Below are 57,671 nucleotides of genomic sequence, written 5' to 3'. Positions count from 1 at the left end.
CCGCTCATCTCGACGGACTTCGAGGACGATGACGGCGAGCGGAGTGCGATCATCGCCGAAGCCACCGCCGAAATGGAACTGTACCTCTGTGAGACCCACGGCACCGAGATGGCCGGCGCCATCGACGTTCGAACCCAGTGATCGGCGACGCGCTCGAGGCGGTCCTCTCGGCGGTGCAGTCGCTCTGGTTCCCGCGATCAGTCGTCACATCCGCCCGTACGCGCTCGTTATTCGAGCCGGGTGCGCGAACTCCGCGTCGTTTGTCAGAAAATCGCCGTCCGGCGTTCGAGACTGGTTCACGCCGGTCTGAAACCCCGGTCGCGTGACCGATAGATCGAGTAAAACCGCTCGTTGATCGGCGTTACAACGGTGTAACGTTCAGTTCATCGTACGTTACCAGGTCCCGATTTTATACTACCGATCGTCGTTACCCACGCGACATGGACGATTCGGGGATCTCGACCGAGATCAGTCACGACGAGTTCGATCCGATCGGAACGCTCGCGCTCATCGCGCTGTACTTCGTGGTTCTCACGCTGATGTGGTTGTTCACCTACTTCGTCGAGTTCGTCGGAAACGCCCCTACACCGACTGTTCTGCTATGAATATTCACGCCTACGAACGGCTGTGGCTGGTCGCGTCGATGGTGCTCATCGTGGGATTCATCGTCACGATCACGTACGGAACGGTCGGGCTCGGAATCACGATGGTCGACGATCGCGAGGAGACGATCAGTCCGGACGATGTCGACGAGGACGATCGGTTCCAGGACCCCCGCGTCGAACAGGTCGGCGAAAACGAGTTCGAAGCGTACGTCGTCTCCATGACGTTTCTCTTCCAACCCGATCCGATCGAGATTCCGGCGAACAACGAGGTGACGTTCTACGTCACGAGCAGGGACGTCATTCACAGCTTCACGGTCGTCGGGACGAACACGAACACCATGGTCATCCCCGGGGAGGTGTCGGCGATGACCGTCGAGTTCGACGAACCCGGCGAGTACGGCGTGGTCTGTAACGAGTACTGCGGTCCAGGTCACCACGACATGGAGGGATCGCTGATCGTCCACCCGGAAGACGAGTACAGCCTTACCGAGCTCTCGGTCGACGCGCCCGACCAGGTCGGGCCGGGAGAGGACGTCGAACTGACGATCTCGATTCAGAACGGTCTACTCGAGGATCTGGAGACGACCGTCGACGTCGAGGTCGGCGACGAGACCCTCGAGCAGGACGTCACGGTCCCGGGAGGCGAAACCGAGCAGGTGTCCGTCACCGTCGACGGCGACGATCTCGAACCGGGCGACGCGGAGTGGTCCGCCTCGGTCGACGACGAGGTGGAGACGGGGACAGTGACGATCGGCGACGATGCGGACGACGGGGGTGACGAACCGTGACTGACCTGTTCGTCGACGAGTATCCCGAACAGGCGCGACTCGTTCGGGCCGCATTTTTGACGTCGTTCGTCGCGCTCGGGATCGGCGCGCTCTTCGGCGTCATCCAGGCGCTCCACCGGACCGGCGTGTTCCGAATCGTCGAGTCGACGACGTACTACACCGTCCTGACCGGCCACGGCGTCTTTCTCGTCATCACGTTCACGATATTTTTCCTCGTCGGTCTCTATCAGTGGGCGGTAACGGACAGCTTACAGCGGGGGCCGGTAGACGCGCGGCTTACGTGGTCGTGGTACGGACTGATGTCGGTCGGAACGCTGATCGCAGCGATCGCGATACTCGCGGGATTTCTCGACGATCCCCCTGACGTACTCGGTTCCGAACTGAGTGCGGACGTCCTCTTTACGTTCTACGCGCCGTTACAAGCGAATCCGATCTTTTACGCCGGTCTCGTACTGTTTGTCGTCGGTACGTGGCTCGCGGGCGCCGACTGGTTCCGGACCTGGTGGGCCTGGAAGCGCGACCATCCCGGCGAGCGAATCCCGCTGCCGACGTTCATGGTGTTGACGACTATGATCATGTGGTACATCTCCTCGATCGGGGTCGCGGTCGCGATTCTCGCGTTCATCCTGCCGTGGTCGCTCGGACTGATCGACAGCCTCAACCCGACGCTGACGCGAACGCTGTTCTGGTACTTCGGCCACCCCGTCGTCTACTTCTGGTTGCTGCCGGCGTACCTCCTGTGGTACATCGTTCTCCCGAAACTCTCCGGCGGACGCCTGTTCAGCGACCCGCTCGCCAGGGTCGTCTTTATCCTGTTCGTGTTGCTCTCGACTCCGGTCGGTATCCACCACCAGTATCTCGATCCGGGCATCTCCGAGGGGTTCAAGTTCATCGCGATGACGAACACGATGTTCCTCCTGTTACCGAGCCTCCTGACGGCGTTCACCGTGGTAGCTAGCATGGAACACGGTGCCCGTCAGCGGGGAGGCACGGGAACGCTCAACTGGCTCCGAGCGCTTCCCTGGAAGGACCCGGCGTTTACGGGAATGGCCCTCGCCGGACTCGTGTTCGCCTTCGGGGGCTTCACCGGCATCGTCAACGCCGGGATGAACATCAACTACCTGGTGCACAACTCGCTGTGGGTGCCCGGTCACATCCACACCCAGGTCGGGACCGCCGTCGCGTTGACGTTCATGGCCGGCTCCTACTGGCTCGTTCCACAGTTGACCGGAAACCGGCTCGTCGGCCGACAGATCGCACTGTTCCAGGTCGTCCTCTGGTTCGTCGGAATCGTCTTCATGACGAACTCGATGTACCGGGCCGGTCTCATCGGCGTCCCGCGACGATCCGCGGAGCCGCAGTACGCCTTCGATTACGAGGTCGGCGTCGGATCGATGACCGAACTCGACGTCCAGCTCGCTCTCGGCGGCGTCCTGTTGTTCGTCTCGACGGTCCTGTTTCTCGCGATCATCCTCCTGACGGCGTTCAACACCGACAGCGATCCCCTCGTCGACGGAACGATCCCGCCGGCGCTCTCCGGTCCCGAGGACTCCCCGCGCGTCCTCGACGATCTTCGCGTGTGGATCGGCATCGCCCTCGTCCTGGTCGTCATCGCGTACGCGATTCCGCTCGCGAGCATCGTGGATCGCGGCGGGCTCTTCGGTCCCGACGTCGGACCGTTCCCCGTCGTCGTCGACGGCGTCATGTACCTCCAGCACGGAGTTGCATACGTCGGAGTGTTGATCACCTGATGCGCATCTCCCCCGCCAAACTACTCATCGTAATCGCGCTTTGTCTCGTCGTCCTCGTCGAGGCGCGAACGATTCTCGCGTTCTTCGACGTCGAGGTGTCGGTGCTCGAGATCGCTCTCGTCGGCGTCGTGGCTATCACGGCACTCGTCGTGTGGGCCGTTCGACCGGCCGACGAGGAGACGTCGGAGCCGTAATCCGGTCTCGAGCGCGCCGCGGTCGCGTTCGGTCCACGGTCGACTCGTCGGAACCCCGTCGCGAAATTGCAGCCTATTCGACGATACGCTCTCGTTTCCGGTCCGGAAACGGTGACGGGAGTTAACGCCCTCGAGCCGGAACTTCGCCACTATGTTCGAGGACGTCTCGCCGCGTCGGGCCGCCGCCGTTGGGTTGGTGGCGCTCGTTCCGACCATCGTCTACGGAATCGGTCGACCGGGACTGTCGGGATTCGTCGCGGCCGTGAACGTCGTCCTGATTTTCGCGGCGCTGTACGTGGCGCTATCGCCGGTTGACGACCACGCCCGGTCCGAAAACGAAACGCCGACGTAAGGAACGGGGGCCGTGCGACCGTATTCGAAACCGACGAACCGCGTCGGTTCCCGGACGGAGCGTCGCTGTCACCGGTCGATCGAGTCAGACCTTCGAGTACCGGTCGGTCCCCGAGTATCTCCTTACCGGATGTGTACCACGCCGGATCGCCCTCCCACCGCGTCGGTTCAGTCCCACGCTACAGCCGCTCCCGCTCGAGTCCGTTGCGATCGACGACCTCGAGTTCGTTCTTCGTCCGCAGGAATTCGCTGTAAGGGAACCGTAGAGCGGATCGCTGCCGACTGGCGGGTTCACACCCGTCGATCGGCAGTATCCGCCGTCCGAACCGCAATATTGCGACGGGTCGGGCTACGTCGATCGTACAGATCGATAGCGGCGATATAACAATTACGTGAGATAGACTCCCGGACGGTACAGCCTCTATGAAACGACGTATCTACCTCACGGCCGCGTCCGCGGCCGTGACGACCGCGATCGCCGGTTGCGCAGGTGGCAACCCCGAAGAGGACGGCGATACCGTCGACGAGGACGACGGTGATTCCGACGACGCCCACTCCGACGACGACCAAATCGACGACGATCACGAAACCGACGACGAAGACGAGGAGGAAGACGAAGAAGACGACGAACCGTCGGATCTGCTCGGTACCTTCGACGATTTCGAGGACCTCGACGCGTGGGAGGCCCGACTCGGGTCGCTCGAGGCCGACGACGAGTTCGCCTACGAGGGGTCGCAGTCGGCGCTCCTGACGACGACCGAGTCCGAAGAGCAGGTCAGGATCGTCCGGGAACTCTCGGAGCCGATCGACGTCCAGGGGGTCGTTCCGGGGCTGGCGCTTTCGTGCGACAGTGCGGCGAGCCCGATCATCCAGCTCCACGACGAAGACGGCGACATTCTCCAGTTTCAACAGCACGTCACTCGAGGACAACCGTTCATGCGACGCAACTTCGGACACACGTCCGTCTCGGGCGATCCCGATCCGAGTGCGATCACCGAGATCCAGATCGTCTCGCTGGTCGACGACGAGACCGAGGAGGAACTGTGGGTCGACGACCTGCACTTCGTCCCCCGCGTCGAGGACGGCCGGGTGATGATCCAGTTCCAGCGCGGATTCGAGACGGATTACACGATGGGGTATCCGATCCTCGAGGAGTACGATCTGCCGGGAGCGACGTTCGTTCCGACCGCCAGGATCCGCGAAAGCGCGGAGACGGACGGCGATCACCTGACGGAAGGGCAACTGTCGGAACTCGTCGACGCCGGCTGGTCGGTCGGGACCGTCGGCGTGCGGGGACAGCACCTCCACGAGGTCGACGCGGACGCCGCCGAATCCCACGTGCTGGATCCGCTCGAGTGGTTCGACGAGCGCGGCTACGACGACGCGCGGTACTTCGCGTTCCCCGGCGGTCGGTTCGATCGGCGGACGTACGACCTGATCGACGAACACTACGACCTCGGCTTCGCGGACCGCCACCGATCGCAGGGCTGGGCGAGCAACCACCTCACCATCACGCGCATCTCGGGCCACGTCGACCAGCGCAACCTCGACGCCGAGGAGATGATCGACGCGGTCGACTGGACGGCAGCACGCGGCGGCATCACGACGATCGTCTTCTACGAGATGGACGAAGACGACGCCGAGGCCCTCGAGGCGACGGCCGAACGGATCGCAGAACACCGGGACGCCGGCGACCTCGAGCCGATCTCCCCGCGAGAACTCGCCGACGAGTACGTCTATTGACGTCGTCGATTGGTTTCGATCCGCGCCGGATCTCGTCGCCGTTCTCTGTTCTCGTCACCCCGCGCCGTTTCAAAGCCGAACGCTGGCGCTCGCGACGGTCGATCGGTCGGTATCGTCTCCCCGGCCGAGGCGTCCGGACGCGCCCGCCTTTCGGAACTCCCACGCGGGTGGGAACGTCGGTAACTGGTATATCACCGCCCGTCGTTTCTCCGGTATGGACGTCACCGATATCGTCGACCGGGAGTTCGAGACGTACGACGAGACGACGCGCGTATCGAAACTCCGCGGCGCGTTCGAAGATTCGAATCGCAAGGCGCTCGTGATCGAGCGAGACGGCGAGTTCGTGGGAATCGTCACCCGAAAGGAGGTGCTCTCGTCCCACGAGAAGACGACGCGAAAGGCTCGATCACTGGTTCGGTCGGTCCCGACCATCGGTCCGCACGAAGACGTTCGCGAAGCCGCCCGTCTCATGATCGCGAGCGATACGAGGCTCCTGCCGGTCCTCCAGGGCGACGACCTCGTGGGCGTCGTCCGGACGGAAGCGCTCCTCCGAAGCGTTCAGCCGTACCTCGCCGTCCTCGACGCGTCGGACGTCGCCACGACCGACGTGGTCTCGGTCGAACCCGACACCTCGCTCGGGAAGGCACTTTCGACGTTCAGGACCGAGCGCATCGAACACCTCCCCGTCGTCTCCGGCGACGACGTCGTCGGGATCGTGAGCCTCGCCGACGTCCTCTCGTTCGTCACGCGCGAACTTCAGCGCTCACAGGGTGGCGATTCACCGGAGCACATGGACGCGAGCAAAGGCGGCCACCACGGCGGACGCGGCGCTCGAGAGGGCGAACGCGACGACCTGCTCGCGCTGCCGGTTCGAAACGTCATGGTCGAAGCCGTCGGTACGACGACGCCCGACGAATCGCTGGAAGAGGTGCTCGAGTCGATGCTCGAGTTCGACGCGTCGTCCTCGATTCTGCTCGACGACGGCTCGCTCGCCGGGATCGTCACGAAAACCGACCTCCTCGAGTCGCTAACCTGGTCGGAGGAACGCCGGCTTCCCGTGCAGGTGTTCGGAGCCGAGTTGATGTCGGATACGACCCGCGAGGAACTCTCGGAACGCATCGAGGCCGTCTCGCGCAAGTACGGCGCGATGCGCGTCCTCGAGGCGAAGGTCCACTTCCAGGAGCACAAGGAGCGACTCCGCGGGGTGGCCCAGATCCACGCGCGGATTCGCCTCTACACGGACAAGGGGACCTTCGTCGCGTCCGACGAGGGCTACGGCGATCGCCACGCGTTCTCGCTCGCGCTGAACGCCATCGAACGCCAGATTCTCGAGGGCAAGACGTCCGAACGGGCCCGGATGCCGTCGGGCGAGGACGTCGTCGCGAAAATGTACGGCTGGTGGCTGAGCGAATGACGGTCGGCTCCGGAGTCTCCGCGCGGTCGACGGGCAACGGTGAGTCCGCTCCGTACCGAGAGAACGGCCGAACCGATAATAATCCCGGCCGTTCAACATCCGACCGATATGAGTGAGGAGTCGCCGACGGCCGACGGCACGCTGTTGGTTCCGATCGCGAACGAGGAGACGGCGGATCGCCAGCTGGACACGGCGATCGACGTCGCGACGGACCGGTCCCACGACGTTCTCCTCGTGTTCGTCCTCGAGGTTCCGTCCCAGCTTTCGTTACAGGACGGGCGTCGATATCTGCTCGAGGACGAGGACGAACGACTGCTCGAGACGGCCGCGGAACGCGTCGAGTCCGCCGGAATCCCGGTTCGGCGTCGAATCCGGATAGCCCGCGGCGTCGCGACCGGAATCGTCGGCGCCGCCGCCGAGTACGATGTCGACGCGATCCTGCTGGGCTGGCGGGGCAGGCCGCCGCGATCGAACGTGGTCCTCGGGAGCCACATCGACAGGGTGCTCCGAAACGCCGAGTGCGACGTCCTCGTCAAGCGAATCAAGACGCCGACGCCGAGCGTCGAGTCGGTGCTCGTTCCGGTCGCGGGCGGTCCGCACGACGAGTACGCCGTCGAAACCGCTGCCTCGATCGCCCGCCGGAACGACGCCGCGGTGACGCTGTTACACGTCCTCGAGTCGGACGAGTCGGAGCGCTCACGGGAGCAGGCTCGAACCGTGCTCGGGGCGGCTGCGGCCGAGTTCGAGGAGGTCCAGTCGGTCGACCGGGAACTCGTCTCCGACGACGACGTCGCCGGAACGATAACCGACTGGACGACCGACCACGACGTGACCCTCCTCGGCGTGTCTCGAGGCGGTCTCCTCCAGCGCGCGTTGCTCGGAACGATCTCGGAGGCGGTCGGGAGACACGCGGCCGGGACGGTCGTCCTGGCCAGGCGTCACGATCCCGTCCCGTCCCGACTCCGTCGGTTACTTCCGCTCTCGTAATCGCGGCTCGACCGACCCCGGACCCTCGAGAACGCGGCTGTCTCCCCGAGCCGATCCCGGACGGCGGACGTTCCGCACATGCTGTGCGTCGAACGGTTCGAATCCGTACACACTGCCGAAAAACGGGTACGTACGCACGATACTCGAGTGGGCCGCCGACGGCAACGCCCGAGCGGTTCAGTCGGCGGACGGTGACGTCCTGATCTCGAACCGCGCCCCGCCGTCTTCTCCGTCGGTCACGTCCACGGACCACCCGTGGGCCTCCGCGATTCGCTGGACCGTCACGAGTCCCAGCCCCGTTCCGTTCTCGCGGGTCGTGTATCCCGAATCGAACACCCGATCGCGATCTGCGGGGGGGATTCCCGGCCCGTCGTCTTCGACGGCGAATCCCGCTTCGCCCTCGAGCGCCGTCACCCGGACGGTCACCGCGGGTCCCCCGTGATCGATCGCGTTTCGAAAGACGTTCTCGAGGAGCTGATTGAGCCGCCGCTCGTCGGCTTCGAGTTCGACGGACGACGGCTCGATCGCGAGCGTCGCCTCGTCGGCGGCGACCATCTGCCACGCTCTCGTCGCCGCCGACTGTAGACTCACACGATCGGTCTCGTCGATCGTCTTTCCGGCGCGTGCGAGCTGTAACAGGTCCGTGATCAGCGTCTCCATCCGTCGATGAGCGAGTTCGATCTCCTCGAGCGCGTTGCTGTTGCACTCCTCGGCCGCGAGCTCGAGATTCCCCTGCGCGATCGTCAGCGGATTGCGAAGGTCGTGGGAGACGATGCTCGCGAACTCGTCGAGGCGCTCGTTCTGCGTTTCGAGCGCCTCCCGTTTCGCTCGCAACTGCGCTTCGCGCTCCGTTCGATCGAGGACGGCGCTCGTCGCGGACGCGAGCAACTCGGCCGTCGACACGTCGACGTCGTCGAACGCGTCGGTCTCCCTCGAGCCGATGTTGAGAACGCCGTGTGAGCCAAGCGACACGACGATCTCGCTTCCAACGATCGTCTCCGGGTTGTATCGGTTCGGGTGATCGCGAACGTCGGCGTACACCCGAACGTCGCCGCTTTCGAACGCGTCCCAGGTGAGACTGTCTCCGCCCTCATACGTCGGCGAATCGTCGAACGTATCTCGTCCTTCGTCGGTGATCGCGACCGGCTCGAGTGCGTCCGTCGTCTCGTCGTATAGCCACGCGCCCGTGAGCGGCATGTCCAGTTCCGACGCGGCGAACTGGACGACCTGTTCGCAGACGTCCCGTTTCGTCTCCGCCACGACGAACTCGCCCGTCGCTCGTTGCAACGACCGGATTCGATCCGATCGTCGTCGCATCCGGGCGTCGTAGACGCCGATGAGAAATCCGCCGAGTGCGCCCCCGGTGGCGGCGGTAGCGAGCTGGAAGGCGGCGTCTTCGGGAAGGTGCCCGCTTAGATACTGGTGAATCGCGATCGTTCCGACGAGCGCGCCCATTCCGACCCCGCCGAGGGCCGTCCACTGCACCAGTCGGTCGACGTACGCCCGGTTCGATTCGCTTCGTGCGGTCCAGTAGCCGGCGTAGACGATCACGAGCGACAGCACGAGCGGAAAGACCCCGCCGACGAGGGTCGCGAGCGGCGGCTTGTCGTGACCGACGACGTGGAGCGCGTGAACGAGCGCGAGTGCGAGTCCGATTCCTCCGATGACCGCCGCTGCGCGCCTCTCCGTCCGGAACGCCCCCATAATCTCCCCACTCACCGTAATAGTACGAACTCGTGGGTGTTCACGGTATAGAAACGTATCGAAAGTTCACGTTCGGCGTCGAGCCGGAACATCGCATCGGCGTGCGAGCGCACTCGAGTCCCGCGGATCGCCCGCCGCCGCCGGATTTTATAGTATCGGAGGAGAGAGGCTACCTATGTACGACCGGATACTCGTTCCGACGGACGGAAGCGAATTCGCCGACGACGCCGCCGACACCGCGCTCGAGCTGGCGACGGAACTCGACGCGGCGGTACACGTCGTTTGCGTCGTCGAGTCGGGACCGCTCGGTACGATTTCGCTCCCGGGCGACGGCGCGAGCGCGGCCGAGGTGTTCGAAGATCGGGCCACCGAGTTCGTCTCCCGGATCGCCGAACGCGCCGGAGACCGCGGCCTCGAGGTCGAAACCGAAATTCGTCGCGGCGTTCCGGTAGAGGAGATCCTCGAGTGCGCGGACGAAATCGCCGCCGACGCTATCGTCATGGGGTCGAAAGGTCGAAGCGGACTCGGCCGCGCGATGCTCGGGAGCGTCACCGAAGGGGTGACGCGGTACGGCACTGTCGACGTCCTCGTCGTCGGTCGGAACGCCGATTCCGTGGCGTCGTCCGCGTCGGTCGACGAACGCTGATGTGGCACCTGAAACGATTTACGCACCGATCGCGATGCCGTCCTGCGATCGGGGGCGTACTGACTTTCAGTGGCTACTATAGGGTCGTCGACGGGAATCTCGACCGGCTCCTCGACCCCCTCCTCGTTACTCGTCGCCGGCGATCGCTCGCGACCGTCGTCCGATTCCCCAGCCGAGCAGCGCGAGGCTAGCGAAGATGGCCACGGCCTGCAGGACGTGAGCGACCGGAACAAGTTCCGGCGAGAATCCCCAGGCGTCGAGACCGAGACTGACCAGCAGGGAGACGAGGAAGACGCCGAGGCCGACGTCCGCCGTCCGCATGGTGGGGAGCGCCGACGGTGACGAGAACAGCCGACCGACCATGTAGAACGCCAGCGTGTAGGGGAGCCAGCCGACGACGAGGTACCGGAGCGCTCGGGCGTGTTCGTCGGCGACGACCGATCGCGGCACCAGAACGAGGTAGACGAGAAGCGTCGCGATCACACAGCCCGCCAGCAGAACGATCCCCCCAACGTTTCGGCCGTCGCTCATGTGTGTGCATGTGAGGGCTCCGTGTCGATTTCAATCTACCGATGGATCCGCTCGTTGATAGCCGTCGGACCGTCAGCGTCGTTCGATCCCTGGCGGGGACCCCGTCCGACGGAGAGGCCCCCACCGTATCCATCGCCGACGTCCCTATCTTTCTTCAAGGAGAGAATCCTGCCGTTCACGGCAGGCGTGAATCCGACGACGCCTACACAATCTACGTTCGGCAGCAATACGGATATTTATATGTAACTGCGGTGTAACATGGTGTATACCGAGGCGGCATGCCCGCCCCACTAATTGGGCAATATCGAGACTCCGAGACACAAACCGTTCGAGACACCCTCTCGAACCGCTATGGTGTCTCAGTCAACAAGATAACTCCGAGTCACTTCCGGGATAGGAGTAACGCCGGTGTTGCCCCGCCACCGGCCTCTCATGCCGACAGGTCGTAAACCAGCAAATGTCCCAACCCAGCGGTGCGGTGCCGTGGGAAGCCCTTCCGTTTACGGCGAGGAGGAGGTCACCCGTTGGACCTGCTCGCCGTCGGGACGGAACGAGGGTCGCTGGAGGGAAGCGCAACCGAGAACGTCGATCCTTCGTCCGGTTCGGAGTCGACCCTGATGCTGCCGCCGTGTCGCTCGACGATCCGCCGGCAAACCGCCAGACCGATCCCCGAGCCCGACTGTTCGTCGACGGAGTGGAGCCGGCAAAACATCTCGAAGATGCGGTCTCGATCCTCGCATTCGATTCCGATCCCGTCGTCCGCGACCGAGATCACGTGCTCGTCGTCGCCTCGCTCGGCCCAGATTCGAACGCGGGGCGGACCGTCCCCGGCGTACTCGAGCGCGTTCCCGAGCAGATTCTGAAACAGCTGGCGGAGCTGGCTCTCGTCGCCCGTAACGCGCGGCAGTTCGTCGACGGAGATCTCCGCGTTCGTCTCGTCGATTTTCACCTGCAGATCGGTGCGCACGGACTCCAGTACCGCCTCGAGATCGACCGACTCGAACGACGCACCCCGCGTTTCGATCCGCGAGTACTGCAACAGTCCGTCGATCGTTCCTTTCATCCGCGCCGCTCCGTCGACCGCGAACGCGACGAACTCCCTCGCGTCGTCGTCGAGCGAATCCGCGTGGCGATCCTCGAGCAGTTCCAGATACCGCGAGATCATTCGAAGCGGCTCCCGGAGATCGTGGGAGGCGGCGTATGCGAACTGCTCGAGTTGCTCGTTCGACTCTTTCAACCGCGCGTTCGTCTCCTGCAAGTCCGCTCGCGTTCGATCGAGTTCTCGATTCCGTCGCTCGAGCGCCTGCTGCGTTCGTTTTAGCGCGTCGTTTCGCTGGTTGAGCTCTCGTTCGCGCGCGAGCGCCCGAGCCTCGTGAACGCCGATGCCGAGCCCCGCGATCGATCCGATGAACAGCGCGATGGCTCTCGTACCGAACGAAAACGGCGTTTCGACGCCGGGGTGAATCGCTCGCAGAACGATAAAAACGAACATGACGCCGATGCCGCCGAGACACCACAGAACGATGCGCGGGTACAGCTCCGGCTCCAGTTCCGTCCCCGCGATCCACCGGCCGACGTACATCAGTAACAGTCCCGGCAGTCCGATCAGACCGAAGTCGATCGCCGCCTCGAGCATCGGGCCGTCCGTGGCGACTTTGACGAACGACTGACCGCCCGCGAACAGGACGAACAGCACTCCCAGGTAGTAGATGTACCGCGAACGGCGAGACATTTCGCAGTCGGGTAGACCGCCGCGCTATATGAGGGTGGTGGTGAATCACCGAGTCGCCCGTTCGGATCGACTCGAAGGACCGTTCGCCGCCTTCCCCACGTGGACCGCAGACCGAGCACACCGGCGGGCGTGATTGCGATGGAAACCGCCTCGAGCGACCTGCCCGATTTATGCTGTGCTAGCACATACCATTAATATGGCCAACGAAGAGATCGTTCGCCGACTGGTCGACGCGTGGGACGAAAACGACACGGACGAGCTCCGGGAGATCTACCGTCCGGATGCCGTCGATCACTGGGGTCCGGAAGGACTCGGATCGACGTACTCCGGAATCTCGGAGATCCTCGAGGCCGAATCCGGCTTTCGTCGGGCGTTTCCGGACTACTCGATGGGCCTGTTACACGCGACCGGCGACGGCGAGTTCGTCTCCCAGCACTGGATGATCACCGGCACGCACGAAGGCGAGTTCATGGGCATTCCCCCGACGGGGAACGAAGTGACGTACGACGGAATGGCGTTTCACCGCCTCGAGAACGGAGCGATCGCCGAATCGTGGTGGATCACGAATCGCCTCCGTCTCCTGCGCGGACTCGACGTAATCGCTTCGGACGACGAACTCGCCGAGATGGCGCGATCGGACGAGTGACGATCGAACTGCGGCGAGCGTCCGATCGGACGAACTCGGAGCCGGCGATGGCGCTTCGATCACGCCGACCTGCGACGTCTCGGACGGACTGCCGTCCGCCTGTTCCGACGTGTCGTGTGGTTTGTCGGGGACACACCGGTAACTGTTACAGCAGGCGGTATCAGCCGTCCTGATCGACGATGAGGACCGGTATCGTTGCTTCCGAGGACACCCGCTCCGAGACGCTCCCGCGGAGGAGGTGGTCGAGTTTCTGTCGCCGACCGAGTACGACCAGATCGATGTCGTGTTCGTCCGCGTACTGCAGGATCGCTCTGTGGCGAAGGCCGTGGATCACGTTCCGCTCGACGTCCTCGACGCCGTTCTCGCGGGCGCGATTGGCGACGTAGTCGACCGCCTGCTGACCGATCTCCTCGAGGTCGTCGAAGTCGATTCCCGGCGCGATCGCGGCCGAGTTGATGACGTACAGCGTGTGCAACGTCGCGTCGTGCTCGCCCGCGAGATCGATGGCTTCGTCGATCGCACGCTCCGTGTTCTCGCGTCCGTCCGTCGGAACGAGAATTCGTTCGTACATACGGGGCGATTCGCGGACGCCATCAATAAATCCCGGCCAGACGAGACGGCGTCGCCGACGCCTCAGGAACCGTCGACGGTTCGGGTGACGGTCAGCCGATCCGCTCGCTCGTTGCCGCGTTCCTCCGCGACGACGTAACGCACTTCGACGATCGGCGAGCCGTCGGCGTTCGCGTCGACCCGTTCGTGGACTCGCTCGCCCAGTTCGGGCTCCGGTCCGGGATCGAGACCCCGTACCGTCACGACGACCCGGTCGATCGACCGGAGCGGGTACGCGTCGTCCAGTCGAACCTCGACCGACTCCGCCTCGAGGCCGTCGTACTGCGGATCCTCGAGCACCTCGTCGACCGCCTCCTCCGCCGTCGAGTTCAGTTGCGTCGTCTGGAACTCGACGAGCGTGATGCCGGCCAGCGGCGCTGCGAGTACGAGCAAACCGACCCCGAAGATCGTCGCGTACGTGAACGTCGCCGTTCGCGTCGGCGACACTTCGAACAGCCCCTGTGGCCTGTAGCCGGCGACCCAGAGCGTGAGCAACGCCGCGGCGTTGATCGAGAGGACGTTCACGACGACGAGAACGAACGCGCCGACGGCCGCACCGTACATCCCCCAGGCGGTCGTGATGCCAACCGCAGCCGACGGGGGGATGAGCGCGGCCGCGATCATGACGCCGACGATCGCTTCCGAGAATCCCCGCGTCAGACTCAGGATTCCCGCGATTCCGGCCCCGAGTGCGACCGCAAGCGAGAACAGATTCGGCGAGACGCGCTCCTGTAACTCGGCGACGACCACGATGTCGATCCCCGCCGGCTCGAGACCAGCGAGCCGGGCGAGTAGCGCGAGCCCGATCGAAGCCGAAATCACGACCGCAACGCCGACGACCTGATAGCGAAATCCCGTCGATCGAAGCTCGTCGTCGCCCGTGACGATCCCGACGTTCGCGGCCAACGCGGGCCCGAGAAGCGGTGCGATTACCATCGAGCCGACGACGACGGCGGGCGAATCCGACAGCAGTCCCGCCGTGGCGACGACCGCGCTGATCAGCAACATCACGACGTAGATCGAAAACGCGGGCGTCAGTTCGTCGGCTTTCGTTCGCAACACCTGTCTCGAGGTCCGAACGCCGCTCGCTCCGCCGTGGCTGTACTGCTCTAGCAGGTCGTCGAACTCGCTCGAGACGACCGTCTCGGCGTCGATGACGACGACGCGCGCGTCGTCGATGCCCGCCTCCGAGAGTCGATCCAGTATCGGTTCGACGGCGCGAATCGGAACGGGAAACCGGACGACTGTCGTCCGAGCCCTGCCGCTCGTTTCGTCGCTCGCGACGTACTCGATCCCTTCGTCCTCGAGCACGTCGAGTACCGCCCGTCGTCGCCCTTCCGGGACCGCGATCTCGAGATAGCGCATCGGGTACGCCGACCACGGACTGGGTGATAATGCTACGGCGAGCGACCGGTCGCCGCCGTCGGGTTCGCGCTCGTCGGTCGCGACGGTCGCGCGGCCGCCGAACGGACCGACGAACCGTACCCGATGACCGTTCCGGCGCTCTAGAACTGTGCGCGCGTCCACGGTATCCGCTTTCCCGAACACGTTCATGCGGATTATTGGCCCGTAAGAATCGAAAACACCCCTAATGTCGTTCTCTCCCGAGATAAACTCGTACCGAATCCGCCGCCGACCGGTGCAGCACCACCCGATACGACGACACACGAGACGATGACGACATCCAACCCCACCGACGACCGACGGACCGACGAACCGACGACCGACGACCGAGACCCGCTGTTCGCACGGATTCCCCGACGGGACTTCGTCAAGGCGGGTGCGGCCGTCGGCGCGATGAGTTCGCTCGCCGGCTGTACCGGATTGCTCGACACCGACGAGACGCCGTCGGGAGCCGACGTGGACGGCTCCGTTCCGCCCGGCGAGCACGACGACTACTACGCGTTCCTCTCCGGGGGTCACTCCGGCGACGTTCGCGTCTACGGCGTTCCCTCGATGCGCCAACTCATGCGCATTCCGGTGTTCAACATCGAGAGCGCACGCGGGTACGGCTTCGACGACGAAACCAGAGCGATGCTCGAGGAGTCGGGCGGCTACACGTGGGGTGACGTCCACCACCCTCGCCCGAGCCAGACGGACAACACCTACGACGGCGAGTGGCTGTTCGTCAACGACAAGGCCAACGGTCGGATGGCCCGCATCGATCTGGAGTACTTCGAGACCGACGCGATCGTCGACCTGCCGAACCAGCAGGGAACCCACGGCGCGTGCGCGCTGATGCCCGACACGAGGCTCGTCTTCGGCGTCGGGGAGTTTCGCGTCCCGATGCCGAACGACGGGCGCGACCTCGACGATCCCGGCGCGTACGGCTCCGTGTTGTCCGCGATCGACCCGGACCCGTTCAACCACCAATGGGACGTGAAAGTCGACTGCAATCTGGACAACGGCGACTCCGGAAAGGACGGCACGTGGTTCTTCACGACCAGCTACAACACGGAGGAGGGAGTGACCGAATCCGAGATGACGTCCGCGGACACGGACTACGTGGTCGCGTTCAACGTGCCCGCGATCGAAGACGCCGTCGAGGCCGGCGAGTACGAGGAGGTAAACGGCGTGCCGGTCGTCGACGGCACCGAGGACAGCCCGCTCAACCGGAACAGCGAACCGCTGGTTCGATACGTCGACGTGCCGACGAACCCCCACGGCGTCAGCGTCACGCCTGACGGACGGTACGCCATCGCTTCGGGCAAGCTCGATCCCACCTGTACGATCATCGAGATCGACCGGCTCGACGAGGTCGACGACCCGAACGACGCGGTCGTCGGCCGCGTCAACGTCGGCAACGGACCCTTGCACACCGCCTACGACGACCGTGGCCACGCCTACACGACGCTGTTCGTCGACTCGCAGGTCGTCAAGTGGGACATCGAGGCCGCCGTCGAGGCGGAGATGGGCTCGGAGGATCCGGTCATCGAGAAACACGACGTCCACTACAGTCCAGGCCACCTGATCGCCGCGGAGTCGTACACCGGCGATCCGCAGGGCGACTGGCTGATCGTCCTCAACAAGCTCTCGAAGGATCGGTTCCTCCCGGTCGGACCGGTGTTCCCCGAGAACGACCAGCTGTTCTACATCGGCGACGACGAGGCCGGAATGCAACTGGTCAAGGATACGCCGGCGTACCCCGAACCGCACGACGCCTCGATCGTCCGCGCCGACAGGCTCGAACCCGCTTCGGTGTACGATCCCGACGACCTCGAGCTGGAGTTCATCTCGGCGAGCGACGAGGACAACTTCGTCGAGCGCGACGGTGATCGGGTCCACGTCGAGATGTACAACACGCGCAACCACTTCGGGTTCTCCGACATCGCCGTTTCCGAGGGCGACGAGGTGACGATCAGGACGACGAACATCGAACAGGAGGAGGACATCCTCCACTCGCTCGCGATTCCGCAGTACGACGTCAACGTGAAGACGGCCCCACAGGAGACCCGGGAAGTGACGTTCACCGCCGACAAGCCCGGCGTCTACTGGATCTACTGTGCGTACTTCTGTAGCGCGCTCCACCTCGAGATGCGCTCGCGACTGCTCGTCGAACCGGCCGACTGACCACACACCCCCATCCGCCACCCATGTCACCCATCCCTCGCCCGTCCGAACTCCGTCGGCTCCTCCCGCTGGCAGCGGCGGCGCTGTTGCTCGTCGCGATCGCGCTCCCGATGTGGCGGATCACGCTGGAGGCACCCCAGTATCCGGACGGAATGCTCGTCGAGCTGTACGCCTACCCACGACTCGAGGGCGACGTCGGCGAAACTCAGTCGCTCAACCGGTACGTCGGCTTCTACTATCCGGATCCGGTGTACCTCGATCCGAACTACGAGGTTCACCCGAACGCGATCGAGGTTCCCGAGTGGTCGTTCGGCCCGCTCGCGTTCGTGGCCGCGGCCACGACGGGCGTCTTCGTCGCGTTCGCACCGACGGTCCGAAAGCTCAAACTCGGCCTCGCGTGCCAGCTCGTCGGGACGATCGCCGTCTTCGTCGGGATGTTCGCGCTCATCCAGTACCGGCTCCACCAGGCCGGCCACGCGCTCGATCCGGACGCGCCGATGCGCGGTATCGATCCGTTCACGCCGCCGCTGCTCGGCAGTTACGAGATCGCGAACATCAGCGGCTTCGCCTGGCTCGGACCCGGCGGCTACCTCACCGTGACGGCGCTCGCCCTCGTCGTCCTCGCGTTCCTGTTGCGGGACTCGAACGCGACGATCGACGACGTCCCCGTGCTGGCCGACCGCGGGCTCGAGCGACTTCGCCGGCGGCTGCCGATCGTCGGCGACGGGGAGCGCGAGACCGTCCCGCGAACCGGTTCGGAGGTGAGCAGCGATGAGTGATCGAGAATCGTGGTTCGTCGCCGCCGCGGCGGTCGTCCTCGTCGTCTCGCTGATCGCGGCGGCCGTTGCGGCGGCGGACGGCACCGACGACCGCGACGCGACGGTCGACGGCTGGACGCCCGAGATCGGCGACGTCCACGACGCTGACCCGCCGGAAGGCGTCGGCGTCGCCACCGTTGACGACCGGGAGTTCGACTCCGTCCAGGCGGCCGCTGACGCCGCCGAGCCCGGCGAGACGATCCTCCTCGAGGGCAGCTTCGAGGAACGCGTCACGATCGAGACGGCCGACGTCGCGCTGCGAGCGAGCGACGGCGGCGCGGCGATCGACGGCGGCGGCGAGGGGACCGTCGTCCGCGTGGCCGCGGAGAACGTCACGCTCGACGGCGTCTGGGTGCGCGAGTCGGGCCACGAGCGCTCGAACGAGGATGCCGGCGTTCTCGTCGAGGGGTCGGGATCGACGCTTTCGGACGTCCGCATCACCGAGACGACCTACGGCGTCTGGATCGGCGAGGCGGAGGACGTGACCGTCTCGAACGCGACTATCGTCGGCCGCGCGGACGTTCCCGAATCCGAACGGGGCAACGGCGTCCACCTCGACAGGGCCGACGGCGCCGACCTCCGGGACAACCGGATCACGACCGTCCGGGACGGCATCTACTTCTCGTGGTCCGAGCGAGTCGTCGCGTCGGGCAACGCGATGTGGGAGCTGCGGTACGGCGTCCACTACATGTACTCCGACGACAACCGCCTCGAGGAGAACGTCGCGTTCGACAACGACGTCGGCTTCGCGCTGATGGTCTCGTCGAATCTGACCGTCGTCGACAACGTCGCGGTGAACAACGACGGTCCGAGCGGACAGGGGATCCTCGTCAAGGAGGTCGACCGCAGCGAGATCCGCGACAACGCCGTCGTCGCCAACCGCAACGGCTTCTACGTCTACAACGCCCACGGCAACGAGATCGTCGACAACCTCGTGCTCGAGAACGCGGTGGGAATCCAGTTCACGGCGGGAAGCTCCGACGAGCGCGTCGTCGGCAACAGCTTCGTTGCGAACGGCCAGTCGGCGTACGCGCCGACGAACGAACAGATCCACTGGAACGACTCCGAGCGGGGCAACTACTGGTCGGACGCGAGATCGCTCGACCTCGATGGCGACGGCACGAGCGAGGTGCGCCACCGACCGGCCGGAACCGTCGAACGGCTGGTTCACGATCGGCCGCAGGCCGCGGTCTTCGCCGAGAGCCCCGCCTTCGACGCGGTTCGCGCCGCCGAGAGTTCGTTCCCGGTGCTCGAGTCGCCCGGCGTGGTCGACCACCGACCGCTCGCCGAACCGCCCCACGACGAATGGAGGGACTACTATGCAGATCACGATCACTGACGTCCGCAAACGCTACGGCGACGTCGTCGCCCTCGACGGACCGTCCTTCGAGATCCCGTCGGGGTCGACGTACGGCGTCCTCGGAACGAACGGCGCGGGAAAGACCACCCTCTTCGAGTTGCTGGTCGGTCACGACCGACCCGACGAGGGGCGAATCGAAGTCGGCGGACTCGACGTCGCGGCGGCGGGCCACCGCGTCCGCGAACGCGTCGCCTTCCTGCCGGAGCACGCCGGGTTTCCCCCCGCGATGACCGGGCGGGAAGTGCTCGACGTTCACGCGCGCATCCGCGGACTGTCCGCCCGGTGCGAGCGCATCGAGGACGCCCTCGAGACCGTTGGCCTTTCCGAGGCGGCGGATCGCGCCGTCGCGGGCTACTCGAACGGGATGGGACGACGGCTCGGACTCGCGTCGGCGCTGCTCGCCGACCCGCCGGTGCTGGTCCTCGACGAACCGACGGCGGGGCTCGACCCTCGCGGCGTCGCGACGTTCCACGAGATCGTCGAACGGATCGACCGCGAGACCGACGCGACCGTCGTCCTCTCCTCGCACGCGCTCGAGGAGGTCGAACGGCTCTGCGACGAGGTCGCGATCCTCGACGACGGCCGGTTGTGCGCGGTCGGTTCGATCGACGACCTCTGGACCGCAGCCGGTGACGACGTGACGGTCGAGATCCGTCCGGCCGACCCGGCCGGGAGGCCGGATCGGCCACGCGAACGGCTCCTCGAGACGGTTCAGCGGTACGGCGACGTAATCGAGACGGACGACGCAATCGAGGTCGTCTGCGACCGGGACGAGGCCATCGCGCTCTGTTCGGCCCTGGACCCCGATCTGCTCGAGCGGTTCGAGGTCCGAGAGCCGGGACTCGAGGCGGCGTTCCGCGCTGCGCTCGGCACCGACGAACGCGACGGGACGAACGTTGATCCGACGGAGGTGAGCGCGTGATGGTCGACGACGAACGACCGGGAGCGGACGGCGACTGCCGTCGGACGACGGCGGACGGCGGCTTCGCGACGGCAGCGGCGGCCGAGGTCGGACGCACGGACGACGCCGGCGTCTGGTACAGACAGCTGCTGGTCGTCGCGGAGACCGAGTATCGCCTCGCGATCCGGAGCCGCTGGGCCGTTGCGATGACCGCGATCTTCGCCGCCTTCGCGCTCGGTCTGACGACGTTCAGCGGCTCGAGCGCGAGCCCGGTCGGTTACGAGCGAATCGTCGCCAGCCTCGCGGTGCTGGCGGTCTACCTCGTGCCGCTGGTCGCGCTCGCGTTCGGCTACGACGCGATCGTCGGCCGCGAGGAGAGCGGCTGGCTGCAGACGCTGTTTGCGCTGCCGATCGACCGGGCGTGGCTCGTCGTCGGCGCGGCGCTCGGACGGGCGATCGCGTTCGCGAGCGCGACGATCCTCGGGTTCGGAATCGCCGGCGGCTTCCTGCTGGCTGAACACGGCGTCGGCGGGTTCGACGTCTACGCGGCGTTCTTGCTCTCGACCGTGGCGCTCGGGCTCGTCTTTCTCGGCCTCGGCATCCTCGCGTCGACGCTCGCCGCCGAGAAAACCCACGCACTCGGACTCTCGCTGCTCGCCTGGGCCTGGTTCGTGCTCGTCCACGACCTGCTCGGGCTCGGAATCGTCGCGGCGTTCGACCTCCCCGACGCCGCCGTGTCGGCGACGATCCTCGCGAATCCCACGGGGATCTTCCGGGCGCTCGTACTCGGCACGCTCGGTGCCGCCGGAGACGCCGGCTTCGCGACGGTGCTCGCCGACGCGGGGCTTTCGACCCCGGTCCTCGTCGGCGCGCTGCTCGCCTGGATCGCGGTCCCGATCGCGCTCGCGGCGCTCATCATCCGGAGGCGGCGGCTATGATCCGATCGATCGACGGAACGGACGCCGGTCGGGACGGTCGCCGCGTCGATTCGAACGACTGCGATTCCGGACGCGCCGACAGCGAGGATGGCGGACGCGAGTGCTGGTCGCGTCGCCGACTTCTGGCGTCGGGGGGTAGCGTCGTCGCCGTGGCGATGGCCGGTTGCACCGACGGCGACGACGCCGTCGATCCGGAGACTCTCGAACCGATCTCGCTCTCCGGCGGGCTGACCTGCGACGTCTGCGGCATGGTGATCGAAGAGCACCACGGCCCGGCGGGCCAGCTCTTCTACGCCGACGACGAACCCGACGGACGGGACGGCCCGGCGCGCTTCGACAGCCTCGTCGAACTCGTTACATATCGGGACGAGCGCGACCGACAGGGATGGACGCTCCAGCGCGCGTTCGCTACCGATTACTCGGCGGTCGAGTACGAGCTCGAGCGACGAGACGGGACGACGTTCGTCTCGAGTCACGTCGAGGCCGACGCGTTCGCCGACGCGACGGACCTGTCGTACGTCGTCGAAACCGACGTTCACGGGGCTATGGGTGCGGACTACGTACCGTTTTCCGATCCGGCGGATGCGGAGGAGTTCGCCGCCGAACACGGCGGCGACGTCCGCTCGTGGACGGACCTCTCGTAGGCGGTTGCCGCGTCTCCCGTCCGCACAGTCTCCGCCAGCCGTCCTCGTGAGCGCACAGACGTTCGTGGCCGCGTTCGTGTCGAACCCGGTGGCGTAGATAGATAAATAAATTGAGTGTATTGGAATAGTATATTAAATCACATCTGTGTCTGGTAGATTAATAGTGAACGATTCGATCTCCCTGAATACCGTCTCTTTCGGTTTAATTCCTCCGTAAGCGGGTTTTCGGCTTCACTGGCTCACCAACGGCGTCGTATCGTCCTCTTCCCGACGTCTTCGAGCGTAACACGAACACGAGCCCTGAAAACGTGCTGATCACCCGGAGTTCGACATCTGTTCTGGAATTAACGAGATCATCGCCGAATACATAATCAAAATAATATAAATTTAGTATGATGTAGATGAGTTTGGTATTTTGGAATGCGAAGACGGCGTATCCGGATCGGACGCGTTCGCGTCGGGAGACGATTTCTCGTCCGTGAGGGCTGTCGCCTCTTCCCCGTCGATCGCTCTCGTCCGCGAGCGCCCAGAACCGCTTGCACCTCGGCCGCCTGCCTCCATCGAACCCGGAGGCGGTTCGCGCTTGCGAAACTGTTAATCGGCGTCGGCACACAGTTGATACCAATGACCACTACCTCGAGAGAGCGAATCGAATCGAACCGGTTCGACGCGCGTCGGACGGGAACCGAACCGAGAGCCGGCGATCCGAACGTCAGCCTCGAGAACCATGGAATCGTCTGAACCAGCTTGGAGCGTCTCCGAGACGGACGTGATGCGCGCGGTCGCCGAGATCGTCCGCGACGGTCGGGAGGCCGTGCTGGCCACCGTCGTCGACGTCGAGGGCAACGCCTACCGCAGGCCCGGCGCGAAGATGCTCGTCACGCCGGACGGCTCGGGCGTCGGAAGCATCACTGCTGGCTGTCTCGAGGACGAGGTGGTCGAACTCGCCCGTCGGGTCCTCGAGGACGGCGAGTCCCGGATCGAGACCTACGACCTGATGGAGGACGACGACGTGTGGGGACTCGGCGTCGGCTGTAACGGCATCATCGACGTCCTGCTGGAGCCGCTCGACGACGGATTTCGCCCCGTCGTAGACGCCTTCGAGGACGGCGACGACGTCGCGTCGCTCACCGTCCTCGAGAGCGACCACGACGACGTGTCGCGCTTCGACCGGGGCTACTACGACCCGACCGACGGCGTCGTCTCGACGGACGACGGATTCGAGTGGCTCGAGAAGTCGGACGTCGACGTCGTCGACGAACTCGTCGAGCGCGGCCGGGGCGGAACGATCCCCGTGAGCGCGGACGATCGATCGATCGAGCTGTTCGTCGACGGCATCGCCGCTCCGCCGGAGCTGGTCGTCCTCGGGACGGGCCACGACGTCGCGCCGATCGTCGAACTCGCCGCGAAAAACGACTTTCGCGTCCGCGTCATCGGTTTCCGCGGGGCTGACGCGGTGGCCGATCGGTTCCCGGACGCCGCAGCCGTCAGCTCGACGTCGCCGTCAACCCTTCGCGAGGCCCACGACTTCGACGAAAACACCTACGTCGTCGTGATGACGCACAACTTCCTCGACGACCGCCTCGCGATCGACGAACTGCTGCGGACGCCCGTGCCGTACGTCGGCTTGATGGGGCCGCGCGAGCGCTTCGAGGAGATGCTCGAGGAGTTCGCGGACGAGGACAGGTCGTTCGACGACGGCGAGCTGGATCGGCGGGTGTACACGCCCGTCGGACTCGACCTCGGCGGCGGCTCGCCGTACCAGATCGCCCACAGCATCGTCGCGGAGTTGCTGGCCGTTCACAACGACCGGACTCCCCGCCACCTATCCGAGCGCGAGGGACCGATCCACCGGCGAATCTCGTCGATTACCGACGACTGAGCGTCGGCTGCAGCCGTCCCTCGGTTTCGTTTCGTCGGCGTTTCCACCGGCACGAGAGCTGCGTGCATTCGGTGTCTGTCGGCGTTGGAGAGTCTTCGAGCAGTTCGCGCCGCCCCGTCCGTTCGGAACACCGCATGATTCAACTGGGTGTCACGCGAATGCGCCGTCATGGACCACGGACACGACGACATGCGATGGCGGAGCGAGGCGACGAAGCTCGTGTTGGAACGGCGATCGATCGTCCTCGAGAACCACGGGACGGAGTCGGTCTCTCTCGACGAGATCGGCGGCCGAACGCTCGCGGAACCGATCGTCGCAGAACGCGACGTTCCGGCACACGATCGCGCGACGATGGACGGCTACGCCTTCGACGCGACCGACGACTATCCCCTGGCGCTCGTCGACGAGGAGGTGTTTCCGGAGGACGAACCGCCCTCCATCGAGGCCGGCGAGGCGGTAGCGATCGCGACCGGGGCTCCCCTCCCGCCGGAGGCGAACGCGGTGCTCAAGCGGGAGGAGTCGTCGGTCGAGGACGGCTTGCTTCGGGGAACGGAACTCGAGCCGGGTACGTACACTTACGAGCGCGGGAGCAACCTCTCGGCGGGGGAGACGCTGTTCGAACGGGGCGAGCGGCTGTCGTCCAAGGACGCGATACTGCTCGGCGACCTCGGACGCGAAACCGTCCCCGTCCACGAGCGGTTCTCGACGGGGCTGCTCGCGACCGGCACCGAAATCCACGAAGGTCGGATCGCCGACCTCGATTCGGACATGCTCGCCGGACTGATTCGTTCGTGGGGCCACGAGGCGACCTACGAGGGAAGCGTCCCCGACGACTACGACCGGGTCGAGTCCGCCATCGACCGCCTCGCGAGCGAGTACGATGTCGTGCTGACCACCGGCGGGACGAGCGTCGGACACAAGGATCACGTCGTCCGCGCCCTCGACTCGCTCGGCGAGGTCTCGTTCCACCGCGTTCGCATCCGTCCCGGAAAGCCCATCGCGATGGCGACCATGCCCGATCACGACGCGGTCGCGTTCGCGATCCCGGGCAAACCGATCGGCGCGCACACGATCTCGACGTTCGTGATGCGTCCCTTCTTCACGGGCGAAACCGCACTCTCGACGGTTGAGGCGACGATGACCCACGACATCGAACTCGGACCCGAGGGGTTCGAGTACGTGATCCCCGTCCTGCTCGAGGAGGACGATGGCGGCTACGCGGCGACCGGACTCGGCCACGCCGACTCGCCGCTTTCCGTCTACGACCGCCAGTTCGATCCGAGCGTCCTCTCTTCGAGCACGCGAGCGAGCAGCGCCGACGGCGTCGTCGTCACGCGATCTGCGCTCGAGGAGGGAACGGCCGTGTCGGTCGTTCCGTATCCCGTCCTCGAGTGACGACTTCGGTCGGCCGCCGCGGCGTTCCTGTGCGTCGATCAGCCCCCGTGATCCTCGAGGTCGGTCGAATCGTACGAGAGCGTGCGATCCGCTCGGCCGTCGCCGTCGCCATCGACGGATTCACTCCCTGAACCGTCGCCCGTCTCGCCGTCGTTTTCGGTCGATTCGCCGTCCGACTCGAGCGTACTCCCACCGTCGTTTCGGTCCGTTTCGCTTTCGTTCCAGTTCTCTTCGTAGCCGGTCGTCGCTCTCGTCTCGCCGCTCCGGCCGTCGCCCGATCGGTCGGCCGACACGCCCGCTCCGCCGGCGCTCTCTCGATCGGAGTCGGCGGTTACCTCGGGCGCGTCCGCGTCGTCGTCGCCCCCGTTCGCGACGTCCGCGCGAATCTCGAACGCGTCGAGCGAACTCCGGAGGTCGTCGGCCGACTCGGCGAGCGACCGGACGCCGGCGGAGACGTCCGCGATGGTCGCGGCCTGCTCCTCGGCTGCGGCGGCGACGGTCCCGGTTTCGTCCCTCGTCGCCTCGCTGCGCTCGGTCGCCTCGTCGACCATCGCGACCACGCGCTCCGTGGCGCGAGCCTGCTCGTCCGTCGCGTCGTTGATCGACTGGACCCGCTCGTTCGTCCGCTCGACGTGTTCGGTGATCGTCTCGATCGCGTCGATTCCGTCGTCGACGGCGTCGGTTCCGCGGTCGACGCGCTCGCGCAGCCGTTCGATCTCCGCGACGGTCTCGTCGACCATCCCTCGAACGCCCCGGATCAACTCGTCGACGCGCTGTGTGGCCTCGCCGGTCTCTTCGGCGAGCGACTTGACCTCGCTCGCGACGACGGCGAAGCCGTCACCCTCCTCGCCGGCGCTCGCGGCCTCGATCGAGGCGTTCAGTGCGAGGAGATTCGTCTGATCCGCGATCTCGTCGATGAGGTCGACGATCTCGACGATCTCGTCCATCTCGTCGTCGAGGTGCTCCACCTGGTCGCCGATCGCGTCGGCGCGTCGTTCCAGCCGATCCATCTCGGTTCGAATCTCGCCGGCCGCGGTTCCGGCGAGTTCCGCTTCGTCGGCGGTGTTCGCGGACACCGACGCGACGTCGTCGGCCGTCGAGGCGATCTCTTCCACCGTCGCCGACAGGTCGTTCATCCGATCGTAGACCTCCCGGAACCGCTCGTTCTGGTCGGCGGTCGTCGTCGCGATCTCCTCGGCCGAGCGGCTCACCTCGTCGCTCGCCGCTTCGATCTCCTCGATCCGGTTCGTGACGTCACCACTCACGCCGTCGACGTCCTCGGCCAGCGCGTGCACCGTCGCCATCGTTCGCTCGAGGTCCTCGAGCATCTGGTTGAACGCGCGGGCGATCTCCGCGAGCGCCTCGTTGTCGATCCCCTCGTCGAGGCGCTGGGTGAGGTCGCCGGCGGCGGCCCGGGCCATCCTCTCACCGAACTCGCCGGCTCTCCGCTCGAGCCGGTCCGCGAGTTCTTCGGCCTCCTCACGGGCGGCGGCGGCCTCCTCTCGCGCCGTCTCGGCCTCCGCCGTCGAGGCCTCGAGGTCGGCGATCGACGTCTCGAGATCGTCGCGCATGGTTTCGAGCGAGTCGCCGAGCCGTCCGGGGACCTCTTCTTCGAGGATCGGGTCGTCGAACTCCTGGGCGGCGATCGCGTCGGCCTGGTCGGCCGCCGTCTCGAGGTACCGGCGAATGCCGTCGAAGGAGTCCCGAACCTGTCCGACCTCGTCGAGGCGGTCGTGTTCTTCGAGTTCGATCTCGGTGGTCCCGTTCGAGAGGGCCGTCGCGCCGTCGGCGAGTTCGTCCATCGCTCCCGCGGTCGTTCGCCCGATCGTCGCGCCGATCAGAACGAATCCGGCGAGCGAGACGGCGATCAACCCGGCCAGCGACGTCGCGACGCCGTCGACCAGCGCGTAGGCGCTCGACTGGGGTGCGTGGGTGAGGAGTACCCAGTCCGTTCCGGTGACCGCCGCGTAGCCGACCACCTCGTCGCTGTCGTCGTACTCGAGGACGCCCTCGTCGTCCGCGACCGCGTTCGCGATCGCGGTGCTTTCCGCCCCGTCGCGGTACGTCGAGAGGATCGCCTCCGCGTCGTCGGCGAACACGACCTGGCCGTCCGACGCGTCCACGATCTTCGTCGAACTTCCGTCGATCGAGTCGCCGAACAGGTGGCCGATGTCGGTGACGTCGGCCTCGATCATCACCGCGGTTTCGGCGTCGCTGTCGTCGATCGGCGCGATGAACGCGACGACCAGGTCGCCGTCTCGCTCGTAGGTGTCGGTGTACGTGACGTCGAAGTCCCAGTCGTCGATCTCTCCGTACGATAGCTCGGTCACGTCGGTCGCCGTCCGCTCGTGTACGGAGAGATCGTACGCGGAGACGTCGGTTCCCGTCGCGCCGCTGTCGGTGCTCACGCGGATCTCGTTCGACTCGAGGTCGACGTAGTGGATCGCGTCCGTCTCGGGCGGCAACACGCCCCGTTGATTCATGAGGGCGATCCTGATCGCCGACTCGGACCCCTCCGTCATGACGTCCGAGTTGGCGAGCAGCTCGGCCGATCGTTCGTACTCCGTCAACCAGACGGCGAGTTGGTCGCCGTCCGAGGCCGTGTTCGTCTCGACGTTGTGCTGAACGTCGGACGTGATCTCGTCGGTGATGTCGCCGTAGAAAAACAGCGCCGTCGCCGCGGTGACGACGAGCACCAGCAGTATCACGAGTCCGAACTTCGACAGGTAGCTCTCCCTGATTCGGTTCGGAACGACTCGTTTGGCGGCTGCTCCGACGGATTCCCGAATCGAGGTCGCGACTCCGCTAGGCATTTGTTGAACAACTCACCTAAACTCGTAAACGTGTTGTGGCCGATTCGACACTCGGCGTGACGGACGATCCGACCCGAACGCCCCGATACCCTCGCTCGAACTGTTGCGTTCGGAAGCTTCGTCCAGAACGGTACCGTCCGTGCGCAAGCGGTCGTCGTCCCTGGATCCGATACCGCGAGCGACCGCACCCGTCGTCACCCGTTCGATCGGTCTCACGCAACGATCGCGTCCGGCCGCGTCGTGAGAGTCGGCTTACTCGGCGGTGATCTCGAGGTTGTCGCCCACCTGAACGAGGTACTCGAGTTCGTGGCCTTCGTCCCGGACGTTCTCGACCGCGCCTTCGTTTCGATCGACGACGACGAGGAGTCGTTCGACGACCCCGCCGACTTCCTCGACTAGTTCGGCCGTGTCCAGCACCGTCCCGCCGGTCACCGTCACGTCCTCGAGGATGGCCACGCGATCGCCCTTGTCGATCGTTCCTTCGATCCGGGCCTGCGTTCCGAAGTGTTTCTCCCCCTTTCGGATGAACGCCGCCGGAACGTCGAGCTCGAGCGAGACCGCGGTGACGAGTGGAACTGCACCGAGCTCGGGCCCGGTGATCACGTCGATCTCCGACTCGTCGATCCGATCCGCGATCTCGCGGGTGATCGCTCGCATTACGTCGGGATTCGCCTCGAACGAGTACTTGTCGACGTAGTAATCGGACAGCCGACCGTTGGAGAGTTTGAACTTTCCTCGTTTGATCGCCCCGCTGTCTTCGATCAGCGTCGCAATATCGGACATCGCTCGGGTTTCGGTTGCCGGGAGTAAATCAATTGTGTTTTTTCGGATACACTTTTACGACCGGTCGTCGAACCGTCGGTTCGGGATCGTGATGAGTGCATTCCGGGTCCACTGGCCGCCCCAACGGGGAAACGCATAAGTATGTGTAATGATAATACTGCATCTCCGCAAACGCGCAGTGGCGCGGATCTCCCGCGTCGGCTGCGAGGACAGCCTACCGCGGCCGCACACTCGTATCCACGTACACGAAATATATGCTCACGGATCGCATCGATACTGATCGCATCGAACGACGGCTCGAGGACCTCTGGGAGATCGGCCGGACGGACGGCGGCGGCGTCACCCGCCTCGCGTACACCCAAGAGGAGGAGAGGGCCATCGAATACGTCGTCGACGAGCTCGACGACGACGTCACCGTCCGTACCGACTCGATCGGCAACGTGTTCGCCACTCGCGAGCCCGACGCGGAGCAGTCGTTTTTCGTCGGCAGCCACCTCGATTCGGTCTACAACGGGGGGAAGCTCGACGGCACGCTCGGCGTACTGACCGCGCTCGAGGCCATCGAAACCGTCGAACAGGTGGACGAGACCCCGCCCGCGCCGCCGACGCTCGCGATCTTTCGGTGCGAGGAGTCGTCACGGTTCGGCCAGCACACGGTCGGCAGCCGCGGTGCGCTCGGACTGCTGACCGTCGAGGAGTTTTCGGCGGTCGACGAACAGAACGTTCCGCTGTGGCAGGCGATTCAGCAGGCCGGCTTCCAGCCCGAAAACCTCTCCGAGCCGACGATCGACCTCGACCGCGTCGGGGCGTTCCTCGAGCTCCACATCGAGCAAGGCCGAGTGCTCGACGAGACCGACAACGACCTCGGTCTGGTCTCGTCGATCCGCGCGCCCGTGCGCTATCACGTGACCGTCGAGGGCGACGAGGACCACTCCGGCGCGACGCCGATGACGATGCGCCGCGACGCCGTGACCGCCGCCAGCGAGATGATCCTCTCCGTCGAGCGCATCGGCCGCGAGGCTCACGACGACGGCGACGTGGTCGCGACCGTCGGCGACGTCACCGCCCACGACGGCGCGATCAACAAGGTCTGTGGCTCCGTCTCGTTTCCGATCGACGTCCGGAGCAACGACGTCGACTTTCGCGATCGAGTCGAGGAAGACGTCCTCGCCGACCTCGAGGACGTCGCCACGCGCCGCGACGTGAGCCTCGAGACGGAGCTGCTGGACCGGTCCGATCCGGTCGAACTCGACGGACGAATGATCGAGTCGCTCGACGGGATCGCCGAGTCGATGGACGCGAGCCACCGCGTCATGGCCAGCGGCGGCGGCCACGACGCGATGAACTTCCAGCACGTCGGCGTTCCGACGGGGATGGTGTTCGTCCCGAGCATCGACGGCATCAGCCACAACCCCAAAGAGGAGACGACCACGGACGCCATCGCCGCCGGGACGGAACTCCTGGCCAGGGCGATCCTCGAGGGACCACCGTCGGCGTAACGGTCCGTCGGTGACACTCGATGCGTCCGGTTCGGTGTGATCGATTCCCATTTTGGTACGGTATCCGCGGTTTCCATCGATTCGACGGCACCGTCTGGAGCGCCGTCCGTATCGCATCGGTCGCCGTCGTATCTCGGTCACCGTCGTATCTCGGTCACCGTCGTATCTCGATACGTTACACGCTCGTTCAAAGAACGGCTCCCGATCTGCCGGTCCCACGGAGGGCCGCCGCCGTTCGCCGGCCCGCTGTTGGCCGTTCACACCCCGCAATTTCTCGAACACTTACCACTTAGTTTACACGAATACTGTTGTAATCTAGTCATGTGTTCGCACGGGGTCTGTCGACGGTATGCAAACCGCGCTCGTCGACGATTCGACCGCGCCGACGGACGGTGGTATTTTCACCCCCCGCAACGCAGTGTGTCACCATGATCTCTGTCGATCGAGACCGCCTCCGTGCCGACATCGAAGCGAATGCGGAGTTTGGCACAGTCGAGTCAGACGCCGGCCGCGGACGGACCGTGCTGACGGGGTCCGAAGCCGACGGACAGGCGCGGGAACGACTGGTCGACCGACTCGAGGCCGCCGGCCTCGAGGTGCGCGTCGATCCGGTGGGCAACGTCGCGGGCCGCTGGGTTCCGGACGGAGTTTCCCCGGACGTCGCACCGATCGCGCTCGGGAGCCACCTCGACTCCGTCCCGCGTGGCGGAATCTTCGACGGCCCGCTCGGCGTCTACGCGGCGCTCGAAGCGGTTCGGGCGATCCAGGAGTCAGCGACGACGCCGGAGCGCCCGCTCGAAGTCGTCTCGTTCACCGAGGAGGAGGGAGCCCAGTTCGGCGTCGGAACCCTCGGCTCGAGCGTCGCGGCGGACCGACTGTCCGTCGAGGAGGCCCACGCGCTGACGAACGACGCCGGCGAAACACTCGAGGAACGTCTCGAGGGGATCGGATTCGTCGGCTCGGACGAGGTCGATCCATCGACCTGGAACGCCTGGCTCGAGGTTCACGTCGAGCAGGACACGAAACTGGAATCCGCGGGGATTCCGATCGGCGTCGTGAATTCGATCTCCGGGATCACCAACTGCACGGCAACGGTCTCCGGCGAGGCGAACCACGCCGGTGCGACGTCGATGGCCGACCGTCGCGACGCGCTGACGGCCGCCTCGGAGTTCGTCGTCGACGTCGAACGCATCGCGAAGGGCGTGACGGACGACCACCCGACGGCCGTCGCCACCGTCGGTAGACAGGACGTCGAGCCGAACGTCCGAAACATCGTCCCGGGTCGCGTTCGGATGGAGATGGACGTCCGAAGCGTCGAGGCAGACGCGATCGACGCGATCGTCGAGCGAAGCGCGGAACGCCTCGAGCGACTCGAGTCGGAGCGGCCGGTCGAGACGTCGTTCGATCGCCACCGCGACTCGCCGCCGGTCCACCTGAGCGACCGATGCGTCGACGCGATCGGACGAGCGACAGACCGCCTCGACGTCGAAGCCACGACGATGCACTCGGCGGCGATCCACGACACCGGCAACGTCGCCGCGATGACCGACGCGGCCATGCTGTTCGCGCCGTCGCGCGACGGCGTCTCTCACTCCCCGCTCGAGTGGACCGACTGGGACGACTGTGCGACCAGCGCGGCGGTCCTCGGTGCGGCCGCGCTCGAGCTCGCCTGAATTCTTGCACTCGAGCGCCGTCCCGATCGACGTGACCGAACGGTCGCCGGTTGCGATCCGAGTAGCCCGATCGCTCACCGCCGAGACGATGATACCGCCTATGGCGGCAGTAGTTTTTATTGACGGGTTCGCGTACTGCAGGTATGGAACGATACGCCATCAACCCGCCCGAACTGAAAGACGCACGCGAGATCGGCTACAACCACGGCATCGTCGCCAACGGACAGCTCTACTCGGCCGGACAGGTCGCGATGGACGAAACTTCCGAGATCATCGGCGACGACGTCGAGACGCAGGCCCGAAAAGCCTACGAGAACGTCGGCATCCTGCTCGAGACGATCGACAAGGGCTTCGAGGACGTCGTGAAGGTGACGACGCACATCATCGATCCGTACGAGCAGTACTTCAACGGCTACAAGGAGGTCTACATGGAGACGTTCGACGAACCGTACCCCTGTCATACGGTGCTCGGAGCCGATCAGCTCGCACACGAAGGGTACATGCTCGAGATCGAGGTCGAAGTCCCGCTCTCCGAGGATGACATAGCCGCGATCGAACCCGACGGCGACGTGATCCGACGCATCTGAGCGAGTCGGTATCACAGGCCGTGGTAGCAATCGCCGGAAATATATCCCTGGACCGTCTTACGAGGTATCATGGAGATCGAGGAGACAGTTACAGTACCTACTGCCCGAGAGACCGTCATCGAAGAAATGCAGCGCCCGGAAGTCCTCGAGCGCGTCATCCCGAACTGCACGGGCGCGGAACAGACCGGCGATCGGTCCTACCGGGTGGAGGTTTCGGAGTCGATCTCCCGCGTCTCGCTCGACCTCGAGGTCGACCTCGAGATCACGGAGTTCGATCCGCCGAACTCGTTCGTGGTCAGCGTCGACGGCGAAGCGCCGGGAAGCAACACCCAGGTTCAGGCCGAAGCGAGCTACGTTCTGGAGGAAACCGGCGACGGGACTGACATCCACCAGACGATGACGATCGACGTCAGCGGCAAACTCGCCTCGCTGGGCTTTCGGATGCTTCGTAGCACGGTCAACAAGCGGATGCAGACGATGGTCGACAACGTCCAGGCCGAGTTCGCGGAGCCGGCCACAGAGGGTACCGTCGACACCTGAGCGGACGCCACCGATCGAACCGAACGGACGAGCGACGGCGGTGGACGCCGAACGGCGGCGGTTGCGAACCTTTTATGCGGATACGGCGAACAGACTCGAGATATGTCTGACGTCGATATTCAGTTCTCCGGCGGTCGCGTCTACCACGCCGGCGAACTGCAGGACCTGACCGTCGGCGTGACCGACGGGATCGTCACGCACCTGGTCGAACCGCACGCGGAACTCGAGGCCGACGAACGAGTCGACCTCGACGGCGAGTGGCTCCTCCCCGGATTCGTCGACGGCCACATCCACCTGCGTGAGCCGGGCTACGTGGAAAAAGAGGGGATCGAGTCGGGAACGGCCGCGGCGGTCGCGGGCGGGGTGACGACGATCGTCGAGATGCCCAACACGGTGCCGCCCGTCCTCGACGTGGATCGGCTGCGGTCGAAGGCCGACCGGTTCGATCGGGACTCCCACGTCGACCACGCCTTTTTCGGCGCGATCACCGAGGAGAACGTGGGTACGGGCGACATTCGGGCGCTCGCCGACGCCGGCGTGACTGCGTTCAAGACCTTCATGGCGACGAGTTTCGGTCCGCTGCTCATGGACGACAAGGGCGTACTCTACCGCGCGTTCGAGGAGGTGGCCGACGCCGGATTGCCGCTGTACATCCACGCCGAGGACGAGGAGTACCTCGACGAGTTCCGCGCGCGCTGTGCGGACGACGGCGGCATGGACGCCTTCTTCGACTCGCGGCCGCCGATCGCCGAGACGACGGCCGTGAGCGACGTCCTCGACGTCGTCGCCGAGACGGGCACCGAGACGGTGATCGCACACGTCACGACCGCCGAAGCGCTCGCGCGCATCCGAGACGCGAGAGCGGACGGGCTCCCGGTCCACGCCGAGGTTACTCCGTACCACCTCACGTTCGATCGCGACGACGTCGCCTCGATCGGAACGCACGCGATCGGTACCCCGCCGGCTCGCGACGCCGAGAACTTCGAACGGCTCTGGGATCACCTCGAGTCGGGCGACGTCCAGCTACTCGGATCGGACCACGCCCCCCACCAGCTCGAGGAGCGCGACCGACCACCGCTCGAGGTGCCGCCGGGGATGCCCCAGCTCGAGACTGCCGTCCCCGCGATGCTCGATGCGATCGATCGCGGCCGGCTCACCGTCTCGCAACTCGTCGATCTCTACGCGCAACGGCCGGCCAGACTCCACGGGCTCTACCCGCGGAAGGGGGCGATTCGACCGGGAGCCGACGCCGACCTGGTGGTCGTCGATCCGGACCGCGAGTGGACGGTCGACGCGACGCGGTTCGAGAGCGCGGCTGACTACAGCCCGTTCGACGGATTGAGGCTGACGGGGATGCCGACCGCGGTCTACCAGCGGGGCGCGCTCGTCGCCGAGGAGATGGCGACGCTGAACGAGCCCGGCGACGGACGGAGAATATCCTAGCGGAGCAGTAACGAAGCGAAAAAGGGCATCGTTCGCCGTCGAACGGCGCAGATTCGACCGCTCAGTTTTCGTCGTCTGGCATCGCCGTGTACACCGTCTCCGGCGACGCCGGCAGCTCGGTGATGCGCGCGCCGACCGCGTCGTAGATCCCGTTGAGGATCGCACCCGGTGTGGCGGTGATCGACGGCTCGCCGATTCCTTTCGCGCCGTACGGTCCCTCCCCGGACTCGGACTCGAAGATGATCGTCTCCATCTCCGGCGCGTCGGCCGTCGAGGGGAGTTTGTAGTCGGCGAGGTTTCGCGTGAGTGGGACGCCGTCGTCGAGCGAGTAGTCCTCCATCAGCGCGTAACCCAGTCCCTGGACCGCGCCGCCTTCGATCTGGCCCTGCACTCGCGCCGGGTTGATCGCCTTCCCGACGTCGTGTGCGAGCGCGAGTTTGTTCACCGAGACGTCCCCGGTGCGGGTGTTCACCGCGACCTCGGCTCCCTGCGTGCTGAACGTGAAGTCGGGGAAGATCGACCCCTCGAGCACCTCGTCTTCGATCGGCGGCTCGGTCGGCGCGCGGAACGTCTCGAGTTCTTGGAGCGGGTTCCCTTCGGCGTGACAGGCTTTGACGACCTCGCCGAGCGGGATGTCGCTCGTCTGTCCCGGCGTTCGGACGGTGCCGTTGACCAGCTCGAGTTCGTCGGGGTCGACGCGCTCGTCGGTGAGTTCGACGGCCTTCTGGAGCAGTTGCTGGCGGAGCTTGTTCGCCGTCTTTCTGACCGCGTTCCCGGACATGTACAGGCCGCGGGTCGCGGTTACGGTCCCGCCGAGGGGTGTCGACTGGGTGTCGCTCGAGTTCACCTGGACGTTCTCGGTCGAGATGCCGAGTTCCTCGGCGGCGATCTGTCGCAGCGACTCGCGCTGGCCGCCGCCGAGGTCCGGAATGCCGTTGCGGACGACGGCGCTGCCGTCTTTCTCGAGGCCGACCCAGGCCGACGAGAGGTCGCCGAGATAGCGCATGCGGCCGTAGGACTGCCAGCTGCTTGCGATCCCCTGGCCGACGACGACGTCTGGATCGTCGGGATCTTCGGGTTCGCCGAGCGCGTCGAGAACGGCGTCCTGGGTCTCCTCGAGCATGACCGCCGACTGGATGGGCTGGCCCGTCGCCGTGGTGTCTCCTTGCTCGATGTAGTTCTTCCGGCGCACCTCGGCGGGGTCCACCCCGAGTTCGCGCGCGATGGCGTCGATCTGCTGTTCGACGGCGTAGGTGATCTCGACCGCGCCGAACGAGCGGAACGCGCTCCCCGGCGTGTTGTTCGTCAGCACGGAGTAGCCGTCGGCTTTCACGTTCGGAATCTTGTACGGCCCCGTCGAGTGGTACGTCGCGTACAGCAGGATCCACGGACTCAGGTAGACGTACGCGCCGGAGTCGGAGATCAGCTCGGACTCGACGGCGAGCAGGTTCCCCTCGTCGTCGGCGGCGTGTTTGAACCGGACGGTAAACGGCGACCGCTTGTGGCGGCCGACGAACATCTCGTCTCTGTCGTAGGTGAGTTTCACCGGTCGGCCGGTCTCCCAGGCGAGCAGGGCGATGTAAGGCTCGACGGTGAGGTCTTCCTTACCACCGAAGCCGCCGCCCATGAGCGTCCCGCGAACGCGAACCTTGCTCTCGGGAAGTCCGAGGATCTCGGCGACCTCGCGGTACTGCTCGATGACCTGGGTGGCGACCCGGAGGTTGAGGACGCCGTCGTCGTCGGTCCAGGCGACCCCGGATTCGGGCTCGAGGTGGGCGTGCTCCTGGAAGGACGACTGGTACTCGTTTTCGACGACGACGTCTGCCTCGTCGAAGGCGCTGTCGACGTCGCCCTCCCTGAGTTTCCACCTGGCGATGACGTTGTTCCCGCCGTGGACCGCCGGCGCGTCGTCGTCCATCGCCTCCTCGGGATCGAAGACGCCCTCTTTCGATCCGTAGCTGACGCGGATGCGCTCGGCCGCCTCCGCGGCGATCTCCGGATCGGTCGCCGCGACGACCGCGACGGGTTCGCCGAAGTAGCGGACGACCTCGTCCGCGAGCACCTGGTGTTTGGCCTCGAGCAACCCGACTTCCTGGGACTGGCCGACGACGTTCGACGCCGACTTGTTGTTCGGAACGTCGTCCGCCGTGAGGACGGCTTCGACGCCGTCCATCGCTTCGGCCTCGCTCGTGTCGACGTCCTCGACGGTGGCGCTCGCCCGGGTCGATCGGCACACCTTGGCGTGTAACAGCCCCTCCCTGTCGAAGTCGTCCGCGTAGGCTAGTTCACCGGTGACTTTCGATCGATCGTCCGGACCGTAGTGACGATCACCGACGCTCGAGAACGTCTTCTTCTGTTTCTGTTCCTGCTGGAGTTGGTTAGCGGTCATGCGTGGTAGACGTGGTCGTGAGTACGGTTACCGGCCTGTCAGTCGCTCGAGCGACGAACGAGCCGCGTAATCGGCTATTCGTCACCGAGCGCTCTCGTTACCGTACGTGTCGATGACTGTAGCGGCGGTATTAAAATCTTCGGCGCGCCGGCACGGGCGAAGTTTTAATACCGTCTCCACCCGACCTTTGAGACGACGCGTATGTCAGCGCAAACCGAGTACTACAGGCCGGAGACCGTCGATTCGGTCTGTCAAATGCTAGACGAATTAACCGACCCGACGATCGTCGCCGGGATGCAATCTCTCGGGCTACTGATGAAAGAGGGGATCGTTTCGCCCGATACGCTGGTCGACATCAACGGCGTCGAGGGATTGGGTGAGATCGAACGGGACGACGACCACGTCACGCTGGGGGCGGTCGTCAACCACAGCGACGTGGAGCGTTCGGACGTCGTCCACGACGCGGTTCCCGTGCTGGCGGAGGCGGCGGGGGAGATCGCGGACCTGCAGATCCGCAACGCCGGGACGATCGGCGGCGCGACGGCGTACGCCGATCCGACCGGCGACTACCCGCCCGTGCTGATGGCGCTTGCCGCGACGATCGTCTCGCGGACGACCGACGACGAGATCGAACGCGACGCTGGCGAGTTCTTCACAGGCTTCTACGAGTGCGCGCTCGGCCCGACCGAGTTGCTGACCGAGATCCGCGTCCCCCGCGTCGGCGACGGCGAGGGCGTCGGCTACGAGAAGCTGGCCTACCGCGAGAACGATCGGGCCGTCGTCAACGTCGCCTCGTACCTCTCGTTCGACGGCGACGAGTGCGAGACCGCGCGCATCGTCGTCGGCAGCGTCTCCGACCGGCCGATCGCCGCGTCGGACGCCGCCGCCGAACTCGTCGGTACCGAAGTCACCGACGAGGAACTCGAGGCTGCGGCCGCGGCCGCCGCCGAAGAGGTTCCCGTCGATCCCGACCCGTCCGTATCGGCCGAGTACCGCCAGTCGATGGTTCGGAACCTGGCGGAGAAAACGCTCCGAACCGCTCGCGAGGAAGCACGCACATGACGGAACTGACCCTGACCGTAAACGGAGAATCGCACACGATCGACGTCGATCCCTCGAAGCCGCTCGTGGACGTCCTTCGGGACGATCTCGGACTGACCGGAACGAAGAAAGGCTGTTCGACGGGCGTCTGCGGTGCCTGCACCGTCAGGATCGACGACGAGCCGCGAAAAGCCTGCATGCACATCGCCGGCATGGCCGACGGCAAGTCGATCCAGACCGTCGAGGATCTCGCCGACGATGGCGACCTCCACCCTGTCCAGGAGGCGTTCCTCGAGGAGTTCTCGCTCCAGTGTGGCTTCTGTACGCCCGGGTTCGTCATGTCCACCGTCGCGTTGCTCGAGGAGAATTCGGATCCGACGGACGAAGAGATCGAGACGGCACTCCACGGCAACACCTGTCGGTGCACCGGCTACGACATGATCTTCGAGGGCGTCAAGCGGGCGGCGGGGGAGATGAGCGACGACTCTCGAGCGAGTCCGGCCGACGATTGATGCGGTCTGGCGTACGGAAGTGTCGGAGCGACTGCTGGACGGCTCGCGGCCGCTCCGGCAACGACTGTCTGCAGTCGGCGTGAGGGACGTGCCATCCGGCCGGCGACCGGCACGCCAACGACACTGAGGGGCGGTGTACTCGGGGGGAGTCGGGGGGTGGTGATCGAAGTTTTGCGGACGAATCACCGAAGATCTTTTGCCGATCCGAGTAAGTGACAACGTATGTCCAGTACTGTACGGATCGTTCACCTCGATCCAGACTGGTTCGGTACCGTCGACGGCGAGCGACGCGCGTTCGAGCGAGCGTTCGAGTCCGTGGCCGTCGAGGCCGTGGACGTCTCGCCGGAGGAGTCCGCGGACGACGTCGCACGGCGAGTCGGCGAGGCCGACGCGTTGCTCACGCACTACACGGACGTTCCCGGCGAACTGATGGACGCGACGGGCTGTTCGGTCGTCAGCCGGTACGCGACCGGCATCGACGGCATCGACGTGGAGGGCGCGACCGAACGCGGCGTTCGCGTCACGAACGTCCCCACCTACTGTAACCGCGAGGTCGGCGAACACGTGATCGCGCTCGCGCTTTCGTGTCTCCGCGGGCTCCCGCAGTACGACGCGTCGACGGCCGACGGCGAGTGGGAGTGGGACCTCGTCGACCCCGTTCGTCCGTTCTCGGAGCTCACGTTCGGATTCCTCGCGTTCGGCAACAAGGCCCGAGCGGCCGCCGACCTCGCGAACGCGATCGGCTTCGACTGCGTCGCCGCGGACCCGTTCCTCGACGACGAGGACGTCAGGGACGCGGGCGTCGAACCCGTCGAGTTCGACGAACTGATCGAGCGATCCGACGTGCTGTCGCTCAACGCGCCGCTGACCGACGAGACCCGGGGGATCGTCGACGCCGACGTGCTCTCGCGGATGCCCGAGGCGAGCGTCCTCGTCAACACCTCCCGCGGAGAACTCGTCGACGAAGACGCGCTCGTCGACGCCCTCGAGGACGGACCGCTGCTCTCGGCCGGACTCGACGTGCTCGCGACCGAACCGCCGTCGGCGTCGAACCCGCTGCTCGACCGCGACGACGTCGTCGTGACGCCCCACGCCGCGTGGTACTCCGAGCGATCGGTCGAGGCGCTGATCGAGAAGGGATCCGAAGCCGTCGTCGCGGCCTACGAGCGCCGCGAGCACGAGGGGATCGTCAATCCCGAGGCGCTCGAGTAGGAACGAACCACCGTACGGAGACCAAACGACTTTAGCCATCCTCTGACAGGTACTCACATGGACGAGAGCGAACTCGCGGGACGGATCGTTCGGATGCCCGAATCCGGAATCAGGGAAGTGTTCGACGAGGCGGCCACGTACGACGACGTCGCCGATTTGAGCATCGGCGAGCCGGACTTTACGACGCCGGAACCGATCGTCGACCGCGTCGACGACCGCGTCAGAAGCGGCGCGACCCACTACACGCCGACGCAGGGGCGGCCGGATCTGCGGGAGGCGCTGTCGGCGAAACTCGAGCGCGAAAACGGCATCTCGGCCGACCCCGAGACGGAGGTCATCGTCACGCCCGGCGCGATGGGTGCGCTGTTCGAGGCGATCCACTCGCTCGTCGACTCCGGCGACGAGGTCGTCATCCCCGAACCCTACTGGCCGAACTACGACGGCCACGTCGCCAGCGCGGGCGGGACGGTCGTCCCCGTCGAGACGGATCCGGAGGACGGTTTCGTTCCGTCACCCGAGGACGTCGCGGACGCGATCACGCCCGAGACGAAACTTCTCGTACTGAACACGCCGTCGAACCCGACCGGCGCGGTGATCCCGCCGGCGACGCTCGAGGAGATCGCGGCCGTCGTCGACCGCGCCGGCGTCTGGTGTCTCGTCGACGAGACGTACGAGTCGCTGGTGTACGACGACGCCGAACATCACTCGATCGCGAGCGACCCCGAAACGTTCGACCGAACGCTCACGGTCCACAGCTTCTCGAAGGCGTACGCGATGACCGGCTGGCGCGTCGGCTACGTCTCCGGACCGTCGCACGTGATCGACTCGATCCGGGTCCTCCAGGAACACACCGTTTCGTGCGTCGCCGAGCCCGCACAGGAGGCCGCGTTGGCCGCACTCTCCGAACCCGAACTGCTCGACGACGTGCGCGAGATCTTCGATCGTCGCCGCTCCCTGCTGCTCGAGGAACTCGAGGCGGTGCCGGGACTCTCGCCGGTCGAACCCGCGGGCGCGTTTTACGTCTTCGCCGAGATCACCGGCACGGACCGCGACAGCCGCTCGGTCGTGATGCAGTTGCTCGAGGACGAGCAGGTCGCCGTCGTTCCCGGCGGCGTGTTCGGCGACTCCGCCGACTCGTACGTCCGACTCTCGTACGCGACCGACGAGGAAACGATTCGGGAGGCGGTCGACCGAATGCGACGCGTTTTCGAGTCGTTCTCTTCGTAACTGCCCGGCGCTCCTTTTAAACCCTTGGCGTACGGTGAGCGATCGCTTACCCTCCTCGACGCCCACGTCTGAACCACGATGAACTTCGAATGGTCAGAGGAGTACACGCTGATCAAGCAGGTGATCGCCGACCTCGCGGCGGACTACCCCGACGAGTACTGGCGTGACGTCCGCGCGGAGAACCGCTTTCCGACCGAACTGTACCAGGATCTGGCCGACGGTGGCTGGCTCGGGATCCTCTTTCCCGAGCGCTACGACGGTCAGGACATGGACCTGCTCGCGCTGCTGGCCGTCGTCGAGACGTTGGCCGAAGAGGGGTCGTGGATCGGCGCGGTCTCGCTGCTGTCGGGGCCGGTGTTCGGGGGGCTTTCGATCCTCGAGCACGGAACGGAAGCCCAGAAGGAGCGATACCTTCCCCCGATCGTCGACGGCAGCGAGCGGTGGGCGCTCGGCGTCACCGAGGCGAACGCGGGCCTGAACACCACGAACATCCAGACGCGGGCCGAACGCGACGGCGACGAGTTCGTCGTTTCGGGCGGCAAGCAGTTCATCTCGGGCGTCGATCACTCCCACCGGATGCTCCTGCTCGCCCGAACCACGCCGAAAGACGAGGTCGATTCGCCGGCAGACGGAATCACCATGTTCGTCCTCGATCTGGACGACGAGGACGTCCACTACGACGAGATCGACCTAGACATCTACTACCCGGAACGGACGTTCGAGATCCAACTCGACGACGTTCGCGTCGGCGAAGACCGGGTGCTCGGCACCGTCGACGGCGGCTTTCGACAGCTGTTCGACACTCTCAACACCGAGCGGATCATCCTCGGCGCCTGTTCGTGGGGCGCGGGAAAGACCGTCCTCGACGCGGCCGTCGAGCAGGCCCGGGAACGAGTCGTCTGGTCGGAGCCGATCGGCGGCCACCAGGCGATCCAGCACCCCCTCGCCGACGCCTACGCCGACCTCGAGAGCGCGAGACTCGTCCTCCGGAAGGCGGCGTGGCAGCAGTCGAACGGGCGCGAGGGCGTCGGCGAGGCCGCGAACCTCGCCAACCTGCAGGCCGGGAAAGCGGCCTGGAACGCAGCGGAGGCGGCGATGACGACCTTCGGCGGGATGTCGGTCGCCGCCGAGATGGGCGTGGCCGCGGCGTGGGGATTCATCCGCCACGCTCGGACGGTCCCGGTCAGCGAGGAGATGATCCGCAACTACCTCGGCCAGCACACGCTCGGACTCCCGAAATCCTACTGACCATGCTCGAGCACTACACCGTCCTCGAAGTCGGCGACTACGTCGCGGTACCGTACGCCGGAAAGCTCCTCGGGGACTGCGGGGCCGACGTGATCAAAGTCGAACCGCCGGACGGCGACTCCGCACGACGGGTTCCCCCGTTCGTCGACGGCGACGGTCGAAGCGAGAGCGCGTCGTTCGGCTACCTCAACACGAGCAAACGAAGCGTCACGCTCTCTCCGTCCAGTGATCGTGCGCCGGAGCTGCTCGAGGACGCGATCGAGACTCTGGAGATCGACCTCGTCCTCGAGAGCCGACTCGACGACTACGGGATCGACGGACGCACGCTCCAGGAGCGCGACGACGGGCTCACCGTCGTCTCGGTGAGCGGCTTCGGTTCGGACGGTCCGTTCGCGGAGTTCAGCGGACCGGAGATCGTCGCGATGGCCGAAAGCGGTCAGATGAACAAGATGGGATACCCGGACGAACCGCCGCTTCGTCCGCGGGTCAAAAGCGCCGACTTCTGGGCGGGCCAGCACGCGGCGATCGGCGGGCTCGCCGCGCTCCTGGTTCGCGACCTCCAGAACGGATGCGGGCAGTACGTCGACGTCGCCGCCCGCGACGTCGCGATCACGTACATGGAGGGCTTTCTCGCCGGCTACTCCTGGTCCGGCGAACCGACCGAGCGGACCGGCCTCGGCTACCCCGACCAGGACGGCCAGCCCGGACTGCCGGCCCTCTACGAGGCCGCGGACGGCTACGTCTCGGCCGCGGTGAGCGACGCCCGCTGGGACGCCTTCTGCGAGGACGTCCTCGAGCGACCGGAGCTAACCGAGGACGACCGGTTTGCAACGCCGGAGGCCCGCCTCGAGAACCTGCCGGCGATGCGGGAGGTCGTCGAATCCTACACCGGCCAGCGGGGGAAGTGGGAGCTGTTCGAGGAGTTCCAGGACAACGGCATCCCCTGCGGGATCGTCCAGACGCCGACCGAACTGCTCGAGTTCGAGCACCTCCGCGAGCGCGGATTCTGGACGGACCTCGAGCTTCCGAACGGGGAAACGGTCACCGTTCCCGGCTCGCCGTTCCGCGTCGACGGCTCGCAGCTGCCGATGGACGCGCCGCCCGCCCTCGGCGAAGACAACGATCTCTACGACGAACTCGGGCTGGATCGAGACCGACTCGCCGCGTCGGGGGTGATCCGATGACCGGCGACGCCGACCGCGGTGGTGGTGAATCCGTCCGGGAGGCGGACGACTCTCCGAAGCCGCTCGAGGGAATCCGCGTCCTCGATTTCACGTGGGTGTACGCGGGCCCGCACGCGACGAAACACCTGGCGGCCCTCGGCGCGGACGTCGTCAAGGTGGAGTCGAAGTACAAACCCGACATGATGCGGTACGGCTACACCTACGACGAGTTCGAGGCGGGCGAGAGTCCCAACGTCTCCGCGTTCTACAACGAGTTCAACCTCGGAAAGCGGAGCCTCCGGCTGAACCTGAAGCGCGAGCGCGGCCGAGAGCTCGCCCTCGAGCTGGCCGCCGCGGCCGACGTCTGGATCGAGAATTTCTCTCCGGGATTCCTCCGCTCGATCGACCTCGGTTACGAGTCGGTGCGAGCGGTCAACCCGGAGATCGTCTCCGTCTCGATGCCGGGATGGGCCTCTTCGGGGCCGGCCGCGGAGTACCGCGCCTGGGGGATGAACCTCGAGGCGATGGCCGGGCTGGACCACCTCTCGGGTCGGCCCGACGATCCGCCGACGCCGGCGGGCTTCTCCTGGCCCGATCCGACGGCGGGCGTGATGGCCGTCTTCGCTATTTTGGCCGCGCTCGCCTCGCGCGAATCCACCGGGGAGGGTCGCCGGATCGAGATTCCGCAGTTCGAGACGACCGTCTCGCTCCTTCACGGCGCCCTCGCGACCGCCGACCTGACCGGGGAGTCCGGCGAACGGACGGGCGCGCGCGACGAGGACCGGCGATTCGTACAGGGGGTCTACGAGTGTCGCGGCGAGGACGACTGGCTCGCCGTCGCCGTCGGAACCGACGCCCAGTGGCGGACGCTGTGCGACGTCGTCGGCCGGCCGGAGCTCGCGACCGATTCGGAGCTGGCCACGCACGCCGCTCGGCTGCGCAACCACGATCGCTTCGACGAGGTCGTCGAATCCTGGAGCCGGGATACGAACGCTGAGGAGGCCCGAACGACGCTGCAGGAACGCGGCGTGCCGGCCGGCCGCGTCGCGAACGAGCGCGACCTCGTCGAGGACGACCCGCAACTGCGCGAGCGAACCACCTTCGTCGAACGCGACCACCCGGAGGTCGGCGAGCGGACGTACACCGGCTTCCCGTCGGAGTTCTCCGCCGTCGACGTGACCCCGCCGTCTCGAGCCCCGCTCTTTGGCGAACACACCGACGACGTCCTCCGGGACTGGCTCGAGATGCCCGACGAGCGGATCGATCGCCTGCAGACCGACGAGATCCTCTACTGACCGCGTTCGGATCGTCGCTCGAGTACGCGTTTCGTCGTCGACCGACCGACGGTTCGTACGGACTGTTGAAAGTCGGTACCGGTACACCCACAGGACGGTCGCGATTGTACCGGTAATCTCACATCGGACCGTCTCACGTGACGTTCGAGACCGAAAGCGGCGGGCAACAGTATAGTGGCGCCGGGACGTATCCCCCCGCATGCACGAGGCGACGATGTCGATCGAGTACCGGAGCCTGTACGCCGATCTCTCGACGGAGTACGACGTCGACGTCGAGCTCTGGTGCAACAACCGCTGGGACATCATCTTCCTTCGGGGGCCCGACTCGACGAACGCCCTCGAGGTTCTCGCGGCGGAACTCGGCGTGTACGACGCGATCGTCGACGGAACCGACGTACTCGCGTTCACGAGCACGTGCCTCCGCGAACACGGCGACGACTTCGTCGAAGCTCACCTGGAACGCAACGACTGTCGTACGATCCCGCCGCTTTCCTACCACGACGGCCGGATCCACCTTCGCATCGTCGCCTCGGAGTTCGAGCACCTCTCGCGCCTGTTCGAGGAACTCGCCGAGCGCTTCGCCGTGTCGGTCGTCTCCAAGCGGGAACTCGAGACGGCGGGGTACGAACTTCTGGTGCCGCGGGTGGCCGGGGTCGACCTCACGGATCGCCAGGAGACCGCGCTGGTGGCGGCGTTCGAGGGCGGCTACTACGACATCCCGCGTCGCACCCGGACGGCCGACCTGGCCGACGAGATCGGCGTCGACAGGCGCACGTTCGAGTACCACCTGCGCCGAGCCGAGAACCGTCTCGTCGCACGATTTCTCGAGAACTTTCGATCCGTCGACCGCTGAATCGACCGCGTCGGCCCCCTCCCGGATCGTCTCTTCGTCGCAGTTCTCGAGCGGGTGTGATCGAACGGGGGATCGGTTCGACCAGCACGGGGCGTCGTGAACGGGGACGAAGACGATCGCTCAAAAATCGGACCGGAGGTAGTCGCTCGCGAACCGGGAGACGTCCCTCGAGAACGTAGCGCTCCGTCCAGCCCTCGAGAGTCGGTCCTAGGTCGAGTCCTCGAGCACCGGACGGATCCGCTCGTCGAGCAGTCCGGACCTGACCATCGTCGCGACGTCGTCGATCTCGTCGTGCAACGGCCGGTCGTCCTCGAGCGGCGGGGCGAGTTCCCGGACGGCCTCGTAGACGAGCGACGTTCCGCGGCCGTGCGAGAGGTCGTCGTCGACGAACTCCGCGGCCTGTGCGCCACAGAGTAGTTCGACGGCGACGACCGTCGTCAGTCGATCGACGGCCCGGGTGGCGTTGAGGGCGCTCGTCGCGCTCATGCTGACGTGGTCTTCCTGGTTACCGCTGACCGGCGTCGTGTCGATCGACGCGCGCCCGATCGAGCGGAGTTCGTTGACCATCGCGGCCGCGGTGTACTGTCCGATCATGTAGCCGGAGTTGAGGCCGCTCTCGGGCGTCAGAAACGGCGGCAGGTGCGACTCCTGGACGTTCGGGTTGAGCAGCCGATCCACCCGCCGCTCGCCGATCGCCGCCAGCTCGGTCACCGCACTCAGCGCGTAATCCAGCCGGAGCGCGAGCGGCTCGCCGTGGAAGTTCCCGCCGGAGACCACCTTCGCGTCGGCGGTCCCGCTCGCGTGATCGCCGACGCGGTCGCCGGAGAACAGAAGCGGGTTGTCCGTCGCGCTGTTCAGCTCGACCTCGACCGCATCGCGCAGGTGGTCCAGCGCGTCCCGAACCGCGCCGTGGACCTGCGGAATGCACCGGAAGGAGTAGGCGTCCTGGATGCGATCGCAGTCGCGGTGGGAGGCGACGATCCCGGAGCCGTCGACGAGCCGGCGCACGTTTCGCGCCGTCTCGAGCTGACCGTCGTGCGGTCGCGCCTCGTGAATCGCCGGCTCCGCGATCGCGTCGGTTCCCATCGAAACCTCGAGCGACAGCGATCCGGCGGCGTCGGCGGCGCGCAACGCGCGCTCGGCGTCGACGAGAAACAGCGACGCCAGGCCGACGCTCAGCTGCGTGCCGTTGATTAGCGCGAGCCCCTCTTTCGCGGTGAGCGTGACCGGCTCGAGTCCGACGGCCTCGAGCGCCTCGTCGCCGGAGACTCGAGCCCGGGCGTTCTCGGGCTGCGCCCGTCGTTCGTCGTCGACGACGGCCTGGCCCTCCCCGATCAGCACGAGCGAGGCGTGTGCGAGCGGCGCGAGGTCGCCGCTGGCCCCCAGGCTCCCGCGGGATCTGACGATCGGGTGGACGCCCTCGTTGAGCAGCTCGACCAGCAGATCGACGACGTGCTCGCGCACGCCGGAGTAACCCACCGCCAGCGCGTTGATTCTGGTCAGCAGGAGCGCTCGGACTTCGACTCGCGTCAGCACCCGGCCCGCGCCCGAGGCGTGGCTCCGGAGGAGGTTCGTCTGGAGCTGATCGACGTCGTCCGGCGGAATCCGCTCGTCCACGAGCTCGCCGAAGCCGGTGTTCAGGCCGTAGGCGATCGCGCCGCTGTCGACGATCTCCTCGACCCGCCGTCGCGCGTTCCGAATTTCCGTTCGCGCTTCCTCCGGAACCTCGACGCGGGCGTCGTCTCGCGCGACCGCGACGACGTCCTCGGGCTCGAGCGAGCTGCCGTCGCAGACGACAGTGTCACGATCACTCATGGACGACCTCACCGTCCTTGACGACCGTATCGACGCGGTTGACGCCGAAGCTGTAGGGCACGTGGACGTGCGACGGCGCGTCGAGCACGCAGAGATCCGCGGGCGCGCCGACCTCGAGGCGTCCCGGTCCGTCCGGTCGATCGATCGCGGCCGCCGCGGTTCTCGTCGCGGCGACCAGCGCCTCGGCGGGCGTCATTCGCATGCCGACGCAGGCGAGCGTCGTCGCGTACCCCATGCTGTGGGAGTAGCAGTTCGGGTTGAAGTCCGTCGCCAGCGCGACCGGCGCGCCCTCCTCGAGCATGCCGCGGGCGTCCGCGTACTCGGTTCGGAGCCCGAAGGCCGTGCCGGGGAGCAACACCGGGACCGTCCCGGCGTCGATCAGCGCCCGCACGTCGTCGGTCGTCGCGTGCAACAGGTGGTCGGCGCTCGTCGCGCCGACGTCGGCAGCGAGCTGCGTGCCGCCGAGGTGGACGAACTCCTCGGCGTGGACCTTCGGCGCGAGTCCGTGCGCTCGGCCCGCCTCGAGAATCCGACGGGACTGCTCGACGGAGAAGACGTCCTCCTCGCAGAACACGTCGCAGAACTCCGCGATTCCCTGGTCCGCCACGGTGGGGAGTTGCTCGTCGATCACCTCGTCGACGTACTCGTCGGCGTCGCTTCCCTCGGGAACCGCGTGAGCGCCCATGTACGTGGCGACGAGGTCGATCGGGTGGCGTTCGTCCGCCCGCTCGATCGCCTCGAGCATCCGGAGTTCGGTCTCGGCGTCGAGGCCGTAGCCGGATTTCACCTCGACGGTCGTCGAGCCGTGGGCGAGCATCACGTCGAGGTGATCGAGGAGGTTCGCGAGCAGCGTCTCGTCGTCGGCCTCGCGCGTCGCCCGTACCGTCCGGAGGATTCCGCCGCCTTCGGCCATGATCTCCTGGTAGCTCTTGCCCTGAAGCTTGGCCTCGAACTCGTCGGAGCGATCGCCCGCGAACACGGCGTGCGTGTGCGGATCGACGAAGCCGGGCTGGACGGTCCGTCCGGTCGCGTCGATCGCCGTCTCGGCGTTCTCCGGCGGATACTCCCGCGTGATCGCGCCGCTGTCGCCGACGGCCTCGATCTCGCCGTCGACCACCGCAACCGCGCCGTCGTCGATGGGCTCCAGGCCGCTCGACGCGCTCGAGCCGTCACCGTCGCGGACGGCCGCGACCTCCGACGCGTCGTGGACGACCAGCTGCAGGTCGGTCATGCGGACCGCCCCCGGCTCATGGCTCGTCCCGCATCGGAACGGCGACGTTCGACTCGCTCGCTTCGTCCAGGGCGTCCTCGTAGCCGGCGTCGGCGTGTCTGACGACGCCCATGCCGGGGTCCGTGGTGAACACGCGGCGAGCCTTCTTCGCGGCCAGCTCCGTGCCGTCGAGGACGACGTGGTTGTTCGCGTGCAGGGAGTTGCCGATTCCGACGCCGCCGCCGTCGTGGACGCTGACGATGTCCGCCCCGGCGGCGCAGTTCACCAGCGCGTTGAGGATCGGCCAGTCGGCGACGGCGTCGGTGCCGTCGCGCATGTCCTCCGTCTCGCGGAACGGGCTGGCGACGCTACCCGCGTCGAGGTGGTCGCGGGTGACGACCACGGGTGCGGAGATCTCGCCGTCGGCGACGAGTTCGTTGATCCGGAGTGCGAACCGCGCGCGTTCCGTGAGTTCTCCGTCGCCTTCGCCTTCCGTGCTGTATCCGAGCCAGCAGACGCGACTGGGCAGTCCCTGGAACTGCACCCGCTCCTGTGCGAGGTCGATCCAGCGCCGGAGGTGCTCTTTCTCGGGGAACAGCTCGAGGACCGCCTCGTCCGTCCGGTAGATGTCGTCCGGATCGCCCGAGAGTGCGACCCAGCGGAAGGGCCCCTTGCCGCGACAGAACTGCGGTCGGATGTAGGCCGGGACGAATCCGGGGAAGTCGAACGCGTCGTCTCGACCGAAGGCGTCCTGTACCTGTCCGCGAATGTTGTTCCCGTACTCGAAGGCGATCGCACCCCGCTCCTGCAGTTCGAGGATGCCGTCGACGTGGCGTTCCATCGTCTCTACGCTCTCCTCCCTGTATTTTTCGGGATCGTCCTCGCGGAGCTCGTCGGCTTCCTCGACGGTGTACCCCGACGGGTAGTATCCGTCGAGGACGTCGTGGGCGCTCGTCTGGTCGGTGATCACGTCCGGGACGAACTCGCGTTCGAGCAGTCCCTCGAGCAGATCGGCGGCGTTGACGTGCACGCCGACGCTGTAGGGCTCGTTCGCCGCCGCGGCCTCCCGGGCGCGCTCGAGCGCCTCGTCGATGTCGTCGGTCTTCTCCATACAGTAGCCGGTCTCGATGCGACGGTCGATCCGTTCCTCGTCGACCTCCGCGGCGATGCAGACGCCTTCGTTCATCGTGACCGCGAGCGGCTGTGCGCCGCCCATCCCGCCGAGGCCGGCGGTGACGGTGATCTTTCCGGAGAGGTCGCCGTCGAAGTGCTGACGGGCCAGTTCGGCGAGCGTCTCGAACGTTCCCTGGATGATCCCCTGGGTGCCGATGTACGCCCACGATCCGGCCGTCATCTGGCCGTACATGATCTTCCCCTCGGCCTCGAGTTCGTGGAAGTGTTCCCAGTCGTCCCACTTTCCGACGAGGTTGGAGTTCGCGATGAGAACGCGCGGGGCCATCTCGTGGGTCCGGAACCGACCGACTGGCTTCCCCGACTGGACGAGCAGCGTCTCGTCGTCGTCGAGCTCGCGCAGCTCGTCGAGGATCGCGTCGTACGCGTCCCAGCTCCTGGCGGCCCGTCCGGAGCCGCCGTAGACGACGAGGTTTTCGGGGTCCTCGCCGACCTCCGGGTCGAGGTTGTTGTTGAGCATCCGCAGCGCCGCCTCCTGGCGCCAGCCCGCACACTCGAGGTCCGTGCCGGTGGGTGCTCCCCTGTACTCTTGCCACTGCTCACTCGGAGTGCCGCGGTCGAACGATGCGGATTGTTGCTTGCCGGGCATGGTTCGGTATTCGTTCGCAAGGACACTCAACCCTGTTCCACCTAGCGGCGGGTTTTAAATACTATCGGACGAAGATGTGGATATGACGCTGTACGAGGCAACCTTCCGCGTCGCCCACGAGAGCGCGTACGCCGAACTCACCCGCGGCCGGGGTCTCCGACTGGACATGTGGTGTAACGATCACTGCGACATGATCCGGGCGGCGGGAACCGACACCGACGTCCTCGTCGACAGACTCGAGTCGCTCGTCGGCATCCGGGACATGTACCGCGGCGACGACCGGCTGTTGCTCATCACCGACGACTGTCTCCGCTCGCACCAGGAGCCGTTGATCGAGACCTACCTCAGCGAGCACGGCTGTCTCCTGTGGCCGCCACAGCGGTACGAGCACGGACAGCTGCTGGTTCGCGTGCTGGCCCTGACCGAGACGAGCCTCTCGGAGCTTTACCAGCAGCTAGTCGAGGAGTTTCCGGTCACCGTCGAATCGAAGCTTCACCGGACCCACGACGTTCTCGACGACATCGTCGACCACTCACACTCGGTGACGGCGGGATTGACCGACCGGCAGATGGAGGCGCTGGTCGCCGCGCACGAACACGGCTTCTACGAAATTCCCCGGGAGAACACGTCCGAGGAGGTCGCGGAGACGCTCGATCTCAGCCGTCGAACGTTCGAAGAACACCTGCGCCGCGCCGAAGGAAAGGTGATCGGCGAAATCCTCGAGGAACGGCTCTGACCGAACGTGACGGATTTCCGAGGAGCCCAAACTATATATATCGTCTGGAAGAATTTTGCGCCTATGGAGCTGAATCAGGACGAGACACCCAGACAGTCCACCGATTCGGGTGGTGAAACCGACCACGACTACGCCGTTCGAATCGAGAACGTGACCAAGGAGTACGACGACGTCGTCGCCGTCGACGACGTCTCGCTCAATATTCGCGATGAGGAGTTTCTGACGCTGCTCGGCCCGAGCGGCGCCGGAAAGACGACCCTGTTGCACATGATCGCGGGCTTTACGACCCCGACGTCGGGCGACATCCACATCGACGACGAGGTCGTGACGAACAAACCGCCGTACGAGCGCAACATCGGCATGGTGTTCCAGAGCATGGCGCTGTTCCCGCACATGACCGTCGCGGAGAACATCGCGTTTCCGCTCAAGATGCGACGGATGGAGAAGGTCAACCGGGACGAGCGCGTCCAGGAGATGCTGGACCTCATTCGCCTGCCCGAAATCGCAGACCGGGACGTCTCCGAGCTCTCGGGTGGGCAACAACAGCGCGTCGCCATCGCCCGCGCGCTGTCGTTCAAACCGTCCCTGCTGTTGCTCGACGAGCCGCTGAGTTCGCTCGACAAGAAACTTCGCGAGGAGATGCGCCACGAACTGCTTCGCATCCACCGCGAGACGAACGTGACGACCGTTCACGTCACGCACAACCAGGAGGAAGCGCTCACGATGGCCGACCGGATGGCCGTCATCCAGGAGGGCCGGATCGCACAGCACGCACCCACCCAGGAGCTGTACGCCCACCCCGAAACGGCGTTCGTCGCCGACTTCGTCGGGAACACTAATATGGTGTACGGGACGGTCGTCGAAACCGACAATCCGAGCTGTACCGTCGAGTGTACCGATAGCAACCTGCGAATCGACTGTCGAACCGACGTCGTCGGCGAGTCGGTCGCGGAAAAAGACGACGTCTCGGTCGGCATCCGATTCGAAGACGTCAGGTTGGGAGAGTCGATCTCGGCGGACAACGTCTTCGAGGCGACGGTCTCGAGCGTCGTGTTCAAAGGCGACATGGTCAACACGACCGTCCAGCTTGACGGCACCGAACTGGAGTTCAAAATCAGCGATCTCAACTCTGACGGCAACCGCGTCTTCGAGCGCGGCGACGTCGTTCAGGTCGGCTGGAACGGAACGGACAGTCTCGTCTACCCCTCGTAAAAACGCGTTTTTTCCGGTGCGATCTTACTCGCTCTCTCCGTTCTCCGGCGAGCGGTCTGCGGCGACCTTCACCGCCTCGACGATGTTGTTGTAGCCGGTACACCGACAGATGTTCCCCTTCAGGTGATCGCGAATCTCCTCTTCGGTCGGATCGGGATTGTTGTCGAGGAGGTCTTTCGTCATGATGACGAATCCGGGCGTACAGAAGCCGCACTGACTTCCGCCCTCCGAGAGATACGATTGTTGAATCTCGTGAAGGTCTCGGCCGTCGGAGAGCCCTTCGACGGTGGTGATCTCCGATCCGTCCGCGGTGACCGCCAGTCTGAGACAGGAGAGCTCCGGTTCGCCGTCGACCAGGATCGAACAGGCTCGACACTCGCCCGTGCCGCAGGCGTACTTCGGTCCCGTCAGGTCCAGTTTGTCCCGAATGACGTTGAGCAACAGCTCGTTCGGCTTCACCCGAACCTGGTGGGTCTCGTCGTTGATGGTCAGTTCGATCGTCCGTTCGTTCCCGCCGTCGTCGCCGTGTGTGATTTTCTCGCTAGACATTGGTCTCGTGTGCGTCGACCAGCAGATCGCGCACTTTCGTCTCGGTGATCAGCCGTCTGTACTCCGCCGTCGACCGCGAGTCCGAGATCGGCGAGATTTCGTCGCTCGCGATCTCGCCCGCTCGAGCGAACGTCTCCTCGGTCGCCGGCTCGCCGCGGATCGCCGCCTCGGCCTCCGTCGCCCGGATCGGCGTCGGCGCGACGCAGCCCAGCCCGATTCCGCAGTCGGTGACGGTCCCGTCGTCGCACTCGAGCGAGACGGAGACGATGACCTTCGCGAGGTCCTCGGTGACGCGCTTGATCTCCTCGTGGGCCCACCGATCGCTCGCCGGCGTCGGAACGCGCACCGACGTGAGCAGTTCGTTCGGCTCGAGGACCGTCCGTTTCGGTCCGGTGAAAAACTCCTCGATGGGGACGATCCGTTCCCCGTCGACGCTCTCGAGGACGACTTCGGCCCCGAGGATCAAAAGCGGCGGCGCGGTGCTGGCCGCGGGCGAGCCGTTACAGAGGTTGCCGCCGATCGTTCCCATCTTCTCGACCTGGACGCCGCCCGCGTCGCTGGCGGCCTCCGCGAGGATCGGAACGTGCTGGTCGACGAGCGAGGAGTTCATCAGGTCGTCGTACGTTACCGTCGCGCCGATCTCGAGTCCCTCCTCGGTCTCGCTGACGTCGTCGAGTTCGTCCAGACCGTTGACGTACATGAGGTGACTCTCGGTTCGGACGTCGGCTTTCAACTGAATGAGCAGATCCGTGCCGCCCGCGAGCGGTCTGACGTCGTCTCCGTGCTCGTCTCGCAGCTCGAGGGCCTCCTCGAGCGAGGCGGGAACGGAGTAGTCGAACTCCTGTGAGATAACTCGTGTCGTCGTGTTAGAGGCTAGTTTGTATTCCATAGTTCTCGTTCAGTCGTCGTCCTCCGCGGGGACCATCGGTTTTCCGGTGACGCGATCCGTGTACTCGGCGCGGAGGTCGCCGATGATCTTCTCGGGGGTCATGGGGATGTCGGTGAAGCGCACTCCGGTGGCGTTGTAGACCGCGTTGGCGACGGCCGCCGCGGTCGGGTTGATACACGCTTCACCGAGCCCTTTCGCGCCGAACGGGCCCGAGGGTTCTTCGGTCTCGACGAAGAACGTCTCCGTCTCGTCGTTGCTCGGCAGGTCCATCGTCGTCAGCATTCGGTAGTCGGTGAGAAGACCGTTGCCGTCGATGGCTCCGTTCTCGTCGTACTGGGTGTCCTCGACCAGCGCGTAGCCGGCACCGCGGTAGAAGCCGCCGTGTTGCTGGCCGGCCGCCAGTTTCGGATTGACGATCGTGCCCGAATCGTTTCCGATCGCCGTCCGGAGGATGTCGATCTCGCCCGTCTCCATGTCGACTTCGACCTCGACGAACTGCGCCGCGTAGGCGGGTGGACAGGCGACCTGTCGGTTACTCTCGACGGCCGCCATCGTCCCCCAGTTGTTGAGTTCCGCGCGCTTTGCGACCTCGCCGACGGTGAGTTCCTTGTCCGGCACCCCTTCGACGAAGACGCGTCCGATCCCTTCGTCGGTGTCGGCCTCGAGCGAGATGGCGTCCGGCGGCACCTCGAGTAGCCGCGAGGCGTTCTCGAGCAGCTGTTCGCGGACGCTCTCCGCGGCCTTTTTCATCGCGGCTCCGCCCGCGTAGACGCCGCGGGTCGCGTGCGTGGCGACGTCGTAGGCGGTGTTTCGCGAGTCCGTCGGAGAGAGTTCGACGTTCTCGATAGGGACGTCGAGGGCTTCGGCAACGATCCGCGCGCCCGCGCTTCGGGTGCCGCCGCCGTGGTCCTGCAGCGCGGAGACCACGTCGACGCTGCCGTCCTCGTTGATCTTCACCAGCGCGCTCGAGTAGTCGATCGCTTCGCCGGGGGTGGGACCACCGGTTCCGGACGTGTGGAAGCCGCGGGCCATGCCGATTCCTCGGCGGTACCGTCCGTCTTTCTCTCCGGGCGGTGTGCGCTCGTCCCACCCGATCGCCTCGGCCCCCTGATCGAGGAGCTCCTCGACGCCGCAGCTTTTGACCACGGACTTGATCGTGGGACCCTGGCCCCAGAACGTGTCGCCCTCGCCGACGTAGTTCTTCCTGATCAGCTCGAGCTGGTCGATGCCGAGCTCCTCGGCGATGGCGTCGATCATACACTCGACGGCGAACGTCGCCTGCGGATTCCCGAACCCTTGCATCGCACACGCGGGCGCTTTGTTCGTGTACACCGCCCGTCCGCGGAACTCGAGGTGTTCGAAGTCGTACAGCGACGCGGTGAACCCGGCGACGACGCCGAGGTACGGGAACGCCTGAATGTTGTGCGAGCCGACGTCTGCGAGGACGTCCATCTCGACGGCGTTCAGGGTTCCGTCGTCGTTCGCGCCGATTTTCACGTCGAGCTTCGACGGGTACCGGCAGTGATCGTACATGTCCTCCTCGCGACTGGAGACGATCTTCACCGGCTTGTCCGCCGCCATCGCGAGCGCGACCGTGATCGGCGTCACGGAGTTGGTCTGGATGCTCGAGCCGAACGACCCGCCGAGTTCCAGGCGTTTGACGTTGACCTTGCTGAGGTTGATGTCGAAGATCTCGCCCAGGAGTTGTCGAACGTTGTGGACGGTCTGGGTGGTCGGCCAGACGGTGATGCCGCCGTCTGGCTCGGGTCGACAGACCGTGGTCTTGTTCTCGAGTTGCGCGTGGTAGGTTCGACCGGTTTCGAACGAGTGTTCGAAGACGTGATCGGACTCGGCGAACCCCTGTTCGACGTCGCCGACGCTAATGTCGCGTTCGACCGCGATATTGTTCTCGATCGGTTCGACCTCGCCGTCGCGGACGATCGATTCGTGGATCGCCGGCGCGTCGTCGCTGACCGCGAACTCCGGATCGATCACCGGTTCGTGCTCTTCGTACGTGACGTCGATGGCTTTGAGCGCGCGTTCGGCCTTTTCTTCGGTTTCGGCGGCGACGGCCGCGATTCCTTCGCCGACCTGTCGCGGTCGGTCCGTGAGTACCCGATTGTCGCGATAGATGGCGTCGGGGACGCTGATCGTTCGTTCGTTGTACTTGACGTCGGGAACGTCGTCGGGCGTGATGCAGATCGCACCCATCGCCTCGGCCTCGCTGGTGTCGATGTCGACGACCGTCGCGTTGGGATGCGGCGATCGGAGCACCTTCCCGTGCCACATTCCGGGGAGCGAGACGTCAGGCGCGTACACTGCCTTGCCGGTTACTTTCGCTTTGCCACCTTTCCGGGGACTGTCCGTACCGATGGCGTGAAAGCTTTTGCTATTCTTTGGCATGCTCGTCCTCGGTAGCTATACAGTTCCTCGGTAAATAAATGTGGTTATTCGGGTTCGAACGCATAATTTCGGCGTTCGAACGGGTCTCGCGCCCGGTTCCGTCTCGCGACCTGTTGGCTGATACCTCGCCTCGAGTTCGCGTTCCGATCTCTCGGGGCTGACTGTTGGAGCGAGCGCTCTGAACCGGATCGTTTACCGAGGTACACGACCGTCTAGAGAACTGAACTATACGGATTCCCACACCGAACTTGGACTGCACTAAGGGAAAGTAATATATGGTCCCACCATAATTGATAGTTTGTAACATGGTGGAAGGTAACCAAGCCAGAACCGACAGGAATCGAGATGCGACTACGCGCGGAGCGAACAGAACGTCGAGGAGAGCCGTCCTCGGTGCCGGTTCAGCGGCGCTCGTCTCGGGGCTCGCCGGCTGTGTCGGCGGCAACGGCAACGGGAACGGAAACGGCGTCGGAAACGGAAACGGTAACGGCAACGGGAACGGAGCGTCGGGGTCGGACGCGCTCGATCCCGACAACCCTCCGGAAGAACCGGATTCGATCACAGTCCGCGCCTGGGGTGGCGTGTGGGAAGGATCGCTTGCCGAACACGTCGGTGACGCGTTCACCGAGGAGACGGGGATCGACGTCGTTTACGACAACACGGACCGAACCGTGATGCAAGGCGACATCAGAACGGCGATTCAGCAGGACAGAGAACCCCCCGTCAACGTGAACTGGACCGTCGAACCGGCGCTCCACGAGGAGTACCGGATGGGGCTGGCAGAACCCCTCCATCCGGATATCGTCACGAACAGCGCCGAGATGTTCGATCTCGCGATCCCCGACGTCGACGAGGATTGGCTGCCGTACCTCGTGTTGTACTCCTACACGTACGCGCTCTCGTACAACGAGGAGGCGATGGAACGGGCACACGGTACGACCGAGCCGCCGGAGGCGTGGGCCGACTTCCAGAGCGACGAGTTCGAAAACGAGTTCGGTCAGTACGACAACGGATACGGATTCTGGCCGGTGTTCTCGGAGATTTCGGGCACGCCGATCGACGCGGACGACCTCGATCCGCTGTTCGACACCGTGGAGGACTTCGAACCCAGCATCGGTCACATCGGCGACGACACGAGTCTCACCGAGAACATTCGCGAGGGTGAGATCGCCGGCGCACCGTTGATCATGAACAACCTCTTCGAGGCGTACCAGGACGGCGAACCGGTCGGTTGGACGATTCCGGAGGAAGGAGCGACCGCCTGGGGTGACGGAATGTACACGCCGGTCAATCAGTCGGAATCCGAACTGTACTGGTCCCAGGTGTTCATCAACTACGCCTCCGCGGCAGAGAACCAGGAGGGCTGGACCGAGGGGCTCGCCCTTCCGATGCTCAACCAGAACGTCGATCCGATGGATTACATGGAAGACGATCCGGCGTACCCGACCAACGAAGACGACTTCGACAACCTGCTCACCGTCGACATGGACACCTACACCGAAGTGTCCTCGAGCCTCTACGAGGAGTTCGACCTGATCATGGGAGCCTAACCGGACCGCCGACGCGATCTATCCGGTCGGTTTCGCCGTC

At 65.7% G+C, this 57,671-nt stretch carries 49 protein-coding genes (1 of these 49 running past the window's edge); 35 read left to right on the top strand and 14 right to left on the bottom strand.

Features of this window, described 5'->3' with window-relative positions:
* The 9 genes from EA472_RS04105 to EA472_RS04065 form a co-directional block, all read left to right on the top strand.
* A protein-coding gene (locus EA472_RS04105) for a hypothetical protein (RefSeq protein WP_124190236.1) crosses the window boundary here: on the top strand, nucleotides 1-141 show its 3' portion. The gene continues 372 nt to the left of window position 1, outside the view; only the last 141 of its 513 coding nucleotides appear in the window; its start codon lies off the left edge, out of view; its stop codon occupies nucleotides 139-141.
* Nucleotides 142-440: 299 nt separating this feature from the next.
* Nucleotides 441-605, top strand: coding sequence for a cytochrome oxidase (locus EA472_RS04100; protein ID WP_124190235.1), 165 nt, complete (start codon nucleotides 441-443; stop codon nucleotides 603-605).
* Nucleotides 602-1,393 carry a cytochrome c oxidase subunit II gene (locus tag EA472_RS04095; RefSeq protein ID WP_124190234.1) on the top strand — a complete coding sequence of 264 codons (792 nt, stop codon included), beginning with the start codon at nucleotides 602-604 and terminating at the stop codon, nucleotides 1,391-1,393. The genes EA472_RS04100 and EA472_RS04095 overlap by 4 nt, the downstream gene beginning before the upstream one ends.
* A complete protein-coding gene (locus EA472_RS04090) occupies nucleotides 1,390-3,144 on the top strand; it encodes a b(o/a)3-type cytochrome-c oxidase subunit 1 (protein WP_124190233.1) in 1,755 nt (584 codons plus the stop codon). The genes EA472_RS04095 and EA472_RS04090 overlap by 4 nt, the downstream gene beginning before the upstream one ends.
* Nucleotides 3,144-3,338 (top strand): CbaC protein, encoded by a 195-nt coding sequence (locus EA472_RS04085; protein WP_124190232.1) that lies wholly within the window; start codon nucleotides 3,144-3,146, stop codon nucleotides 3,336-3,338. The genes EA472_RS04090 and EA472_RS04085 overlap by 1 nt, the downstream gene beginning before the upstream one ends.
* Before the next feature lie 151 nt (nucleotides 3,339-3,489).
* On the top strand, nucleotides 3,490-3,690 hold the full coding sequence (locus tag EA472_RS04080) for a cytochrome-ba3 oxidase subunit (protein WP_124190231.1): 201 nt from the start codon (nucleotides 3,490-3,492) through the stop codon (nucleotides 3,688-3,690).
* 422 nt (nucleotides 3,691-4,112) lie between these two features.
* Nucleotides 4,113-5,432 (top strand): polysaccharide deacetylase family protein, encoded by a 1,320-nt coding sequence (locus EA472_RS04075; protein WP_124190230.1) that lies wholly within the window; start codon nucleotides 4,113-4,115, stop codon nucleotides 5,430-5,432.
* Nucleotides 5,433-5,646: 214 nt separating this feature from the next.
* Nucleotides 5,647-6,846, top strand: coding sequence for a CBS domain-containing protein (locus tag EA472_RS04070; protein WP_124190229.1), 1,200 nt, complete (start codon nucleotides 5,647-5,649; stop codon nucleotides 6,844-6,846).
* 108 nt (nucleotides 6,847-6,954) lie between these two features.
* The gene (locus tag EA472_RS04065; protein WP_124190228.1) at nucleotides 6,955-7,833 is read left to right on the top strand and encodes a universal stress protein; all 879 of its coding nucleotides are present in this window, start codon (nucleotides 6,955-6,957) and stop codon (nucleotides 7,831-7,833) included.
* A gap of 177 nt (nucleotides 7,834-8,010) precedes the next feature.
* On the opposite strand, the gene EA472_RS04060 is transcribed toward EA472_RS04065, so the two are convergent.
* Nucleotides 8,011-9,552, bottom strand: a complete 1,542-nt coding sequence (locus EA472_RS04060) for an ATP-binding protein (protein ID WP_243637776.1) — start codon at nucleotides 9,550-9,552, stop codon at nucleotides 8,011-8,013.
* A 160-nt stretch (nucleotides 9,553-9,712) separates the two neighbouring features.
* Here EA472_RS04060 and EA472_RS04055 point away from each other — a divergent pair, with 160 nt between their 5' ends.
* On the top strand, nucleotides 9,713-10,183 hold the full coding sequence (locus tag EA472_RS04055; protein ID WP_124190227.1) for a universal stress protein: 471 nt from the start codon (nucleotides 9,713-9,715) through the stop codon (nucleotides 10,181-10,183).
* 126 nt (nucleotides 10,184-10,309) lie between these two features.
* Here EA472_RS04055 and EA472_RS04050 read toward each other — a convergent pair whose 3' ends face one another.
* Together EA472_RS04050 and EA472_RS04045 are read right to left on the bottom strand one after the other, a co-directional pair.
* Complete coding sequence (locus EA472_RS04050) at nucleotides 10,310-10,714, bottom strand: hypothetical protein (protein ID WP_124190226.1); 405 nt, start codon at nucleotides 10,712-10,714, stop codon at nucleotides 10,310-10,312.
* 517 nt (nucleotides 10,715-11,231) lie between these two features.
* The gene (locus EA472_RS04045; protein WP_124190225.1) at nucleotides 11,232-12,446 is read right to left on the bottom strand and encodes a sensor histidine kinase; all 1,215 of its coding nucleotides are present in this window, start codon (nucleotides 12,444-12,446) and stop codon (nucleotides 11,232-11,234) included.
* A 196-nt stretch (nucleotides 12,447-12,642) separates the two neighbouring features.
* On the opposite strand from EA472_RS04045, the gene EA472_RS04040 reads away from it, so the two are divergent.
* A complete protein-coding gene (locus tag EA472_RS04040; protein ID WP_124190224.1) occupies nucleotides 12,643-13,092 on the top strand; it encodes an ester cyclase in 450 nt (149 codons plus the stop codon).
* Nucleotides 13,093-13,252: 160 nt separating this feature from the next.
* On the opposite strand, the gene EA472_RS04035 is transcribed toward EA472_RS04040, so the two are convergent.
* Both EA472_RS04035 and EA472_RS04030 read right to left on the bottom strand, forming a co-directional pair.
* Nucleotides 13,253-13,663, bottom strand: coding sequence for a universal stress protein (locus EA472_RS04035; RefSeq protein WP_124190223.1), 411 nt, complete (start codon nucleotides 13,661-13,663; stop codon nucleotides 13,253-13,255).
* Between the two features lie 62 nt (nucleotides 13,664-13,725).
* Nucleotides 13,726-15,066, bottom strand: a complete 1,341-nt coding sequence (locus EA472_RS04030; protein ID WP_124190412.1) for a TIGR00341 family protein — start codon at nucleotides 15,064-15,066, stop codon at nucleotides 13,726-13,728.
* 309 nt (nucleotides 15,067-15,375) lie between these two features.
* Here EA472_RS04030 and nosZ point away from each other — a divergent pair, with 309 nt between their 5' ends.
* From nosZ to EA472_RS03990, 8 genes are all read left to right on the top strand, one after another.
* Complete coding sequence (nosZ, locus tag EA472_RS04025) at nucleotides 15,376-17,271, top strand: TAT-dependent nitrous-oxide reductase (protein WP_124190222.1); 1,896 nt, start codon at nucleotides 15,376-15,378, stop codon at nucleotides 17,269-17,271.
* A 23-nt stretch (nucleotides 17,272-17,294) separates the two neighbouring features.
* Complete coding sequence (locus tag EA472_RS04020) at nucleotides 17,295-18,050, top strand: hypothetical protein (protein WP_243637775.1); 756 nt, start codon at nucleotides 17,295-17,297, stop codon at nucleotides 18,048-18,050.
* A complete protein-coding gene (gene nosD / locus EA472_RS04015) occupies nucleotides 18,043-19,428 on the top strand; it encodes a nitrous oxide reductase family maturation protein NosD (RefSeq protein WP_124190221.1) in 1,386 nt (461 codons plus the stop codon). Before EA472_RS04020 ends, nosD begins: the two co-directional genes overlap by 8 nt.
* Nucleotides 19,409-20,371, top strand: coding sequence for an ABC transporter ATP-binding protein (locus EA472_RS04010; protein WP_124190220.1), 963 nt, complete (start codon nucleotides 19,409-19,411; stop codon nucleotides 20,369-20,371). Before nosD ends, EA472_RS04010 begins: the two co-directional genes overlap by 20 nt.
* Complete coding sequence (locus EA472_RS04005) at nucleotides 20,371-21,288, top strand: ABC transporter permease (protein WP_124190219.1); 918 nt, start codon at nucleotides 20,371-20,373, stop codon at nucleotides 21,286-21,288. Before EA472_RS04010 ends, EA472_RS04005 begins: the two co-directional genes overlap by 1 nt.
* On the top strand, nucleotides 21,285-21,932 hold the full coding sequence (locus tag EA472_RS04000) for a nitrous oxide reductase accessory protein NosL (RefSeq protein WP_124190218.1): 648 nt from the start codon (nucleotides 21,285-21,287) through the stop codon (nucleotides 21,930-21,932). The genes EA472_RS04005 and EA472_RS04000 overlap by 4 nt, the downstream gene beginning before the upstream one ends.
* Before the next feature lie 727 nt (nucleotides 21,933-22,659).
* Nucleotides 22,660-23,814, top strand: a complete 1,155-nt coding sequence (locus EA472_RS03995) for an XdhC family protein (RefSeq protein ID WP_124190217.1) — start codon at nucleotides 22,660-22,662, stop codon at nucleotides 23,812-23,814.
* Between the two features lie 168 nt (nucleotides 23,815-23,982).
* Complete coding sequence (locus tag EA472_RS03990; protein ID WP_124190216.1) at nucleotides 23,983-25,209, top strand: molybdopterin molybdotransferase MoeA; 1,227 nt, start codon at nucleotides 23,983-23,985, stop codon at nucleotides 25,207-25,209.
* A 38-nt stretch (nucleotides 25,210-25,247) separates the two neighbouring features.
* Here the strand turns inward: EA472_RS03990 and EA472_RS03985 are convergent, their stop codons facing one another.
* Complete coding sequence (locus EA472_RS03985; RefSeq protein ID WP_124190215.1) at nucleotides 25,248-28,022, bottom strand: methyl-accepting chemotaxis protein; 2,775 nt, start codon at nucleotides 28,020-28,022, stop codon at nucleotides 25,248-25,250.
* Between the two features lie 252 nt (nucleotides 28,023-28,274).
* On the bottom strand, nucleotides 28,275-28,805 hold the full coding sequence (gene pyrE / locus EA472_RS03980) for an orotate phosphoribosyltransferase (protein WP_124190214.1): 531 nt from the start codon (nucleotides 28,803-28,805) through the stop codon (nucleotides 28,275-28,277).
* A gap of 254 nt (nucleotides 28,806-29,059) precedes the next feature.
* Between pyrE and EA472_RS03975 the strand changes: the two genes are divergently transcribed.
* The 5 genes from EA472_RS03975 to EA472_RS03955 all read left to right on the top strand — a co-directional run bounded on the left by EA472_RS03975 (nucleotide 29,060) and on the right by EA472_RS03955 (nucleotide 34,547).
* Nucleotides 29,060-30,304 (top strand): Zn-dependent hydrolase, encoded by a 1,245-nt coding sequence (locus EA472_RS03975; protein WP_124190213.1) that lies wholly within the window; start codon nucleotides 29,060-29,062, stop codon nucleotides 30,302-30,304.
* Between the two features lie 431 nt (nucleotides 30,305-30,735).
* Nucleotides 30,736-31,977 (top strand): Zn-dependent hydrolase, encoded by a 1,242-nt coding sequence (locus EA472_RS03970; RefSeq protein ID WP_124190411.1) that lies wholly within the window; start codon nucleotides 30,736-30,738, stop codon nucleotides 31,975-31,977.
* A gap of 143 nt (nucleotides 31,978-32,120) precedes the next feature.
* On the top strand, nucleotides 32,121-32,564 hold the full coding sequence (locus EA472_RS03965) for a RidA family protein (RefSeq protein ID WP_124190212.1): 444 nt from the start codon (nucleotides 32,121-32,123) through the stop codon (nucleotides 32,562-32,564).
* 69 nt (nucleotides 32,565-32,633) lie between these two features.
* Nucleotides 32,634-33,104, top strand: coding sequence for a CoxG family protein (locus EA472_RS03960; RefSeq protein WP_124190211.1), 471 nt, complete (start codon nucleotides 32,634-32,636; stop codon nucleotides 33,102-33,104).
* Nucleotides 33,105-33,206: 102 nt separating this feature from the next.
* Nucleotides 33,207-34,547, top strand: coding sequence for a dihydroorotase (locus EA472_RS03955; RefSeq protein ID WP_124190210.1), 1,341 nt, complete (start codon nucleotides 33,207-33,209; stop codon nucleotides 34,545-34,547).
* Between the two features lie 61 nt (nucleotides 34,548-34,608).
* Here the strand turns inward: EA472_RS03955 and EA472_RS03950 are convergent, their stop codons facing one another.
* Nucleotides 34,609-36,936, bottom strand: a complete 2,328-nt coding sequence (locus EA472_RS03950; RefSeq protein ID WP_124190209.1) for a xanthine dehydrogenase family protein molybdopterin-binding subunit — start codon at nucleotides 36,934-36,936, stop codon at nucleotides 34,609-34,611.
* A 201-nt stretch (nucleotides 36,937-37,137) separates the two neighbouring features.
* On the opposite strand from EA472_RS03950, the gene EA472_RS03945 reads away from it, so the two are divergent.
* From EA472_RS03945 to EA472_RS03910, 8 genes are all read left to right on the top strand, one after another.
* Complete coding sequence (locus EA472_RS03945) at nucleotides 37,138-37,998, top strand: FAD binding domain-containing protein (protein WP_124190208.1); 861 nt, start codon at nucleotides 37,138-37,140, stop codon at nucleotides 37,996-37,998.
* A complete protein-coding gene (locus EA472_RS03940; protein ID WP_124190207.1) occupies nucleotides 37,995-38,489 on the top strand; it encodes a (2Fe-2S)-binding protein in 495 nt (164 codons plus the stop codon). The genes EA472_RS03945 and EA472_RS03940 overlap by 4 nt, the downstream gene beginning before the upstream one ends.
* A 222-nt stretch (nucleotides 38,490-38,711) precedes the next feature.
* Nucleotides 38,712-39,701, top strand: coding sequence for a C-terminal binding protein (locus EA472_RS03935; protein WP_124190206.1), 990 nt, complete (start codon nucleotides 38,712-38,714; stop codon nucleotides 39,699-39,701).
* A 57-nt stretch (nucleotides 39,702-39,758) separates the two neighbouring features.
* A complete protein-coding gene (locus EA472_RS03930; RefSeq protein ID WP_124190205.1) occupies nucleotides 39,759-40,928 on the top strand; it encodes a pyridoxal phosphate-dependent aminotransferase in 1,170 nt (389 codons plus the stop codon).
* Between the two features lie 78 nt (nucleotides 40,929-41,006).
* Nucleotides 41,007-42,176, top strand: coding sequence for an acyl-CoA dehydrogenase family protein (locus EA472_RS03925; RefSeq protein WP_124190204.1), 1,170 nt, complete (start codon nucleotides 41,007-41,009; stop codon nucleotides 42,174-42,176).
* A gap of 2 nt (nucleotides 42,177-42,178) precedes the next feature.
* The gene (locus EA472_RS03920) at nucleotides 42,179-43,360 is read left to right on the top strand and encodes a CaiB/BaiF CoA transferase family protein (RefSeq protein WP_124190203.1); all 1,182 of its coding nucleotides are present in this window, start codon (nucleotides 42,179-42,181) and stop codon (nucleotides 43,358-43,360) included.
* A complete protein-coding gene (locus EA472_RS03915; protein ID WP_124190202.1) occupies nucleotides 43,357-44,634 on the top strand; it encodes a CaiB/BaiF CoA transferase family protein in 1,278 nt (425 codons plus the stop codon). The genes EA472_RS03920 and EA472_RS03915 overlap by 4 nt, the downstream gene beginning before the upstream one ends.
* Nucleotides 44,635-44,833: 199 nt before the next feature.
* Nucleotides 44,834-45,487, top strand: a complete 654-nt coding sequence (locus EA472_RS03910) for a helix-turn-helix domain-containing protein (RefSeq protein WP_124190201.1) — start codon at nucleotides 44,834-44,836, stop codon at nucleotides 45,485-45,487.
* A gap of 207 nt (nucleotides 45,488-45,694) precedes the next feature.
* Here EA472_RS03910 and hutH read toward each other — a convergent pair whose 3' ends face one another.
* Genes hutH through hutU form a run of 3 tightly spaced genes read right to left on the bottom strand, consistent with a single transcriptional unit; the run spans nucleotide 45,695 to nucleotide 50,292 of the window.
* Entirely contained in the window at nucleotides 45,695-47,302 is a 1,608-nt protein-coding gene (gene hutH, locus EA472_RS03905; protein ID WP_124190200.1) for a histidine ammonia-lyase, read from the bottom strand.
* Nucleotides 47,295-48,533 (bottom strand): imidazolonepropionase, encoded by a 1,239-nt coding sequence (gene hutI, locus EA472_RS03900; RefSeq protein ID WP_124190199.1) that lies wholly within the window; start codon nucleotides 48,531-48,533, stop codon nucleotides 47,295-47,297. Before hutI ends, hutH begins: the two co-directional genes overlap by 8 nt.
* Nucleotides 48,534-48,549: 16 nt before the next feature.
* Complete coding sequence (gene hutU / locus EA472_RS03895) at nucleotides 48,550-50,292, bottom strand: urocanate hydratase (RefSeq protein ID WP_124190198.1); 1,743 nt, start codon at nucleotides 50,290-50,292, stop codon at nucleotides 48,550-48,552.
* A gap of 82 nt (nucleotides 50,293-50,374) precedes the next feature.
* On the opposite strand from hutU, the gene EA472_RS03890 reads away from it, so the two are divergent.
* Together EA472_RS03890 and EA472_RS03885 are read left to right on the top strand one after the other, a co-directional pair.
* Nucleotides 50,375-51,028, top strand: a complete 654-nt coding sequence (locus tag EA472_RS03890; protein WP_124190197.1) for a helix-turn-helix domain-containing protein — start codon at nucleotides 50,375-50,377, stop codon at nucleotides 51,026-51,028.
* A gap of 63 nt (nucleotides 51,029-51,091) precedes the next feature.
* Nucleotides 51,092-52,240, top strand: a complete 1,149-nt coding sequence (locus tag EA472_RS03885) for an ABC transporter ATP-binding protein (RefSeq protein WP_124190196.1) — start codon at nucleotides 51,092-51,094, stop codon at nucleotides 52,238-52,240.
* Between the two features lie 24 nt (nucleotides 52,241-52,264).
* Here EA472_RS03885 and EA472_RS03880 read toward each other — a convergent pair whose 3' ends face one another.
* The 3 genes from EA472_RS03880 to EA472_RS03870 are packed head-to-tail and all read right to left on the bottom strand — an operon-like array spanning nucleotide 52,265 to nucleotide 56,081.
* A complete protein-coding gene (locus EA472_RS03880; RefSeq protein ID WP_124190195.1) occupies nucleotides 52,265-52,789 on the bottom strand; it encodes a (2Fe-2S)-binding protein in 525 nt (174 codons plus the stop codon).
* A complete protein-coding gene (locus EA472_RS03875; RefSeq protein WP_124190194.1) occupies nucleotides 52,782-53,678 on the bottom strand; it encodes an FAD binding domain-containing protein in 897 nt (298 codons plus the stop codon). The genes EA472_RS03880 and EA472_RS03875 overlap by 8 nt, the downstream gene beginning before the upstream one ends.
* A 9-nt stretch (nucleotides 53,679-53,687) precedes the next feature.
* Complete coding sequence (locus EA472_RS03870) at nucleotides 53,688-56,081, bottom strand: xanthine dehydrogenase family protein molybdopterin-binding subunit (RefSeq protein WP_124190193.1); 2,394 nt, start codon at nucleotides 56,079-56,081, stop codon at nucleotides 53,688-53,690.
* Between the two features lie 305 nt (nucleotides 56,082-56,386).
* On the opposite strand from EA472_RS03870, the gene EA472_RS03865 reads away from it, so the two are divergent.
* Nucleotides 56,387-57,631, top strand: coding sequence for an extracellular solute-binding protein (locus EA472_RS03865; protein ID WP_124190192.1), 1,245 nt, complete (start codon nucleotides 56,387-56,389; stop codon nucleotides 57,629-57,631).
* Nucleotides 57,632-57,671 lie beyond the last annotated feature (40 nt).

This window comes from Natrarchaeobius oligotrophus, assembly GCF_003841465.1.
Classification (GTDB): Archaea; Halobacteriota; Halobacteria; order Halobacteriales; family Natrialbaceae; genus Natrarchaeobius; species Natrarchaeobius oligotrophus.
This window is presented reverse-complemented; position numbering and strand designations above follow the sequence as displayed.

Coding starts and splice junctions, on each gene's coding strand:
- EA472_RS03950 (WP_124190209.1), bottom strand. CDS start 36,936: ATGACCGCTAACCAACTCCAGCAGGAACAGAAACAGAAGAAGACGTTC.
- EA472_RS04085 (WP_124190232.1), top strand. CDS start 3,144: ATGCGCATCTCCCCCGCCAAACTACTCATCGTAATCGCGCTTTGTCTC.
- EA472_RS03975 (WP_124190213.1), top strand. CDS start 29,060: ATGCTCACGGATCGCATCGATACTGATCGCATCGAACGACGGCTCGAG.
- EA472_RS03865 (WP_124190192.1), top strand. CDS start 56,387: ATGGTGGAAGGTAACCAAGCCAGAACCGACAGGAATCGAGATGCGACT.
- EA472_RS03925 (WP_124190204.1), top strand. CDS start 41,007: ATGAACTTCGAATGGTCAGAGGAGTACACGCTGATCAAGCAGGTGATC.
- EA472_RS03945 (WP_124190208.1), top strand. CDS start 37,138: ATGTCAGCGCAAACCGAGTACTACAGGCCGGAGACCGTCGATTCGGTC.
- EA472_RS03885 (WP_124190196.1), top strand. CDS start 51,092: ATGGAGCTGAATCAGGACGAGACACCCAGACAGTCCACCGATTCGGGT.
- EA472_RS03985 (WP_124190215.1), bottom strand. CDS start 28,022: ATGCCTAGCGGAGTCGCGACCTCGATTCGGGAATCCGTCGGAGCAGCC.
- EA472_RS03870 (WP_124190193.1), bottom strand. CDS start 56,081: ATGCCAAAGAATAGCAAAAGCTTTCACGCCATCGGTACGGACAGTCCC.
- EA472_RS03995 (WP_124190217.1), top strand. CDS start 22,660: ATGGAATCGTCTGAACCAGCTTGGAGCGTCTCCGAGACGGACGTGATG.
- EA472_RS04020 (WP_243637775.1), top strand. CDS start 17,295: ATGTCACCCATCCCTCGCCCGTCCGAACTCCGTCGGCTCCTCCCGCTG.
- EA472_RS03960 (WP_124190211.1), top strand. CDS start 32,634: ATGGAGATCGAGGAGACAGTTACAGTACCTACTGCCCGAGAGACCGTC.
- EA472_RS04045 (WP_124190225.1), bottom strand. CDS start 12,446: ATGTCTCGCCGTTCGCGGTACATCTACTACCTGGGAGTGCTGTTCGTC.
- EA472_RS03915 (WP_124190202.1), top strand. CDS start 43,357: ATGACCGGCGACGCCGACCGCGGTGGTGGTGAATCCGTCCGGGAGGCG.
- EA472_RS03890 (WP_124190197.1), top strand. CDS start 50,375: ATGACGCTGTACGAGGCAACCTTCCGCGTCGCCCACGAGAGCGCGTAC.
- EA472_RS04035 (WP_124190223.1), bottom strand. CDS start 13,663: ATGTACGAACGAATTCTCGTTCCGACGGACGGACGCGAGAACACGGAG.
- EA472_RS04055 (WP_124190227.1), top strand. CDS start 9,713: ATGTACGACCGGATACTCGTTCCGACGGACGGAAGCGAATTCGCCGAC.
- EA472_RS04075 (WP_124190230.1), top strand. CDS start 4,113: ATGAAACGACGTATCTACCTCACGGCCGCGTCCGCGGCCGTGACGACC.
- EA472_RS03910 (WP_124190201.1), top strand. CDS start 44,834: ATGCACGAGGCGACGATGTCGATCGAGTACCGGAGCCTGTACGCCGAT.
- hutU (WP_124190198.1), bottom strand. CDS start 50,292: ATGCCCGGCAAGCAACAATCCGCATCGTTCGACCGCGGCACTCCGAGT.
- EA472_RS03955 (WP_124190210.1), top strand. CDS start 33,207: ATGTCTGACGTCGATATTCAGTTCTCCGGCGGTCGCGTCTACCACGCC.
- EA472_RS04080 (WP_124190231.1), top strand. CDS start 3,490: ATGTTCGAGGACGTCTCGCCGCGTCGGGCCGCCGCCGTTGGGTTGGTG.
- EA472_RS04040 (WP_124190224.1), top strand. CDS start 12,643: ATGGCCAACGAAGAGATCGTTCGCCGACTGGTCGACGCGTGGGACGAA.
- EA472_RS04100 (WP_124190235.1), top strand. CDS start 441: ATGGACGATTCGGGGATCTCGACCGAGATCAGTCACGACGAGTTCGAT.
- hutI (WP_124190199.1), bottom strand. CDS start 48,533: ATGACCGACCTGCAGCTGGTCGTCCACGACGCGTCGGAGGTCGCGGCC.
- nosZ (WP_124190222.1), top strand. CDS start 15,376: ATGACGACATCCAACCCCACCGACGACCGACGGACCGACGAACCGACG.
- EA472_RS03880 (WP_124190195.1), bottom strand. CDS start 52,789: ATGTCTAGCGAGAAAATCACACACGGCGACGACGGCGGGAACGAACGG.
- EA472_RS03930 (WP_124190205.1), top strand. CDS start 39,759: ATGGACGAGAGCGAACTCGCGGGACGGATCGTTCGGATGCCCGAATCC.
- EA472_RS04030 (WP_124190412.1), bottom strand. CDS start 15,066: ATGCGCTATCTCGAGATCGCGGTCCCGGAAGGGCGACGACGGGCGGTA.
- EA472_RS04005 (WP_124190219.1), top strand. CDS start 20,371: ATGGTCGACGACGAACGACCGGGAGCGGACGGCGACTGCCGTCGGACG.
- EA472_RS03990 (WP_124190216.1), top strand. CDS start 23,983: ATGGACCACGGACACGACGACATGCGATGGCGGAGCGAGGCGACGAAG.
- EA472_RS03940 (WP_124190207.1), top strand. CDS start 37,995: ATGACGGAACTGACCCTGACCGTAAACGGAGAATCGCACACGATCGAC.
- EA472_RS03965 (WP_124190212.1), top strand. CDS start 32,121: ATGGAACGATACGCCATCAACCCGCCCGAACTGAAAGACGCACGCGAG.
- EA472_RS04010 (WP_124190220.1), top strand. CDS start 19,409: ATGCAGATCACGATCACTGACGTCCGCAAACGCTACGGCGACGTCGTC.
- EA472_RS04095 (WP_124190234.1), top strand. CDS start 602: ATGAATATTCACGCCTACGAACGGCTGTGGCTGGTCGCGTCGATGGTG.
- pyrE (WP_124190214.1), bottom strand. CDS start 28,805: ATGTCCGATATTGCGACGCTGATCGAAGACAGCGGGGCGATCAAACGA.
- EA472_RS04050 (WP_124190226.1), bottom strand. CDS start 10,714: ATGAGCGACGGCCGAAACGTTGGGGGGATCGTTCTGCTGGCGGGCTGT.
- EA472_RS03920 (WP_124190203.1), top strand. CDS start 42,179: ATGCTCGAGCACTACACCGTCCTCGAAGTCGGCGACTACGTCGCGGTA.
- nosD (WP_124190221.1), top strand. CDS start 18,043: ATGAGTGATCGAGAATCGTGGTTCGTCGCCGCCGCGGCGGTCGTCCTC.
- EA472_RS03875 (WP_124190194.1), bottom strand. CDS start 53,678: ATGGAATACAAACTAGCCTCTAACACGACGACACGAGTTATCTCACAG.
- EA472_RS04065 (WP_124190228.1), top strand. CDS start 6,955: ATGAGTGAGGAGTCGCCGACGGCCGACGGCACGCTGTTGGTTCCGATC.
- EA472_RS03935 (WP_124190206.1), top strand. CDS start 38,712: ATGTCCAGTACTGTACGGATCGTTCACCTCGATCCAGACTGGTTCGGT.
- EA472_RS04000 (WP_124190218.1), top strand. CDS start 21,285: ATGATCCGATCGATCGACGGAACGGACGCCGGTCGGGACGGTCGCCGC.
- hutH (WP_124190200.1), bottom strand. CDS start 47,302: ATGAGTGATCGTGACACTGTCGTCTGCGACGGCAGCTCGCTCGAGCCC.
- EA472_RS04070 (WP_124190229.1), top strand. CDS start 5,647: ATGGACGTCACCGATATCGTCGACCGGGAGTTCGAGACGTACGACGAG.